General features: G+C 48.7%; 43 protein-coding genes and 1 pseudogene. 6 read left to right on the top strand and 38 right to left on the bottom strand.

Annotated elements, in window-relative coordinates; genetic code table 11:
- Positions 1–212: 212 nt before the first annotated feature.
- The 19 genes from AQR02_RS17100 to AQR02_RS35615 all read right to left on the bottom strand — a co-directional run bounded on the left by AQR02_RS17100 (position 213) and on the right by AQR02_RS35615 (position 23,568).
- Positions 213–1,016, bottom strand: a complete 804-nt coding sequence (locus AQR02_RS17100; RefSeq protein ID WP_054941512.1) for a metal ABC transporter permease — start codon at positions 1,014–1,016, stop codon at positions 213–215.
- A 697-nt stretch (positions 1,017–1,713) separates the two neighbouring features.
- Entirely contained in the window at positions 1,714–2,463 is a 750-nt protein-coding gene (locus AQR02_RS17105) for a metal ABC transporter ATP-binding protein (RefSeq protein ID WP_054941513.1), read from the bottom strand.
- Between the two features lie 33 nt (positions 2,464–2,496).
- On the bottom strand, positions 2,497–3,480 hold the full coding sequence (locus AQR02_RS17110) for a metal ABC transporter solute-binding protein, Zn/Mn family (RefSeq protein ID WP_054941514.1): 984 nt from the start codon (positions 3,478–3,480) through the stop codon (positions 2,497–2,499).
- Positions 3,481–3,640: 160 nt separating this feature from the next.
- The gene (gene metG, locus AQR02_RS17115) at positions 3,641–5,665 is read right to left on the bottom strand and encodes a methionine--tRNA ligase (RefSeq protein ID WP_054941515.1); all 2,025 of its coding nucleotides are present in this window, start codon (positions 5,663–5,665) and stop codon (positions 3,641–3,643) included.
- A gap of 370 nt (positions 5,666–6,035) precedes the next feature.
- Positions 6,036–6,299 (bottom strand): membrane protein insertion efficiency factor YidD, encoded by a 264-nt coding sequence (gene yidD, locus AQR02_RS17120; protein WP_054941516.1) that lies wholly within the window; start codon positions 6,297–6,299, stop codon positions 6,036–6,038.
- A 1-nt stretch (position 6,300) separates the two neighbouring features.
- Positions 6,301–6,762 carry a Fur family transcriptional regulator gene (locus AQR02_RS17125; RefSeq protein WP_054941517.1) on the bottom strand — a complete coding sequence of 154 codons (462 nt, stop codon included), beginning with the start codon at positions 6,760–6,762 and terminating at the stop codon, positions 6,301–6,303.
- Positions 6,763–6,969: 207 nt separating this feature from the next.
- A complete protein-coding gene (locus tag AQR02_RS17130) occupies positions 6,970–9,189 on the bottom strand; it encodes a stalk domain-containing protein (RefSeq protein WP_054941518.1) in 2,220 nt (739 codons plus the stop codon).
- Between the two features lie 452 nt (positions 9,190–9,641).
- Positions 9,642–10,430 carry a response regulator transcription factor gene (locus AQR02_RS17135; RefSeq protein ID WP_054941519.1) on the bottom strand — a complete coding sequence of 263 codons (789 nt, stop codon included), beginning with the start codon at positions 10,428–10,430 and terminating at the stop codon, positions 9,642–9,644.
- Complete coding sequence (locus AQR02_RS17140) at positions 10,408–12,261, bottom strand: cache domain-containing sensor histidine kinase (RefSeq protein WP_054941520.1); 1,854 nt, start codon at positions 12,259–12,261, stop codon at positions 10,408–10,410. The genes AQR02_RS17135 and AQR02_RS17140 overlap by 23 nt, the downstream gene beginning before the upstream one ends.
- Before the next feature lie 27 nt (positions 12,262–12,288).
- Positions 12,289–13,119, bottom strand: coding sequence for a carbohydrate ABC transporter permease (locus tag AQR02_RS17145; protein WP_054941521.1), 831 nt, complete (start codon positions 13,117–13,119; stop codon positions 12,289–12,291).
- Entirely contained in the window at positions 13,119–14,003 is an 885-nt protein-coding gene (locus AQR02_RS17150; protein WP_054941522.1) for a carbohydrate ABC transporter permease, read from the bottom strand. Before AQR02_RS17150 ends, AQR02_RS17145 begins: the two co-directional genes overlap by 1 nt.
- 98 nt (positions 14,004–14,101) lie before the next feature.
- The gene (locus AQR02_RS17155; protein ID WP_054941523.1) at positions 14,102–15,505 is read right to left on the bottom strand and encodes a type 2 periplasmic-binding domain-containing protein; all 1,404 of its coding nucleotides are present in this window, start codon (positions 15,503–15,505) and stop codon (positions 14,102–14,104) included.
- 329 nt (positions 15,506–15,834) lie between these two features.
- A complete protein-coding gene (pflA, locus tag AQR02_RS17160; protein ID WP_054941524.1) occupies positions 15,835–16,575 on the bottom strand; it encodes a pyruvate formate-lyase-activating protein in 741 nt (246 codons plus the stop codon).
- Positions 16,576–16,713: 138 nt separating this feature from the next.
- A complete protein-coding gene (gene pflB, locus AQR02_RS17165; RefSeq protein ID WP_054941525.1) occupies positions 16,714–18,975 on the bottom strand; it encodes a formate C-acetyltransferase in 2,262 nt (753 codons plus the stop codon).
- Positions 18,976–19,235: 260 nt separating this feature from the next.
- On the bottom strand, positions 19,236–21,857 hold the full coding sequence (gene adhE, locus AQR02_RS17170) for a bifunctional acetaldehyde-CoA/alcohol dehydrogenase (RefSeq protein ID WP_054941526.1): 2,622 nt from the start codon (positions 21,855–21,857) through the stop codon (positions 19,236–19,238).
- 352 nt (positions 21,858–22,209) lie between these two features.
- The gene (locus AQR02_RS35325) at positions 22,210–22,410 is read right to left on the bottom strand and encodes a hypothetical protein (protein ID WP_054941527.1); all 201 of its coding nucleotides are present in this window, start codon (positions 22,408–22,410) and stop codon (positions 22,210–22,212) included.
- Between the two features lie 108 nt (positions 22,411–22,518).
- On the bottom strand, positions 22,519–22,803 hold the full coding sequence (locus AQR02_RS35330) for a hypothetical protein (RefSeq protein WP_054941528.1): 285 nt from the start codon (positions 22,801–22,803) through the stop codon (positions 22,519–22,521).
- A gap of 249 nt (positions 22,804–23,052) precedes the next feature.
- Positions 23,053–23,445, bottom strand: a complete 393-nt coding sequence (locus AQR02_RS35610; RefSeq protein ID WP_082451880.1) for a LytTR family transcriptional regulator DNA-binding domain-containing protein — start codon at positions 23,443–23,445, stop codon at positions 23,053–23,055.
- A gap of 9 nt (positions 23,446–23,454) precedes the next feature.
- Positions 23,455–23,568 (bottom strand): AgrD family cyclic lactone autoinducer peptide, encoded by a 114-nt coding sequence (locus AQR02_RS35615; protein WP_082451881.1) that lies wholly within the window; start codon positions 23,566–23,568, stop codon positions 23,455–23,457.
- Positions 23,569–23,943: 375 nt separating this feature from the next.
- Between AQR02_RS35615 and AQR02_RS34440 the strand changes: the two are divergent.
- Positions 23,944–24,207: pseudogene (locus AQR02_RS34440) on the top strand (hypothetical protein); the annotation flags it as partial.
- Between the two features lie 165 nt (positions 24,208–24,372).
- Here the strand turns inward: AQR02_RS34440 and AQR02_RS17190 are convergent.
- Complete coding sequence (locus AQR02_RS17190) at positions 24,373–25,170, bottom strand: alpha/beta hydrolase (RefSeq protein ID WP_054942144.1); 798 nt, start codon at positions 25,168–25,170, stop codon at positions 24,373–24,375.
- A gap of 251 nt (positions 25,171–25,421) precedes the next feature.
- On the opposite strand from AQR02_RS17190, the gene AQR02_RS17195 reads away from it, so the two are divergent.
- Entirely contained in the window at positions 25,422–25,658 is a 237-nt protein-coding gene (locus AQR02_RS17195) for an ATP-dependent DNA ligase (protein ID WP_342447480.1), read from the top strand.
- Here the strand turns inward: AQR02_RS17195 and AQR02_RS34445 are convergent.
- The 4 genes from AQR02_RS34445 to AQR02_RS34460 form a co-directional block, all read right to left on the bottom strand.
- A complete protein-coding gene (locus AQR02_RS34445) occupies positions 25,648–26,253 on the bottom strand; it encodes a hypothetical protein (protein ID WP_082451882.1) in 606 nt (201 codons plus the stop codon). The genes AQR02_RS17195 and AQR02_RS34445 overlap by 11 nt on opposite strands.
- Positions 26,250–26,390, bottom strand: coding sequence for a hypothetical protein (locus AQR02_RS34450; RefSeq protein WP_082451883.1), 141 nt, complete (start codon positions 26,388–26,390; stop codon positions 26,250–26,252). Before AQR02_RS34450 ends, AQR02_RS34445 begins: the two co-directional genes overlap by 4 nt.
- Positions 26,390–26,653 carry a hypothetical protein gene (locus AQR02_RS34455; RefSeq protein ID WP_082451884.1) on the bottom strand — a complete coding sequence of 88 codons (264 nt, stop codon included), beginning with the start codon at positions 26,651–26,653 and terminating at the stop codon, positions 26,390–26,392. Before AQR02_RS34455 ends, AQR02_RS34450 begins: the two co-directional genes overlap by 1 nt.
- A gap of 204 nt (positions 26,654–26,857) precedes the next feature.
- Positions 26,858–27,244 (bottom strand): hypothetical protein, encoded by a 387-nt coding sequence (locus tag AQR02_RS34460; RefSeq protein ID WP_054941530.1) that lies wholly within the window; start codon positions 27,242–27,244, stop codon positions 26,858–26,860.
- Between the two features lie 359 nt (positions 27,245–27,603).
- Between AQR02_RS34460 and AQR02_RS17205 the strand changes: the two genes are divergently transcribed.
- Positions 27,604–28,323 carry a Crp/Fnr family transcriptional regulator gene (locus tag AQR02_RS17205; protein ID WP_425339983.1) on the top strand — a complete coding sequence of 240 codons (720 nt, stop codon included), beginning with the start codon at positions 27,604–27,606 and terminating at the stop codon, positions 28,321–28,323.
- 119 nt (positions 28,324–28,442) lie between these two features.
- On the opposite strand, the gene AQR02_RS17210 is transcribed toward AQR02_RS17205, so the two are convergent.
- The 10 genes from AQR02_RS17210 to AQR02_RS17255 all read right to left on the bottom strand — a co-directional run bounded on the left by AQR02_RS17210 (position 28,443) and on the right by AQR02_RS17255 (position 37,517).
- Positions 28,443–28,934 (bottom strand): NUDIX hydrolase, encoded by a 492-nt coding sequence (locus AQR02_RS17210; protein ID WP_054941531.1) that lies wholly within the window; start codon positions 28,932–28,934, stop codon positions 28,443–28,445.
- Between the two features lie 88 nt (positions 28,935–29,022).
- Positions 29,023–29,814, bottom strand: a complete 792-nt coding sequence (locus AQR02_RS17215) for a formate/nitrite transporter family protein (RefSeq protein ID WP_054941532.1) — start codon at positions 29,812–29,814, stop codon at positions 29,023–29,025.
- 50 nt (positions 29,815–29,864) lie between these two features.
- A complete protein-coding gene (nirD, locus tag AQR02_RS17220; RefSeq protein ID WP_054941533.1) occupies positions 29,865–30,185 on the bottom strand; it encodes a nitrite reductase small subunit NirD in 321 nt (106 codons plus the stop codon).
- 25 nt (positions 30,186–30,210) lie between these two features.
- Positions 30,211–32,637, bottom strand: a complete 2,427-nt coding sequence (gene nirB / locus AQR02_RS17225) for a nitrite reductase large subunit NirB (protein ID WP_054941534.1) — start codon at positions 32,635–32,637, stop codon at positions 30,211–30,213.
- 250 nt (positions 32,638–32,887) lie between these two features.
- On the bottom strand, positions 32,888–33,586 hold the full coding sequence (locus AQR02_RS17230) for a hypothetical protein (protein WP_054941535.1): 699 nt from the start codon (positions 33,584–33,586) through the stop codon (positions 32,888–32,890).
- 228 nt (positions 33,587–33,814) lie between these two features.
- Complete coding sequence (ric, locus tag AQR02_RS17235; RefSeq protein WP_082451886.1) at positions 33,815–34,540, bottom strand: iron-sulfur cluster repair di-iron protein; 726 nt, start codon at positions 34,538–34,540, stop codon at positions 33,815–33,817.
- Between the two features lie 187 nt (positions 34,541–34,727).
- Positions 34,728–35,450 (bottom strand): hypothetical protein, encoded by a 723-nt coding sequence (locus AQR02_RS17240; RefSeq protein WP_054941536.1) that lies wholly within the window; start codon positions 35,448–35,450, stop codon positions 34,728–34,730.
- A 338-nt stretch (positions 35,451–35,788) separates the two neighbouring features.
- Positions 35,789–36,106: a winged helix-turn-helix transcriptional regulator gene (locus AQR02_RS17245; RefSeq protein WP_039875309.1), complete on the bottom strand. Its 318-nt coding sequence runs from the start codon at positions 36,104–36,106 to the stop codon at positions 35,789–35,791.
- A 126-nt stretch (positions 36,107–36,232) separates the two neighbouring features.
- Positions 36,233–36,556, bottom strand: coding sequence for a hypothetical protein (locus AQR02_RS17250; protein ID WP_054941537.1), 324 nt, complete (start codon positions 36,554–36,556; stop codon positions 36,233–36,235).
- A 25-nt stretch (positions 36,557–36,581) separates the two neighbouring features.
- A complete protein-coding gene (locus tag AQR02_RS17255; RefSeq protein WP_054941538.1) occupies positions 36,582–37,517 on the bottom strand; it encodes a Gfo/Idh/MocA family protein in 936 nt (311 codons plus the stop codon).
- 135 nt (positions 37,518–37,652) lie between these two features.
- Between AQR02_RS17255 and AQR02_RS17260 the strand changes: the two genes are divergently transcribed.
- Complete coding sequence (locus tag AQR02_RS17260) at positions 37,653–38,273, top strand: TVP38/TMEM64 family protein (RefSeq protein WP_054941539.1); 621 nt, start codon at positions 37,653–37,655, stop codon at positions 38,271–38,273.
- Between the two features lie 98 nt (positions 38,274–38,371).
- The gene (msrB, locus tag AQR02_RS17265) at positions 38,372–39,358 is read left to right on the top strand and encodes a peptide-methionine (R)-S-oxide reductase MsrB (RefSeq protein ID WP_054941540.1); all 987 of its coding nucleotides are present in this window, start codon (positions 38,372–38,374) and stop codon (positions 39,356–39,358) included.
- A gap of 79 nt (positions 39,359–39,437) precedes the next feature.
- Here the strand turns inward: msrB and AQR02_RS17270 are convergent, their stop codons facing one another.
- Positions 39,438–39,845, bottom strand: coding sequence for a GNAT family N-acetyltransferase (locus AQR02_RS17270; RefSeq protein WP_054941541.1), 408 nt, complete (start codon positions 39,843–39,845; stop codon positions 39,438–39,440).
- Positions 39,846–39,875: 30 nt separating this feature from the next.
- Positions 39,876–41,006 (bottom strand): DUF4349 domain-containing protein, encoded by a 1,131-nt coding sequence (locus AQR02_RS17275; RefSeq protein WP_054941542.1) that lies wholly within the window; start codon positions 41,004–41,006, stop codon positions 39,876–39,878.
- Between the two features lie 408 nt (positions 41,007–41,414).
- Here AQR02_RS17275 and AQR02_RS31430 point away from each other — a divergent pair, with 408 nt between their 5' ends.
- Positions 41,415–41,567 carry a DUF1540 domain-containing protein gene (locus tag AQR02_RS31430; protein WP_076108838.1) on the top strand — a complete coding sequence of 51 codons (153 nt, stop codon included), beginning with the start codon at positions 41,415–41,417 and terminating at the stop codon, positions 41,565–41,567.
- Between the two features lie 189 nt (positions 41,568–41,756).
- On the opposite strand, the gene metE is transcribed toward AQR02_RS31430, so the two are convergent.
- Positions 41,757–44,048, bottom strand: a complete 2,292-nt coding sequence (metE, locus tag AQR02_RS17280) for a 5-methyltetrahydropteroyltriglutamate--homocysteine S-methyltransferase (RefSeq protein WP_054941543.1) — start codon at positions 44,046–44,048, stop codon at positions 41,757–41,759.
- 386 nt (positions 44,049–44,434) lie between these two features.
- The coding region (locus tag AQR02_RS34465) for an undecaprenyl-diphosphate phosphatase (protein ID WP_280818633.1) at positions 44,435–44,730 on the bottom strand (296 nt) is incomplete at its 5' end.

Raw genomic sequence — 44,730 nt, forward strand, 5'->3', positions numbered from 1 at the left:
TGCAGATTTCTTGATTTGTACCGCTGTTCGCGGTGGAAATCCACAGACAGCATATGCTTCCGAAGCGAGCTTTCCTGCGGAAAGCTTTCAGGCGGACGCTACCGCTCCTCCAGTTCCAAAATCCCCCTCCGCCACTTTTCCCTATTTGTTAAGTTTCAAGTTCAATCTATATAGGACTTTATGTAATGCAGTTACCTCAGGTACTTGTGCCATTAGGCAGGCAGTCCCTTTTTGCCGATCAAGGTCAGGGTCAGCAGTGCAATGAGCAGGAGGACGATTGTCGCTCCGGGAGCGAGATTCCATACACCAGCCACTACCAAACCACCGACTACGGCGATCTCCGCGATAATTACAGACAGCACCACCGATGACTTAAAGCTGCGTGACAGCAGCAGGCTAATAGCCACCGGAATGGTCAGCAGCGCCGACACGAGCAGTGAACCGACAATTTTGATTGCTGTGCTGATGACTAGTGCCGTCAGTACTGTAATCAGCATATTGAGCACCTTTACAGGCAGCCCGCTGACACTCGCCGCATCCTCCTCAAAGCTGAGCAGGAAAAATTCTTTAAAGAACATCGTAACGACAACAACTACTGCAATGGTCACAATACCTACTACAACCAGATCTGTATTGTCGAGCGTATAGATACTTCCGAACAGATAGCTCATCACATCTGCATTATACCCTTTGCCCAAGGTGAAGAACAGCGAGGCAAGCGCCACACCGCCTGACATAATAATGGCAATCGACAGCTCGGCGTAGCTTTTGTAAGCTTTCCGCAGCTTTTCAATGGCAAAAGAAGCCATCACTGCAAAGATCAGACCAGCCCCAAGCGGATAAAAGCCGGTCAGAAAGCCCAGCGCCACCCCGGCAATGGTTACATGTGCCAGCGTATCTCCGATCATGGACAAACGTCTTAAGACAAGAAAAACGCCTATAAGCGGCGCCGTGATACCGATCATCAGCCCGCCCGCAAGCGCCCGCTGAAAAAAGTCACTGAATAGGATTTCCAAGATGATATCTCCTCTGAAATTCAATTACAATTAAACATTTCAAACCTTTTAGGAAAAGATTTTCGATCCCTCCCAAACCCTCCCTTCCAAGGGAGGGCCCCAAGGGCTCTGCCCTCTGGACACCCGCTTAAGTGCAACTGGCGTAGGAGGATCGCATACAGGTAACTAGATACTGCGGGGAAGGATCGCTTTCGTCCCTTGCGGGACACGCTTAGCTTTAGAACATCTACTTAAAATTTCGGTTAATGCACGTAATCGCTTCTCCGGGTCAGCTCCCATGAAGCGTGGGACATTGATCGCTGCAAACAGAAGATTACCCAGCTGCACCTGCGTAGGTTTAATTGTATTTCGTACAATTAAATACGGCGGAAACCTGAGTTATAGCAGAATAACTGCATTCCATACAGCTATTTCTGGAGAAAAACACTGTTTGGGTAATTTCCGAAAATATAAGTGTACAAATTGCAATTAGAGGTTGCTTAAGAGCTGATTAGTTAGTTTTAATTGCAGAAAATACAGTTATTCTCAGCACGTTCAGCATACTCAACACATATAGCGCACATACCACAGATACTTTACCCAGCTTAAATGTACTTATAGCACCAATAACCACTTAGCTAGACTAATACATGCAGCGCACTTAGCTCATAACCTTTTTCTCACTTAGTCCGCAGGCATTCTGCGCAACACTTCTATCTTAAGTCAGCGTGTGCTGCAGGTTCTCTACCACGCAATCCTGGGCTTCGTGGGAGTGGCGGCAGTAAAAGTTGATTTTGCCGTTACTCTGCACCGGCTCATTGCCCAGATAGCTTTTGATCATGTCAATGTCATGCGACACCATTAGGAAGGTCATGTGATGGTGGGCATGCATATGGAAGATGAGATCAAAAAATCCCGCCTGCGTCTCCGCGTCAATCCCTACCGTAGGCTCGTCCAAAATGAGCAGATCCGGATGGTTGATCAGCGCACGGGCCAGGAATACGCGCTGCTGCTGGCCGCCGGACAGCTGGCCTACTCTTTTCTCGGCGATATCCTGAATCCGCATCACTTCCAGCGCGTCCTCGCACTGGCGGTGCTGCGCTTTGGATACCCGGCGGATCAGGTTTTTATTATTGTAAAGGCCGGACAGCACCACTTCACGGACCGTGGCCGGGAACAGCGGATTGAAGGCATTTTTCTGCGGAACATAGCCGATCCGTTCCCAATCCTTAAATTTGCGCACCGACTGGCCGAACAGCTTGATGTCACCGCCGGTTGGGGGCAGCAGGCCGACGATCATTTTCATCAGTGTGGTTTTACCGGCTCCATTTGAACCGATAATGCCAAGAAAATCTCGTTCCTTCACCGTGTAATTCAGACCGGAAATAACCTTCTGCTCTCCGTAGGAGAAGGACAAATCCTGTATTTCAATCATATGCTGATGGCAGTCCAGGGATACCGATTGCATGTGTTGTACCGCCTTTCCCTTATACTTTCCTTTTTATTGTAAAGCCAGAATCAGATTTTGCAAATTTTTCTCCATCAAAGTGAAATAATTATCGCCGTTCTTCTCCTGCGCCTCGGTCAGTCCCTCCACCGGATTCAGTACCATCGTCTCCACACCCGCTTCGCCTGCCAGTGTTTTGGCCAGCTTATCGGAGACTAATTCTTCAAAAAAGATATAACGGATTCCTTCCTCTTTCACGAGTGCAGCCAGGTTCACCAGATCCTGACCGCGCGGCTCTGAATCCGGCGACAAGCCCATAATGGCATGCTGGGTCAGGCTATAGTCGCGTGCCAGATAAGCAAAAGCCTGATGGGAGACGACAATCTCATTATTCGGCATCTTGGCAAGCTCCGTCTTGAATTTAGTGTCCAAAGCCTGCAGTCGCTCAGCAAGCTTGTTATAGCGCTCCTCATAGCCCTCTTTATGCTCAGGATCTACAGCAATCAGACTCTCTTTAATATTCTCCGCCATGATCAGCGCCGATTTCGGACTTACCCACGTATGGGGATCCGTATGCAGGCTGTCCGTGCTCTCTTCCGCCGCATGATTCTCCGCATCTTCAGCTTCACCGTGATCATGTTCATCTTCTTCGTCAGTCATAATATAATCCACACCCTGGCTGACTTCAACAGCCTTGGTTTCACTGTCGCTTTCCAGACTTTTCAGGAAATTCGGCACCCATCCCTCAAGGCCTGCTCCATTGTACAGGAACAGTTGTGCCTTGGAGGTATTGATGATGTCCTGGCTGCGCGGCGTCCAGTCATGGGGCTCCACCCCAACCGGCAGCAGATTGATCGCATTAACATTTTCTCCGCCAATTTCACCGGCAAATTCATATATGGGATAAAAAGTTGTGACCACGTTTACTTTACCCTCGACAATATTCCCGCTGCTTTTGGTGCCGCAGGCTGCGAGCATCAGAAGAACCGGCAGGGCAAGCGTAAGCAGCATTCCTCGGTGCAAATCTTTGAAAGACATAATAACTATCGACTCCTTAAATCGTAAATTTTACTATGAGAATTATAATAGTAATGGTTACGATAAGTCAACACCGAACTCTCCATTACGGCAGGATGAAAAAGAACGCCTGCAGCCGTTCCCGGCATACTGGCGTTCTTGTCATCCTATTGATTCAGCCTTACTTAACAATTGCTCCGTTTGGCATGCTGTCCGGAACAGTGGCGATGGTCAGCTGATCGCCTTTGGAGGCGGCCAGAATCATGCCTTGCGACAGCTCGCCGCGCAGCTTCACCGGCTTCAGGTTGACGATGCAGATAACTTTGCGTCCTACCAGTTCTTCAGGTGTATAGAACTTGGCAATCCCGGAAACAACCTGCCGCTGCTCGTATCCCAGATCCAGCTGCAGTTTCAGCAGCTTATCCGCCTTCTTAACCGGCTCTGCTGCGATGACCTGGGCGACGCGCAGCTCGGCTTTGGCGAAATCGTCGATGCCGATTTCTTCTTTGTGCTCTTCCTCCGGCTCAGCTTCGGCGGAAGCCGGGGCCGCAGTCGCTGGTGCAGCTTCCGGCTCGGCGGCTGCCGGCTTGCCTGCGCCCATCGCTTCAGCGATGTAGGCGACTTCCACAGCGACGTCAAGCCGCGGGAAGATTGGGTCGCCCTTAGCCAGCTTGGTTCCGGCTGGAATTAGGCCAAAGGTTTTACCGCTGTCCCAAGTAGTCAGCTCGCCCGGCTGGATGCCAAGCTGCTCCCAGATTTTAGCCGGCGCACCGGTCAGGAACGGCTGAAGCAGGATTGAGGCTGTGCGCAGTCCTTCTACGAGATGTCTCATTACTGATCCCAGCTCGCCGGCTCTGCTCTCATCCTTGGCAAGCACCCATGGCTGGGTTTCGTCGATATATTTATTTGTACGGCTGATAAAAGCTCCAATCGCTGTAAGCGCCACGGAGAACTCCATCTTTTCCATGGCTTCTTCCACCTTGACATATGTGCTGTTAGCTGCCGCTTCCAGTTCCCCGTCAAATGCAGTAACCTGGCCTGCATAAGCCGGAAGCTCCCCGCCAAAGTATTTCTCGACCATAGCTCCGGTGCGGTTCAACAGGTTGCCGAGGTCATTGGCGAGGTCGTAGTTGATCCGGTCTACGAAGCTTTCCGGTGTAAACGTGCCGTCCGAACCGAACGGAACCTCACGCAGCAAGTAGTAGCGCAGCGCATCTAGGCCATAGCGGTCGATCAGCGTTATCGGATCTACGACATTACCTTTCGATTTGGACATTTTGCCGTCCTTCATCAGCAGCCAGCCGTGGGCAAAAACCTTCTTCGGCAGCGGCTCGCCCAGCGCCATCAGGATGATCGGCCAGTAGATGGTATGGAAGCGCACAATTTCCTTGCCGACGATGTGCACATCCGCAGGCCAGAACTTGTCATACAAGCTGCGGTCCTCGGAACCATAACCAAGGGCGGTAATATAATTGGTAAGCGCATCAATCCATACATAGACCACATGCTTATCGTCACCTTTAACCTTTACGCCCCAGTCAAACGTTGTACGCGAAACCGCAAGATCCTCAAGGCCCGGTTTGATAAAGTTGTTGATCATTTCGTTCTTGCGCGATTCCGGCAAAATAAACTCCGGATTCTCCTCATAGAACTGGATCAGCCGGTCAGCATATTTGCTCATCCGGAAGAAATAGCTTTCTTCCTTGACCAGCTCAACAGGATGGCCGCTGTCCGGGCTTTTGCCTCCGGTGATATTGCCGTCCGCATCACGTTCAATATCCACGAGCTGAGTCTCGGTATAGAACGTCTCGTCCGAAATACAGTACCAGCCTTCGTATTCACCTTTGTAGATATCTCCCTGCTTCAGTAGGCGGTCAAAAATATCGGCCACCACTTTTTTATGACGGGGCTCGGTAGTACGGATGAAATCATCATTGGAGATATCCAGCTTGCGCCACAGCTCCTTAATGCCCTCGACAATCCCGTCAACAAACTCCTGCGGCGTCTTGCCGGCCTTGCCAGCCTTCTCTTCAATCTTCTGCCCATGCTCATCCGTACCGGTCAGATAACGGACCTCATAGCCGCGCAGCCGTTTGTAACGGGCCATCGCATCACCAGCTACCGTCGAATAGGCATGCCCGATATGCAGCTTATCGCTTGGATAATAGATCGGGGTCGTTAGATAAAATGTTTTCTTCTCGCTCATTGGTATGGGTCATCCTTTCGTCATTGCAAATCTCTTAACACAAATTAACGCAAAAAACTCCCGCCCCTATATGGGGCGAGAGTATACTCACGCGATACCACCCAAAGTTCCCCGGCTCTTCACAGAGCACAGGCTTCGCCAGTTCCCCGTAAGGGAACTGTCCATTAACGCTGGAACACGCTGTTATCTTACCAGAGTCGGCTTATTAGCCGCTCCTGCTCGAACACAGTTCCTCCCGGACCATATTCAATCTGTGTACCATACCGGTTCCCAGCGCTCCCGGCTCTCTGTAATGGCCAACCCGATCTACTCATCCGTTCCTCGGAATTCTTGTTATTCTCCAAAATATACCCAAAAATAACCCGCCCTGTCAAGTCGTGCGGGCAGAGCTCTCACCTGGCGGCTGATCATCCCGCGGTGGTACAGGGTCCAGCCCTCCGGGATGGAAGGGATGGCATCTGGCAATCCGCTTTGCGGCGAGCCATGAGCCCTTCACCGGACCGTGCACTTCAATCGCCTCAAGCGCGTATGCTGAGCATGTCGGATAGAACCGGCAGGTCGCAGGCTTCAGCGGCGAGATGAACTTGCGGTACACCCGGATAGGTGCCTGAACCGTTCTGCGCAGGCTAGCCATGTCAGCGGCCTTCTTTGCCGTGAGCCGCAAGGGCTGACTCTTCTTCACGGCTGCTTTCACATTCCTTGCAGTAACCGAACACCTCAAATTTATGCTTGACTACCCGGAACTGATCCGGGGTATCCGTTAAATTCATCGGGCAGAAATGGATCGGGTAAGTCTTCATGCATTGAAGGCATATCATATGATGATGATGGTGGTCCTGACTGCAGCTGGCTTTGAATTTGACGCCTTCTTCAAATACCACCTGCTCCAGCACGCCGAGCTCCTCCATTACACGCAGGTTGCGGTAGACCGTATCGAAGCTAAGTCCGCTGTACTTGCGCCCCATATGATCGTAAACATCCTTCGCCGACAAATATCCCGTATTCTCGCCGAATAATTTGGCAAGCGTTTTGCGCTGATCGGTGATTCGCAGACCCTGCCCCGACATTGCTTCCAGTATTTGTTCTGTCGACAGCATTCGCTCATCTCCCATAACATAAGTCATTGTTGTTGCACTCTCTTTATAATGCCCCAAAACAAAAGCTCCGTCAATGAAGCGCCGCAGCGGATTTCACCTGTTAAGAGTAATTATAGTACATCCGCTAACCTGCAGATATAAAAAAACCGGCCAAAGCTCCACAAGGAAGCCTTAGCCGGTTTGAATTACACATACTCAATGAATCCCTTATTGCTTCAATGCCGGAAGCGGCGTGAAGACAAAGTTAACCGGAAGATTACTTCCGGAGGCGACGGAGAATACGATATCTACCGGACCTTCATAATTGCCGGAGCGGTAGACTATAGCATTCATATCCGAGCTGGACAGGTTGCCTTTATTCGGCAGGTTGACAATGGTATTATTCACCATCAATGAGCCAAGATAATTGCCTCCGCGCGGGTTAAACGTAATCAGGGTGTTTGGTGCAACACGTTCAAGTCTGATTTTGTACAGCACACCGAAGTTTCCGGCATTGGACGCTGTGGTTCCGGTCATAGGGTCCATACCAATCAGATTCAAGTCGTTCTTGTTATCACCAAGCACCAGCTTAGCTTGTGTAGCTCCGACCACATCGCTCACATTAATGATCCGTGTGGAATTCGGATACGTTCCGCGGTTATGCACGCCATCACGGTCCAGAATCGGCAGTGTTGGCAGCAGAGCCACAGGATCCTTACTTTCTTCGACCATCACCACATTGTATTGAACCGTGAGGTCGCTGAACAGATCAGCACTAAGAGACAGTACTTCACCCGGCTTCATGGATACTTTATTAATATCCGTCAGTATTGGCATGCTCTGGCCTGGCTGTAGCGTCACGGAGCTGTATTTTTCATTAGTCAGCATAGAAGTGTAATATTTCTGGATCGAGATTTTACCGGTATATTCCGGGGAAGTAACCGGACCGGCGATCCCGGAATATTGCGTTGTAATAGTGGTTGGGTACAGATTATTGTTGGTCGCGATAACATACAGCTTCTGTCTCGTAGACATATTGTTCATGTGATGAACAAGGAAGCGTGTCTTGCCGACCGCGGTTTCACGGTACAATATACCTTCCGAATTAACAGTCTCCGGACTGTTACTGCGGATCAGTAAATAATCCTCTGATGAAGTAGTATTAGCTACATTAGTCAATCCAGGAATCATTCCGCCGTCCATAGAAATAATGTCTCCCGGTATAGTGAACAGCTTCGCTACTTCATCCTGGGTATATAATTGTTCGCTGGTAATATTAATGGTTTTCTCAAATGTGCTGCTCAGACCGTGCTTATCCGTTACTTTTAATTGAATCGACACCGGACCGGGATTAAAGAATGCTAAAGCGCGATTTGTCCACTCAGTGGTCAGTGTTTCATTTTCCGGATCATAGCTTAGATCAGTCATGGTTACCGGCTCACCCATCTTGTACTCTTCTTTGTTGGTTGTGAAGTTAGCGACCGGCGGCTGGTTAGGCTGCAGCACATTGATCGTCACAGAATAAGGGTCACTTAACACCCCGTTTGCATCCCGGACGGAATAAGTTACTGTATAATACCCCGGCTGATCATACATATCCTGCTTATTACCGCTCCAGATTTCCTCAACAATGGGTGTTCCATTTGGAGAAGAACTAGTGGTGTTATAAGTAATATAAGTCTGGCCGGCATAAATTTCAGTCGGCTGAACACTAAATGTAGCTGTAGGCTTGGTGTTCAGCGTCAGAATAACACGCTTCCCTATGTTATCAACGGTATATGGAATGTTGAGAGCAGCAGTTATAGAGGTCAACGGAACCATAAAGGTTCCTTTGTATTGATAAGCCGGCCCCTTCATTGTCTTTGGACTGCCGTTCACTGTATAAATTTTGCTGTCCGTTTTAAAGCGCATCACACTGGTACCTTTTGTAACAATGACTTCTTTGGTTTTGTAATCATAGGTGTAACTTACGCCCACCATCTCCACCATAGCGCGAATGGAAACGTAGGATACGCCGTTTTTGACGGCCATCGGCTGATTGGCCAGATAAGGCGTGCCGTTCTTGTACATTTTGTTGCTGTTCATCATCAGTATAAGCTGATTGGAGGTTGCTGCATAAACGGCTGTCACAGTGTTTACCGGCTGGGTCGGAATCGCTTCAGTCGCAGCGGGAACCGTTGTTTCCGATGGAACCGGAGTTACTGCCGGATCTGTTGTTGGCGTAGGAATTGGAGTTGCAGTTGGTATAACCGTTGCGGCTGGAACTTCACTTGGCAGCGGATCCGTAGCCTCCGGCTGAACCGTTACCTCAGACACCTGAGCAGCTTCTGCTGCGTAAATAGTGCTGGATACCCCTGCGGTATTTACCGGTACGGCAAAAGCCGGAACGGCTGCTGCAGCTTGCGATACAGCCAATGCAGCGACTAATGTTAGTTTTTTCAAATCCATGGTATGACTCCTTCTGCTCCCATTTGTAGTCTATAAGGCAGTAATTTTATCTCTCTGATCCTTATATTCCCCGCAAAACATAATCCTCCTCAAAAGCCGGCAGGTAATGTTTTGCCACGTCCATTTTACAAAACATAGTATTAGACGCATCCAACCTCAAAAAGTTTCATTCAGTGTAAATAAAAAGTAACTCGAAAATACATTTTTTACTTCACCTTACAGTTACTCGATAAGAAGTGCAGCCAGCATACACCTTTATAATCAGACTTCCAGCAGCACACAAAAACACACCACAGAACCTAGATCATACCATTGCCTGCATCTCCAGTAAACATTTTTGCCCCTGCTCTTCAAACAACAAAGACGATTCCCCTTAAACAGTAAGGTTAATCGTCTTCTCCGGTAAGCAGTCCTGTTGACCTGTCATTTAATTGTCCGGAATACAGGCTTTATTACGTCTCCGAGCGTTTCTTCTGATCACGGTATTCTTTGGGCGTCATTCCCGTCTGTTTCTGAAACACTTTAGTAAAATAACGCCGCTCCTGATACCCTACCCCCGAGCTGATCGCCGTAATGCTCTTGTCCGTGCTGGAGAGCATGAATTTGGCTGCTTCTATCCGCTGCTGGGTGACATATTCCACAAAGGTCATCGCAAAACGGTTTTTGAACAACAGGCAGAAATAGCTGCTGCTGATACCGATCCTGCCCGCAACCTCCTCTATCCCGAGATCATAACTCAGCCGCTCGGAAATAATTTTTGCCGCCAGATTCATCAGCTGGTCCGGTGTTTTTTTGGCCGAATCCTCTGCGGCAGGCAGCTCCTGAAACAACGGGATGCTATTGTACAATTTGTCCTTATACTGTCTATTGCGGATTTGTGTGCCGATTTCACGCACTTTGTTGCCAAGCTCTCCGTAATGAATCGGCTTGCAGATATATTCTTTCACCCCAAGCCGGATGGCTTCTCTGGCGTAATCGAATTCCTGATATCCGCTCAGCAGCAGCACCTCGCTCTCCAGACCCATTTCACGCAGCTTGCCAATGAACGTCAGTCCGTCCATCATCGGCATGCGGATATCACAGAGTACAAGATCCGGCGCCTCTTCCTCGGCAATCCTCAGTGCCTCCATGCCGCTGCGGGCCATGCCTGCAACTTCCATCCCCATCTCCTGCCAAGGCAGCACTCTGTTGAGATTGTTAAGGATAGGGGCTTCATCGTCAACCAATAATACTTTTAGCATAATGATCTTCCCCCTGCTCGTATTTAGGTATGACGCATTGAATGATCGTGCCCTCGCCGGGGCTGGCACAGATGAAAATGCCATATCTCTCGCCGTATTCAATCCGGATCCTATCAGCTACACTCCGTACGCCAAGCCCGCGCCGTTCCTGGTGAATAACCTGTTCTGCCTGGCCGTCTGCATTCTGCTCCGCCGATTCATTGACCATGTACTGGAACATGGAGAGCTGGGCAGAAGTCATGCCGATTCCGTTATCCTCTATACGCAGAATCAGATTCCCCTGATCCTCCCAGCCCTTCACACTCATCCGGCCATGGTAGCCGATCCCCTCGAACCCGTGCTGGATGCTGTTCTCCACAAGCGGCTGCAGCGTCAGCTTAAGAATGCCGCAGCTCATAAGCTCCTCCGGAATATCGATCTCATAATCGAATAGATCCTCGAAGCGGAATTTCTGGATATCAAGATAATTGCGCAGATGAGTGACTTCCTCCTGCAGTGTGATTTCATCCCTGTCCTGAATACTGATCCGCAGAATGCTGGCCAGACGGTAGACCATTTCACTGACTTTGCTTCCTTCGTTCTGGACGGCGAGCACATTGATGGATTCCAGGGTATTAAAAAGAAAATGCGGTTTGATCTGCGCCTGCAGCACGCGCATCTCAGCCTGATTTTTCCGCCGCTGCTCCACCTGAATCCGGTTAAACAGCATATTGATTGTGTTCATCAGGTCGTTAAATCCCTTGGCCAGCAGTGTCATCTCGTCCGTGCCCTTCTCCTCGACCCTTGTTGTAAGGTCGCCATCCTCAACCCGGCGCATAAAGCGGACAATAACGGCAATCCCGCCGGTAATCCGGTTCATAAAGAACAGGTTGAAAATTACAGCAGCCAGGAAACACAGGAAGATCACCCCGACAAACCAGCGGGCAAACACCGTCACTTCGCGGGACAATGAACCCCATGAGGTCACGGAAACCAGGCTCCATGGATAGTCTTTCAAGTGATAGACAGACAATATGCTCTTCTCGCCGCCGAATTGTGTTTTGAAGCTCTGATAGCCTTGCTTATATACAATATCTTTTGTTGTAAAGGAGCTTAAATCCTGCCCATCCAGCTTGCGGTCCGGGTCCAGCAGTATCATTCCGTCATCATTTACAAGCATAAACGAGACCTTCTGATTGCTGTCACCGATCTTTAAATTACGGAATATGGATTCGAACTCCCAGTTTTTGATCTGCACTACCAGAATGCCGATATTCTGAAAGAAGCTCAGCTCTTTGATCAGCCGGATCTGCGTAAATACCGCTTCTGTCCCGGTCAGCTCAGGGTATTCATGCGGTGCCAGCCATTTCGGCACACCGTTTAGCTCCATAACCTCCTGGTACAGCTCACTCCCTTTGAATTTGTCATAGGGAAGCGTCCGGAAATTTTCTTTGGTGAAGACCGAGACAATCTCTGAGCTGCCTTTTCCATTGAAATTGTACAGAAAGGCATAACTGATCGAAGGATGGTTATAGAGCAGACTGCGGAAATTACGTTGGCTGGCATTCAGACTGAGCTGCTCGGCATCGGTCAAATCCTGCTTGGAGGGATCATCCGCACTAAGAGCCATATGAAAAACTGAGGTGGCAATTCCGTTGTCCGTCACATTGTTCATGTCCTTGAAGACATTGGAGATGCTGTAGCTGATCGCTTTAAGTGAATACTCCGACTGCTGGCTGTATTTCTTCTCAATGGAATTATAAGTTACGAAGAACATAATCATGCCAAGGATAAATAACGGAATAATGATGAGACCCAAAAATGCCGTAAACAATTTATAGCGCAAATTCATCGGCTGCGCTCCTGACTGTGATTAAGGTTATCCTTTTACGCTGCCTGCCGTTACACCTTCAATTATTTTCTCCTGCAAAACAGCATAGATAATGACCACCGGCAGCACGCTATAGACAATCCCGGCAGACATTTGCGCATAGTTCATCTGATACTGATCACGAAATTGGACCATTCCCACCGGAAGCGTGCGCAGCTCATCATTCGAAAGAAAATAGTTAGCCAGCAAAAATTCATTCCAATTTCCCAGGAAATTGACTATGAATACTGTAACCATGGCGGGAACCGTCAGAGGTACAATAATCTTAGCAAAGATGCCTGGAGCCTTCAACCCATCCATTACCGCTGCTTCCTCAATTTCACTGGGCAGAGAGCGCATGAAGGCGGCCAAAATGATAATCGTAAACGGAATCGCATTGGCAATATAAGGGATGATAAGCGCCCAGTGCGTGTTCAAAATATGCAGCTTCCGCACGATGGTGTAAATCGGCAGCATCAGCGCATTGTTCGGAATCAGCATCCCGATCAGCACCAGCGAAAACAGGATCGTGTTCCATTTACCCTGGCGCATCCGAGTGACCGCAAAGGCAAACATCGAAGCCAGCAGGATCGATACTACCGAGGCCAAGACCGAAATGTACAAGCTGTTAAAAAAGTAAGTGCTGATCTTAGCGTTGACCCACGCTTCTACATAGTTGTTAAACACGAATTCCTTCGGTATGCCGAATGGATTCAGGGCGATCGAGTTATTGTCCTTCTTCACGGATGAGAAGAGCACGAATAAGAACGGAAAAAGAACCACTAAAAGATAGCCGAGCAGCGCGACATGAGGCAGACTTTTCTTCAAGGTACGCGGCATCAGTATTCAATCCTTTCACTACGCCGGTTAAACAGCAGCTGATAAAGTGCCGTAACGATAAGCGTAAACACGAAGATTAGGACTGCAATGGTATTGCCGTACCCGTATTTAAAGTTGGTGATGGAATATTTAATCATGTAGGTTGCCATAACTTCAGTCGAGCCTGCCGGTCCGCCTTTGGTCATAACGATGACAATATCAGCAGCCTTCATAGCCCCGGCGATGGAGAGCATAATCACCACGGAAATAATCGGCACGATCAGCGGCAGAGTAATGCGGGTAGCCCGCTGGAACCCGGTAGCGCCGTCAATCGCCGCTGCCTCATCAAGCTCACTGGGAATGGAGAGAATCGCCGCCAGCACCATGACAATGTAGAATCCGGTCCACTGCCAGGCATTTGTAATCAGAATCGACAACATGGCAAAACGCTCATCAGACAGCCAATAAACCGGCTCCACTCCGAACAGCCCCAGCAGCTTATTGAAAAGCCCAATATTAGGCTCATAAATAAAGCCCCACAGAATACCGATTACTGCTGTAGACATTATGGAAGGCATAAATACGGCTGTTTTATATAATCCTTTGAGCTTCTTAACATTGGCAATCAATAAGGAGAAAAAGACGATCAGCGGAACCTGTATAAATACGGAGAAGAGGATGAACCAGCCGTTATTCTTCACGGAGACCCAGAAGCGTTCATCTCCGAGCGCCTTCTTGAAATTGGCCAGACCGGCATGTTTGACGGTATCCGATACGCCGTTCCAACTGGTGAAGCTATAATAGATGGAGCTGAAGATCGGGTAGATGAAGAATACAAAGAACAATGCAAGTGCAGGAATAACGAATAGCATGAAGACCAAGGGGTTTCTGAGTGCTTTATTCATGACTACCTCCGATTGCTTTGATATCCGGGAAAGATTAGGCCGGAGTGTAAAAAATATACCCTGGAGCAAGCACCAGGGTACATTTCATTGGCCGCTGCTTACTCCACCGCTGCGTTCGCTTCTTCCTGAACCTTCTGCAGCGCTTCGCCCATCTTCTCAGGTGTAGTCTGACCGCCAATCAGCTTCTGAATTTGAATATTGCTGATTTCGGTCGTTACATCCGCCTGTACCAGAGAGTCGAACGCCGGGAATGAAGACTCAGAGTTGTTCAGCACCGCCACAATTTCACTCATCAGATCATCTGTGATATTCTCGTTCAGCACCGCCTGATCCATCTTCATCGCCGGAAGCACACCGTCTTCCACCAAACCGCGCAATTGCATTTCTTCATTGTACATATTTTTGATGAACGACTTCACTGCAGCGAGTTGACGTTCATCTTCACCTGCGGAAGCGGAGAAGCCATAGCCATTGTTCACGTCACGCATCAGGGCCGTCTGATCGCCTACCCCGCCTTCAACCGCAGGAATATTGAAGAATCCTACTTTACCGATCAGCCCTTCGCCCGATTGACCAGCTTTGAATACAGAGGATTTCCAGGTTCCGTCATACATCAGGATCGCTTCAGCACTGGTGAACTGGGTAGTATATTCGGCATATTCGAACCCGAGCTCACCTTTTTTGAAGTAGCCTTTGTCGACCCATTCCTTGTATTTGGCGAACCCTTTCACGACGTTCGGATCATTCCACTTCGCTTCACCCGTGGCAAACTTCGCTGTTACATCCGGACCGGCATACCGTGACCACAGGTGGTTAGCCAGCATCAATGGTACCCAACCGGCTTTGGACGCGCCTGCCATTGGCACTTTGCCATCGGCCTTAATATCAGCCAGCTGCTGTTCCAGTTCTGCGAAGGTAGTTGGAGCTTTCCAGCCCTTGCTTGCATAATATTCTTTATTGTAGAAGAATCCTTCACCCGAACCGCCAATCGGCAGTCCGTAGATTTTGCCTTCATAAGTAAAAGGATCCAGATTGGAGAATTTGTCCTTGATACCTAGCTCTTCGAGGATAGGGGTCAGATCAAGCAGCTTGCCTTCTTTCGCATAGATCTTGGAGTCAGGGCTTCCGAACAGGTCAAAAATTTCCGGCGGATTGCCGGCAGCCATTTCACCACGCAGCTTTTCTTTGCGGTTCACATCCGAATCCACACCGTCCAGCTTGAAGGTCAGACCCGGTACCTCTTCCTGTACCTTGCCGACTACATCTTCCAGAATCGCCAGGCGTTTCTGTTTATCTGCACCTACCTGAGTATGACGAATCGTCATTTCAAAAGGCTCCGTGTTCACCGGCTCTTCTGTAGCCGGGGCATTGGTTGCAGCTGTTCCACTGTTAGTTGCTGCGGCTTGGCCATTGTTGCCTGCATTATTATTATTTCCGCAAGCAGTTAGTAGTGCTGAGGTGACAAACATTAGGGACAAGAGCATTGTTATACTTTTTCTCATTACGGGTGACCCTCCCTGTTTAATGATTTATGGTTCCCCTTACAACTCTTATTATAGAAAACAGACTTTGTAATCGTAAGGTTAAGATTCATCTACAATAGGGATAAAAACCTCTATTGTAAGCGAATACATCAGTTTTCAGTCACATATTAAGTGATATTTCATGACATAATATTTAAAGATTCAGCTCAATTTCATTATGTTACTGTTATGAAACTTATACATGTAATGAGGATTTTCGCTAAAAATACTACCTTAACCTGACAGCAAAAAACCGTTCCCGCAGTATGTTAGCTACTGTCAGGAACGGCCTCATTTATATGCAATCATTACTTGACCAAAGCTGTCTCTTGACGTCCTTCTTCGATCAGCCGGTAAGCACGCTGCACTTCCTCTTCTGTCGGTGAAGGTACACCTTCAAGCTCATAGGGACGGCCAAGCACTTCCCATTTATAGACCCCCATCTGATGATAAGGCAGGATTTCAAACTTTTCAACGCCGTTCAGAGTTCCGATGAACCGGCCAAGATTCAACAGGTCTTCTTCTTTGTCATGAATGCCGGGAACGTAAACATGGCGGACCCACATTTTACGGTTATGATCTGACAACCAGCGGGCCAGTCTCAGTGTACGGTCATTCGATTTACCTGTAAGCTTAATATGCGCTTCATCATCAATATGCTTCAGATCCAGCAGTACCAGATCCGTTACATCAAGCAGATCAGTAATCTTATCGCCTTCATTGTAGCCATTTGTATCGAGTGTAGTATGCAAATTCCAGCGTTTCTTCACTTCCGTGAACAACTGCTTCACGAAATGTGCCTGGAGTGTAGGCTCACCGCCTGAAACGGTTAGTCCTCCTCCTGAAGATCGGTAATAGTTCAAATAAGGCTGAATTTCCGAGAGTACATCTTCGATGCTCATTTCCTTACCTTCGTTAAGACCCCAAGTATCCGGATTATGACAATATTGGCACTTCAATAGGCAACCCTGCATAAATAGAACAAAACGGATACCAGGCCCGTCCACGGTCCCAAAGGTTTCTAAGGAATGTATGTGTCCATTAGCCATGTGATGACATCCTTTCGAAATAAAACTTTAAATTTTAATGATTTTTTAGCAAGATTTTACCGCCCTTGGATCAAGGGCGGTATCACCTTGCAGCTATTGCATTGTATACACGTAACTGCGGTAAGCAGCTAATTTAAATTACATTGCACCGTGGAAAGTACGGTTGATAACATCCAGTTGTTGTTCACGAGTCAGCTTGATGAAGTTAACAGCATATCCGGATACGCGGATTGTCAATTGTGGATAGTTCTCTGGGTGTTCCATAGCATCCATCAATTGTTCGCGGGCAAATACGTTAACATTCAAGTGGTGACCTTTGCTGCCGAAGTATCCGTCCAGCATCGATACCAGATTGGATTTACGTCCTTCTTCTTCTTTACCAAGTGCTTTAGGCACGATAGAGAAGGTGTTGGAGATACCATCCAAGCTATCTTCGTACGGCAGTTTAGCTACGGAGTTCAAGGAAGCCAAAGCGCCTTTTTTGTCGCGTCCGTGCATTGGGTTAGCACCTGGTGCGAACGGCTCGCCTTTTTTACGTCCATCAGGAGTTGTACCTGTTTTCTTACCGTATACCACGTTCGAAGTGATAGTCAGTACCGATTGTGTCGGCAGAGCATCACGGTATGCATGGTGTTTGCGGATCATAGTCATGAACGATTCAACCAATTCCACTGCAATACTGTCAACAGCATCGTCATTGTTACCGTAGCAAGGGAATTCACCTTCGGTTTCGAAGTCAACCGCGATACCTTGTTCATTACGGATCACTTTAACTTTTGCATGTTTGATTGCGCTCAGGGAGTCAGCGGTAACAGACAGACCGGCAATTCCACAAGCCATAGTCCGCAGAATATCGCGGTCATGCAGAGCCATTTCGATACGTTCGTAGGAATATTTATCGTGCATGTAGTGGATGACATTGAGTGTGTTCATGTAAGTCTTAGCCAGCCATTCCATCATCGGTTTGAAACGTTTCATAACTTCGTCGTATTCCAGGTATTCAGAAGTGATGCGCGGATATTCAGGTCCTACTTGAGCACCGGATTTTTCATCCACACCACCGTTGATTGCATACAGCAGAGCTTTTGCCAGGTTAGCACGGGCTCCGAAGAATTGCATTTGTTTACCGATACGCATTGCGGATACGCAGCACGCAATACCATAGTCGTCTCCGTAGATCGGACGCATCAAATCGTCATTTTCATATTGAATCGAGCTGGTTTCGATGGAAACCTTCGCACAATATTTTTTGAAGCCTTCAGGCAGTTTTTCAGACCACAGTACAGTCAGGTTTGGTTCTGGTGCTGGTCCCAGATTGTACAGGGTGTGCAGGAAGCGGAAGCTGTTCTTAGTAACGCGTGTTGTTCCGTCTACGGACATACCGCCGATGGATTCAGTAACCCAAGTTGGGTCGCCGCTGAACAGTTCGTTATAGTCAGGCGTACGCAGGAATTTCACGATACGCAGTTTCATGATGAAATGGTCAACCAGTTCTTGTGCTTGTTCTTCAGTCAGTACGCCTTCAGCAATATCACGTTCTACATAGATATCAAGGAAGGAAGATACACGGCCGAGAGACATTGCAGCACCGTTTTGCTCTTTGATAGCAGCGAGGTATCCGAAGTATACCCATTGGAAAGCTTCTTTAGCGTTGTTTGCTGGTTTGGAAATATCCATGCCATGCATTTGTGCCATCTGTTTCAATTCGCTAAGTGCACGAATTTGTTCGGAAATTTCTTCACGAAGACGGATAACGTTATCTGTCAGGGAATCCACTTCAAGGTTGTTAAGATCTTGTTTCTTTTCTTTGATCAGGAAGTCAATACCGTAAAGTGCAACGCGGCGGTAGTCGCCGATAATACGGCCACGGCCATAAGCATCAGGAAGACCCGTGATGATACCGGCTTTACGAACGGCTCTCATTTCGGATGTATATGCATCAAATACGCCTTGGTTATGCGTTTTGCGGATGTTCGTGAACATTTCAACGATGTTTTGCGGAAGTTCGAAGCCGTATGCCTTGGTAGCATCGATCATCATCTTGATTCCGCCGAAAGGTTGAATGGAACGTTTGAAAGGAGCATCTGTCTGAACACCGACAATTTGTTCTTTATCCTTGTCGATGTAACCAGGCTGGTGGGATACAATTGTAGATACAGTGTTAACATCTACATCAAGTACGCCGCCGTTGGCAATTTCTTGCTTGGTCAATTCAGAAACAATCTTCCAAAGTTCTGTTGTGTTGTGTGTAGGACCTGCAAGGAAATCTTCCTTGCCAACATAAGGATTGATGTTCTTTTCGATAAAATCATTTACATTGACTTTCTTGGACCATTTACCTTTTGCAAAACTTCTCCAACCGGACTTTACTTCTTGTACATCTTTTTCAATCACCGACATGCTAAATCCCTCCATTTATATTTATATTATTTGTAGAGATCGCGGGCTTGAAGGTTAATCCCGTGTCTCGTGATCCCTATGATATGGTTGTTATAAATTTCACAATCGCGACTTCATATCCGGGACGTTGTTTATATAAACATTTTTAGTTTATTTTCTTAAAAAGGACTGTGACAAATATCACCTTTCCGGTGATATTTGTCACTACCATCTAGTCCCATATTAACCTTTAAACTTATATTTTACCAAGCAATCGCCACTTAGACGTCGAATCTACCGTAGAAGGCATTGCGGTATACATCAGCCAGTTCACTTACCAGCGGCAATTTAGGGTTGGCAGTTGTACATTGGTCTTCAAATGCACGGTCAGCCAGGTAATCTACACGGGATTCGAAATCTTTAGGATCGAAACCAAGTGCAGAGAACGACTCTTCAATGCCGAGTTTTTTGTTCATTTCACGGATTGCATTGACCAGGCTTGTTACGCCTTCTTCAGTAGTGCGGGCCGGCAATCCCAGAATGCGGGCGATTTCGGCATAACGCTCGTCAGCTACGAAGTGCGAGTATTTAGGGAACGAAGCGAACTTCGTAGGTTTCTTAGCATTGTAACGGATAACGTGCGGCATCAGGATGGCATTAGTACGACCATGAGCCGTGTGGTATTGACCGCCCCATTTGTGCGCCAAGCTGTGATTGATGCCCAGGAACGCATTAGCAAAAGCCATACCAGCGAGTGTCGATGCGTTATGCATTTTTTCACGGGCCAGTCTGTCGCCAGTAAGCGCCGATTTCTCAAGGTACTGGAACACCAGTTGAATCGCTTTGATGGCCAGACCATCGGAATAGTCACTAGCCATAACCGATACATAAGCTTCAATAGCATGTGTCAATACGTCCATACCAGTATCTGCAACAGCAGTTCTAGGCAAGCTGTAAACGAACTCTGGATCCACGATTGCAACATCTGGAGTCAGCTCATAGTCAGCCAATGGGTATTTAGTATTGTTTCCAGTTGTCTTATCAGTAATAACTGCGAATGGAGTTACTTCCGAACCTGTACCCGAAGTTGTTGGAATCGCAACGAATTTCGCTTTGTTGCCCAGCTCAGGGAATTTGTAAACACGTTTGCGGATATCCATGAATTTCTGTTTCAATCCGTCAAAGTCAGCATCCGGGTGTTCATAGAACAACCACATTCCTTTTGCAGCATCCATTGGGGAACCGCCGCCGAGTGCGATGATGCAGTCCGGTTGGAATCTGTTCATCATAGCAGTACCTTTTTCAACTGTAGTAGTCGATGGATCCGGTTCAACTTCGGAGAACACTTCGATTGCTACAGGTGTTTGGCGTTGACGCAGGTAGTGCTCAACTTTTTCCACATAACCCAGTTTAACCATCATAGGGTCGGTAATGATTGCTACACGACTGATGTTAGGCATTTTAGTCAGGTACTGTGTGGATCCTTTTTCAAAGTAGATTTTGTCAGGTACTTTAAACCATTGCATATTCACGGTACGACGGTTCACCCTTTTCACGTTGATCAGATTGATTGCAGTAACGTTCTGCGATACCGAGTTGCGTCCATAAGATCCGCAGCCCAGGGTAAGCGAAGGGATATTGGTATTGTAAATGTCGCCGATGGCGCCATGTGTCGAAGGCGAGTTCACAAGAATACGTCCTGTTTGCAGGCGGTTCGAGAATTTCATGATAACTTCTTCGTTGTTGGAGTGGATAGCCGAGCTGTGGCCCATGCCGCCAAATTCAACGATTTGTGCAGCGCGTTCGATACCTTGGTCTGCATTTTTAACTTTGTAGCAAGCCAGAACCGGGCTGAGTTTTTCAGCGGACAACGGATATTTAGTGCCAACGCCTTCGAGTTCAGCTACCAGAATCTTCGTGCCGGCTGGAACCTGGATACCGCACATTTCAGCAATTTTCACTGCAGATTGACCTACGATTGCTGGATTAACTGCGCATTTTTCTACGTTCATTGCGCCGTTTGTCAGCTTAGCAGCTTCATCTTTGTTAACGAAGTAGCAGCCGTTCGCGATCATTTTCTTTTTCACTTGGTCAAAAATCGCTTCTTCAATAATAACGGCTTGCTCGGAAGCACAGATCATACCGTTGTCAAATGTTTTGGAAAGAATGATGTCTGTTACCGCTTGATCGATATCTGCACTCTTCTCGATGAATGCAGGAACGTTACCAGGACCTACGCCGAGTGCCGGTTTGCCGCAGCTGTAAGCTGCTTTAACCATTGCCGATCCACCGGTTGCCAGGATCAGTGCAACGTCAGGATTATTCATCAGTGCATTTGTTTTGTCCATAGTCGGAAGTTCAATCCATTGGATGAAGTTCTCAGGAGCACCAGCTTTTACGCCTGCATCATGAAGAACTTTGGCTGCTGCCGCACTACACTCTTGCGCTGAAGGGTGGAAACCGAATATAATAGGATTACGTGTCTTAGCGGCGATCAATGCTTTAAACATCGTGGTGGATGTTGGGTTGGTTACCGGTGTGATACCCATTACAATTCCGACTGGTTCAGCGATCTTTTGGAAGTTGTCATAAGCGTTATCTTCAATAACACCTACTGTCTTGTCGTACTTAACTCCGTGCCAGATATATTCAGTTGAGAAGATATTCTTCGTAATTTTGTCTTCGTATACTCCGCGTCCTGTTTCTTCGACGGCCAATTTCGCCAAGTACATATGTTTGTCGAGACCTGCCAACGCCATTGCATGAACGATTGTGTTAACCTGCTCTTGATCTAGTTCCATGAACGCATCCAGGGCTTTCTTTGCTTTATCCACCAAAGTCTGAATATACTCTTCAGCGGTGGTTTGTTTCACTTGGGCGGCGACTTCGTTCTTTACTGCCATCTCCCTCGTCCTCCTGTCAATTTTTAGGTTGTTTTTCTCTACACATTTATCTTATCACATCATTTCGAACTTGTATAGTGAATTCTTTCACAAAGTATAAAGTTTTTTTGATTTGTTTTCAAAGCGCTTTCATTCGATCATAATTAGGATTGTAATCCATTTTTTATAAAATAATTTGGTAATATTTATGTTCCCCCTTTGCGCAGACTTTTCGAGTCCAGATTTATCCAGCCTGCTGAGGTTTGAATTTGATGCTTTTTGTCTGAAATTGGAAACAAAAAAACAAGACAGCTGATCTCCCAATTCGGAAGAATCTCCGGTCTTGTTTTCGTTTCTGGCGGTATCACATCTTCTATTCTACTTTAATAGTATCGAAGAATTTTTCCTGCACCGTTTTGGCGGCGGCATCCAGCTGCGCTTTGGAGTCTGTGCCTTTTTTGGAGAACAGCTCCTTGATCACATTGGACATCGTTGCATAATAATCCTGAGTGTTGTACTGTGCTTCCGGCTTACCGTCCAGCAGAACCATAATGTCAGGGTTGTATTGATACACAATGTCGGAATACTTGTCATCTACGGCTTTCGTTTTCTTGCCAAAGTCGGAATCAGCAGCATAATAGTCCAGAAGCGGCGGGATAAAATATTTTCCGTCAGCCTTACGCTACTCCAGAATCGCATCAAGCGCATCTAGGCCTTTATCAGAGAAATAATCAAATGTAATATAGCGGAAGGCCATTTCCTGCTCATCTTTAGAAGCGTTCGGATTGATTACCAGGTAATCGCCGCCGAGCACCCCGGTATGCTTGCCGCCTTTTTCAGCTGCTGGCATTGGATAAGTGAGCACATCCTCCGGTTTGAGTCCGCCCTGATTCAGCGCCTGTTCAATAACGCCGTCGGAGCAGGCCATAACCATGGCCGGAACAGCCATGCCTTTATCATCCAGCATCTTCTTATTAATGATTGTCGTAGTTACATAACCTTTTTGGGTTACACTATAGACTTTCCCTTCAATAATGAACTGGTTGAGTCATATTCCGTGCAGCGGATAAAATCCGGACACAAAGGCAGGACGCTTACATTCCTCCGGATACTACAAAACGGAAAAAGATTGCATACGGGCTGACGGCAGGGGATGAAGAGGCGCGGCAGACAGCAAAAAAGGAACTGTCATAGGACAGCCCCTCGCATTAGCTTGTTAGCACACTATGATATTAGGATTCATTCGGACCAGTTCTTTTTCAACAAGTCTGTACCGATGGTAGGCAATCGTGCAGTTAAGAGAATTCGGGCCGTTCATAACGTTAAAATGAGCAACTTTGAAGGCTCTGTCCAGACGAGCTACGTTATCAATATTAACTACCGTCCCCCGATCTACGATGCTGAAATGACATCCGGTGCTGTTAAGCGCACTCACCCAGTAACGCAAGGGACCCATGATGTAATATACACCTTCCCTCGTATGTACCAGGATAGACTGTGATTCGCTCGGATTGCACTTAAGAAACAAGATGTGCTGGAAGTCAACAGTGATGATTCCGCCAGATCCGTCCGGAGTTGCGGTCACGGATAAACAATTCACGGTACACACTCTACTTTCTTATTTTTTGTTCAGCAGTTCAGCGGGGATATCGCCTTTGTATAAGGCAACAAAACAATTCGTTCCAACTGTACAATTGGCAAACAACGTTAACAGATTGGCCAGCAAATTCATGACTCAAATATAATCAGTTGTCTTCAGCCTGTAGAATGACATCATTAAGGCAAAGATCCCCACCCCCTCAAGGGTTGAAAAAATCATAAAACCCGCCGGTTCCCATGACAAAACACATCACAGCCTTACATTTTCTTCTAAATACAACGCTATTATATTACATACTCGTCCACCAGTATAGTAAATTTTTAGTAGATAACAGCATTAATTGGATAGTAAAAGCAATATTAGCACATTCCGCCAACCAAATCGAAAATTTTCTAAATAAAATGTTCATCGCACTGAATCGTTGAAAACTCGTGATGGTTCAGCAATACTATCAATAAAATTAGGAATCAAGGGGGATTCGATTATGAAACCCGTTGCGTCCAAAAGATGCGGCACACAATCGGCGAGCTGGCCGCCTTCGCAGCGGGTCATCGTCATACCACCCTGCTTAAATCTGACGGTACGGTGACCGCTGTGGGGGATAATAAATATGTCCAATGTGATGTGAGCGGTTGGCGCGATATTGTGACGGTCGCGGCTGGTAATGTTCATATGGCCACGAACACGGGTAATGCTCACACAATCGGTCTTAAATCGGACGACACTGTGGTTGCTGTGGGTCGAAATAATGAGGGCCAATGCAATGTAAGCGCCTGCGCGGCATCCAGCTGCCCGGAAATTAGTTTTCAATAATAATATATTTAAATAGGAAAGCCATGCGCGCCCATTTCCTCGCATGGCTTATGTTTTGCGTTATTATTGAAAATAACCTCTGGTATAGTCTATTGATTTCATCATAGTCTACGTACAGTTGAATTATTTGCCGTAGCCGTTCATCTGCAGCCATGAAGCGCAGGCTCCGGTCCAGCCGCTGGTATGCAGCTCCTCGGTGGCCAGCCCCAAACCATGTGTCCCATGGGTATAGACATGCAGATCAAACGAGACCCTCTGGCGGCGCAGCGCAGCGGCGAGCAGCAGGCTGTTCTCCACCGGCACACTCTCATCATCCGCGGTATGCCAGAGGAATGCAGGCGGCGTATCGGCTGTAACTTGCAGCTCGCCGCTGAGCTGACGGACCAACTCCTCAGCAGGATGCTCTCCGAGCAGATTGGCCTTTGAGCCTTCATGCGTCACGCCTTCCATCATGGAAATGACCGGGTAGCATAAAATTGTGAAATCCGGCCGGCAGGACTGGCGGTCCAGCTCCTCGCCCGCTTCCGGATTTCCCCGGTCAAATAAGCTGGAAGCAGTCGAAGCCAGATGCCCCCCGGCGGAGAAGCCCAGGATTCCGAGCCTGCGCGGATCAATACCGTATTCATCTGCCCGGAGGCGGATCATTCGCAGCGCTCTCTGAGCATCCTGCAGTGCACTTGGATATTGATACGGTGCTACGCGGTATCGCAGCACAAAGGCCGAAATTCCAAGCGTGTTCAGCCACTCGGCTACCGGCCCTCCTTCATGATCAGCACGTAGCCAATAGCCGCCTCCCGGACAGATCAGCACTGCGGCATTCCCTTTGCCTTCCACCAGATACGGCGTAATCGCCGGACAATCCTCTTCGCTGCTTCCCAGTGCTCCCGGAGCCCCCTCCGGCCATAACAATAACGTTTCCATCTGCATCCCTCAAGCTTTCTTCTATAATAGAATAATTAGTCTAGGGAGTTGCTTTACCCTCGACCATTAGTCTATCAAGCCCTTACAATTCCTGCAATCCTGTAATATTGGCCTTTCCAATGGATTCGGACTGGAGATTTTTCGAATAATAGCGGTATCGCAGAAGTGGCACTATATCAATATAGTGTTGAACCAAATATCCGAATGGACATTTATAATTAGGTAGAGGTGAAACTATGTTTATATCCCCTATGCTGCTGCAGACGGCTCCCGGTCCGTTTTCGCACAGTGATTATATATTTGAACCAAAAATAGACGGGCACCGGTCGATCTACTCCCAGCAAGCCGGAAAGATCCGACTTTACACCCGCCACAATAACGAATGTACCCGGCAGTACCCGGAGCTGCAGCTGCCATTCGTTGAAGATATAATCTTGGACGGAGAGGTTGCCTGCGTCGATCCGAGCGACCGGAGTATCAGATTTTGAGGCTGCCATGAGCAGATTTCAGGCGAGGGTGGCAGACAAGATTCAGCAACTCACAGCCACACTGCCAGCTTATTACGCTATCTTTGACATCTTGCTCCTGCTGCCCATACAGATGTGGGCCGTTAATATCCCATACATCCCCATCGATTCCCGTCTCAATCTCAACCGGGCAATCCACCGTGCTGCGTATGCTTAGCCTGCCAGCCAGGAGATGCAGCTGATCCATGCTGACGAAGCGTTCAGCGGTGAATAGCTGTCCGCCTCCGGCAAGGCCGTATACCGTCTCGCGTTGGTGAACTGCGCTGCGGATATCAAGCTCCTGTATGTGTTCCTCAGGTTCAGTGTCAAGAACTCCTAGCTGCTGTCCGTTGCAGCTGAGTCTGGTGAACAGCACGTTCGGGGCGTTCACCGGCTCGCGCCACTTCCCGCCGGTCTGGTCATATACACCGTTCAAGGTAACAGCGGTAAGCTGCTCCTTGCGGAATTCCTCCAGCGTACCACGATATCCAATATAACCGTTGCCGGTCATAAATTTGTTGCCGTTCGTCGTGATCCGCCCGGTGCCGAAAGCTTGATCTTGTACAATCCAGCTCATCCTGCCATCATCCCTTCGCCCAGCGGGAGTTCGATTCGGTCTGCACCAACCTTGATCTGATGTCCATTCATAATAATCTCTGTGCCGCCGCCGGAGGCAGCTTGAATCCGCACCGAATCTTTAGTGATCTCCAGCATCAGCAGCACTCCTTCATACAGGACCTGGAAGCTGTAAGAGGTCCAGCATCCCGTAGCGACGGCTGGAAGCTTAGCCGCTCCCCGTCTGAGCGCATGCCTCCGAACCCGGATACGATGTTCATCCAGGCAGCCGCAATGGATGTTGTGTGCAGACCCTCCCGGGTGTTGCCGTTATAATTGTCCAGATCAAGCCGGGTTGCGAATTCGAAGAAATGATAGGCTTCCTGATGTTTGCCGATTTCACTGGCCAGGATCGAATGGATGGATGGTGAAGGCTACGATTCATGAATACAGCGGAAATTCCGTCACCGGGATCGAATGAATACTAATATGCGGCATATCAAAAAATCCGTCATGCTCTTCATAAACGCCGCTATTTTGATCTACCGGAATCCGCATATGCTCCGCTTTGCTGCTCCAGTCTGCTAATTCTTCTTCACGGAGTGCGGTCTGGCAGCCAGTTCAGCCTAAGCATCCGGCACAGCCGACTGCATTTCCGCCACCGTCTCCAGGGTATATTCGAACAATTTTTTGGCCATCAGGTTGATGTAGCAGTTATTGTTCACCATTAATTGGAATTCATCAGGACCCATTACACCAAAAATAGCCGTTGCCTTGGAACCGCTGCTGTCCGCATAATTGACGGCAAGCTTAGTATAATGAACCTTTTCCTCTTCAATTAAAGGTAAGGTGAATGACTCTCCGATAAATTTATCCCGCCCCACACGCGATGTACTCAACTCAGCCGGAGACTTCAGGACAAACCCGGAATATAGCTTATTGCCTGTAGTCAGCGTCTCCGCCATAATCGCCGTAATCCCGTCAGCCCCTCCGCTGCGCAGGCCGTTCCACATACTCAGGCCCCGTTCCTCATGGATCGTCCCAAAATCAAGTCCCGATCTTACCTTTCAAGAGATAAGCGGCCAATGTCCGCCTGTATCAGAGTTATGTATATTTTTACGGAGATAAAAAAAACACTCTCCCCACAATTGTGTAAATTGGGAAATGACTGTTATAATAGACGTTAACTATGGATTTTCTCCCCCTATTACGGTGAAAAACATATTAAATCTCACACGTTTGAAGTGAAAATTATCACAATGTTAAAAATTCGACACTTTTTATTGAAAATCATTAACCATTAAGAGGAATTTCAAGGTATAATTAATTTAAAATTTACTGAAAAACTGAGGGAATAAAGGGGATGTCGATTATGATAAAGGAACATTACAATGTTATCGAAGCCCACGGAAATACAAACTGTTTCTCCGAACAGAACTTTAACAGACTTCTGGTCACAATGAAAGAACGTATGGTCCCTGAAGGATCACATCTGTTCTGGGAGGGTGACTACTCGGATAAATTGTTTTATATCAAACGTGGACGTGTGAAACTGACCAAATCTACCGACGAAGGCAAGGAACTGATTCTTTATATGTATCAGGCTGGTGACATGGTAGGCCAAGCTGACCCGTTCTTCAGCACGAAGCACAGCTTCACTGCCGAAGTGATTGAAGAAAGCGAGGTTGGTGTAATAGAGCAGAAGGATCTGGAGATTCTGATCTGTCAGCACTGCGACTTCGCCATCGACTTTATGAAATGGATGGGCATTCATCACCGTCTCACACAGACGAAATTCCGTGACTTGATGATGTACGGCAAACCAGGTGCACTCTGCTCCACCCTGATTCGTCTTGGCAACACCTACGGCGAGAAGAGTGGTGACAACATTCTGATCAACAAGAAAATTACGCATACGGATCTGTCCAACATGATCGGTGCTACGCGTGAGAGCGTCAACCGGATGCTGAGCGATCTGCGTAAAAAAGATGCCGTTGAATATGAGAATGGCATGATTGTCATTAAGGATCTTAGCATGCTGCAGGAAATCTGCCATTGCGAATTATGTCCTAACGAAATTTGCCGTATCTAATATCCTAGTAATAATACCCTCTATTCTCCTCATTGAAACATATATGGCCCAGATATTCTGCACAATAAAATAGAGTGGTCAAAGGCGCTTACCGGCGTCTTTTTTCTTATGGATAAGTCCTAAGGCTCTCCAAGCACTTTCATCTCCCAATGCTCATGGTAACCTGTCTGAGAAGGCAGACATCCGCTGGTTAGCCACTTTGCCGCAAGAACTGCTATAGGCGACGCCGAGTCCAAGGTTATTTCCGACAATTCTACCCACACACAGCCGAGGGAGTCCTGCATAGCAAAGGTTCCGATATCAGACACCGGATGATCTTCATTAATCTCAACCGTATAAATTGCGGCGATGTGATGCATATGTGTAAAAGAATCCTCTTGATAGCGCACAAAAAAATCAAATGTTCCCAGGTTGTTCTTCACCCGGATGGACAGTCCAGTCTCCTCTAAAAATTCTCGTACCAGTCCGTCTGTCAGCGACTCGTCCTCCTCCAGCCGCCCCCCGGGAAGATCGAATCTTCCGGTATACGCTCCTCTGCCCTTGTGAATAACCAGCAGCTTACCGGCCCGCTCACAAATTCCGTAAACTCCAAAATGGTTAAAGCTCTTCATTGTTGCCCTCCCCATATTACCTAAATCCAGTGTAACAAAAAAACTGTCCTGAGGGCTATTGCCTACAGAACAGTTTATCAGTACTTGCTTAATGTTTGCTGAATTTAGAGCGCACAGGAGATATCAGCCAATATGCCATACCGACGAACAGACCGCCGCCGATCATATTTCCCAGCGTAACCGGAATCATATTGTGCAGCCAGCCGGCAACCGTAACCGTCTCGGGATGATTCGGCAGCAGAACGGCCACACTAAGCAATGTCATGTTGGCCACGCTATGCTCATAACCGCTGGCGATGAAGGCGAACAGACACCACCAGATGAGCACCAGCTTGGCTGCTTCGCTTTTGGCACGTGAAGACATCCATATGGCCAGACAGACCAGCCAGTTACAAAGAATCCCCCGGAAGAACAGCTCTGAGAATGGCAGTGTCATCTTTTTGGCTGCTGCAGCGAAGATCAGATGCTCCGCAGGTGCAGCCTTGAACAGTCCAGTCCCCTGAATCAGCAGGGCAAGTATAACTGCCCCGCCGACATTGCCTATAAAGACGATTATCCAGTTCTTCAACGTATCCCACACCGTGGTTCTTCCGGCAAGTGTACTTACGGTAAAAAACATATTGTTTCCGGTAAACAGCTCTGAGCCCGCAAAGATAACCAGCGTCAGCGCAATCCCGAAGGAGGCTCCCATTTCCAGCGGCTGAAACGGCGATTTGATTGCAGCCAGTGGCGCGCCCAGGGAGAAGATAAGGATAATACCGATTCCGACGTAAGCCCCGGCCAGCAATGCAGCCAGAAAGTACCTCGGCAGACTTTCATTCATTTTGTCACGTTTACTGACTGCTGTCTCTACGATGTTCTCGACACTTTGCGTAAACATCTTTCCACCCCGCCATTTCTTTACATAATTTAGCTTTAGATCATTGTTTCTTACAGGGTGACATTCACATTATCTCCATCCACCGTAACGGGGAATGTGGCAACGATGCCTTTATCCGGAGCCTGAACCTCTCCGCTGCGCAGATCGATCTTCCAGTCGTACAACGGATCATACAGATAATAGCCGGATACAATGCCTTCAGCGAGCGGACCGCCTTTTGGATGCGGACTCCGGTTTTCCACTGCATAGAATTGGTCATCAGAAGTCCGGAATATAGCCAGCTCTACCGGACCGCAGGCGACTACCCGGCCTATCTGCGGCAGGAATTGCTGAAGCGTGCCAAGCGTATACTTAAGTTTTGTGCTTTCCATCGTCTTCTCTCCTTTGGGTTCCGCTTTAGAGTTTTGCTTTTTCAAACAGCGCGCTGCGGGTATTATCATCATCCAGCATTTTTTTCCATGGATCTGAAACCTGGGCCAAGGCAAAATCAATCCGTGCAGCTAGTTCCTTACGGTTCTCCGCATTGTCCAGAATCACGCGCTGGATGTTCTCCAGACCCATGCGTTCCACCCACTCGGAGGTTCTTTCCAGATAGTTCCCGGTTTCACGGTAGAACTGCATAACGGCTGAACAGACCTCAACCAACTCTTCATCGGTCTTTACCTTGCAGAAGGAATCGGCGATACGCGGCTTAATTCCGCCGTTTCCGCCAATAAACACTTCCCAGCCGCCGTCATTGCCGACGATACCGATATCCTTGGTGCAGGATTCCGCACAGTTGCGCGGGCAGCCGTTAACCGCCATTTTGAATTTAGCCGGGAAATCAAGGCGTTCGTATTTGCGCTCAAGCATAGCTCCTACACCCATCGAGTCCTGGGTGCCGAAGCGGCAGAACTGGTTGCCGACACAGGTTTTGACGGTCCGAAGTGACTTGGCATACGCATAACCGGATGGCATATCCAGCTCTTCCCACACTTTAGGCACATCTTCTTTTTTGACACCAATCAGGTCCAGACGCTGTCCGCCGGTTACCTTCACTACCTTCACATCATATTTAATGGAGACATCAGCAATCCGCTTCAGATCCTCCGGTGTAGTTACACCGCCATACATCCGCGGAACGACGGTAAATGTGCCGTCCTTCTGGATGTTGGCACTCATACGCTCATTTACGAAGCGCGATTCCTTCTCGTCTTCATGCGTGTCCGGATAGATCATGCCGAGGTAGTAATTCACAGCCGGACGGCATTTGGAGCAGCCCTCAGCCTGTTTCCAGTCCAGTACATTCATGACTTCCTTGGTAGTCTTGAGTCCCTTGGCAGTAATCTCGGCTACAATCTCATCACGGCTGAGTGTTGTACAGCTGCAAATACCGGCTTTGGCGCTCTGCTGGAAGCTGTCGCCCAGAACGAACTGGAGAATCTGCTCAACAACCGGTTTACAGCCGCCGCAGGAACGTGTAGCACCGGTGCAGGCTTTAATCTCATCTACTGTGGTAAATCCGTTCTCTGTCACAGCATCAACAATTGCCTTCTTGGTCACCCCGTTACAGCCGCAGACGATTTCTTCATCGGCCATCGCCTCAACAGACATTCCTTGTTTGGCTCCGCCCCCGCCGCAACAGCCGGTGCCCATTACTTCACTGTAGATCTCATCGGTCATCTCTGCGCCTTGCTTCACCAGCTTCTGCAGACTGGCCGATTCTGTTACATCGCCGAACAATACCGCCCCGACAATAATATTGTTTTTGAGCAAAATCTTCTTATAGGTTCTCTTCCATTCATCCTTGGCAGAAATAACAGTATGCTCCGCCGTATCCGTGAACTCACCCGCCGAAAATACGTCTACTCCGGAAATCTTAAGCTTCGTCGATACAACCGATCCTTCATACGGCTGGGTAGCCGCACCGCACAAATGCTTAGCCAGCACCATCCCCTGTTCAAACAGCGGTGCTACCAGACCATAGCAGGTCCCGCGGTGTTCCGTACACTCTCCGACAGAATAGACATTATCCATGGAAGTCTGGAGATAGTCGTTCACGACAATTCCGCGGTTAACGGTAATGCCGGAGTCTTTGGCAAGCTGAGTATTCGGCTTAATGCCGACAGCCATCACCACGAAATCCGCCTGCAGCTCCGTACCATCACTGAATCGCAGACCGTTAACCCGCTCTTCGCCTGTCAGCTCAACCGTCTGCTTGCCCATGGCAAACTTCACGCCTTGACGTTTCAGTTCCGCCTGCAGCATTGATGAAGCTGTATGGTCCAGCTGCCGCTCCATCAGGTCCTCCAGCAGATGCACCACCGTCACATCCATGCCGAGATTAACCAGACCTTTGGCCGCTTCGAGACCGAGCAATCCGCCGCCAATTACCGCTGCTGTACGGTACTGCTGTGCTGCCGCCAGCATGGCGTCGCAATCCGCGATATCACGGAAGCCGACCACGCCTTCTTTGGTACTGCCCGGAACTGGAAGAATAAAAGAGTTCGAGCCTGTTGCAATAATAACTTTATCGTATGAAACGCTTAATCCGTTATCCGCGATGACCTGACGGGTATCTTCATCAATCCGGACTACAGTAGCCCCCGTATGCAGGGTAATATGGTTATCTTCATACCACTGGCGGTCATTCAGAATAATGTCCTCAATGCTTTTGCTGCCTTCAAGAACATATGACAACATAATCCGGTTGTAGTTAGGATGAGGCTCGCTGCCGAAGATGGTAATATCATAAGCGCCGCCCAGCTTGAGAATCTGTTCAATTGTGCCTACGCCTGCCATCCCGTTGCCTATTAATACTAATTTTTCTCTCTCCACTCTCACTGTTAAAACCTCCCCGAAGCATCTGAATTCCTATGAAAATATATCTCGTAAGAGAATTATACATTTTAAATTTGAATGGCATTTGTGATTGCAATCACATTAAATGTGAATCTTTTCACAATTTACATGCCGTGTTAGCTTACAAGGATTCAGTGGATATTTCCGAATAAAACAGCCATGTTCCTCTGCAGCCGTTAGCGGCAACAGAGAAACATGGCTATAGAAAAAGACTAGTTACATTACAGCATAACTATCGCAGTACTAGTGATAACTCCAGTTCATCCTGTATTCTCAGCTTCATATCGATACCGCTGTCCAGCAGCGTCTTATCGTTTAATTTCAGCTTCCATCCCTCGTTGGTGAGCGGTTTGTACTCCTTGACAGTCAGCACAGTCTTATTATTCTCAGCCAATTGAATAATTCCGCTGCTCATCAGCAGTGCCCTTACAGACAGATTCTCGGTAAACGGCAGAACGTATGAATGAGTCAGAGCCGGCTGCTCACTCCCGCCGTTCACTGTGAGGATGACAGGCTGAAACGGAGTGTTTTGTGCTGCCGCTTTTGCCGAAATCACCATTTTATCTTCCAGCTTAACTCTGGTGTTCAAATCTGTAATCACTTTGTCGTTCAATTGAATTTCCCACTCCATATCCTTAGCCAATGACACTTTATTTACAGTAAGCAGCGTAGATCCGTCTTCGGCAAAAGTAACGAGACCGCTGTTCCTGAGCAGTTCCTGCATCGTTATCTCCTGCTTATACGCATCACTAAGCTGTCTGCCCGAACTCCCTGTCAGGTCGTTGTCCCCCACCTTCAGGGAAAATCCAGGCTGAGTTGCCCCGGCATCTGCAATGTTCCCCTCCGGATTGCTAGTAAGCGCAGAACAGCCTCCCGCGATCACGATAAATATAAGTCCTAGATATACGCGCCACATCAACTTCACAGACATTCCCGGCACCGCCCTCTTTTGCCTGATCACAGCTTCCAGCATTTTTCTCAGGCATGTAGTCTTTATGTATAGTGTCCTTTTCGCTTCATTATTTTCACATGATTTTATAATTAAGGCAATATGGAATCTAACAAGGTCCGTCTGCTCAAAAAGGATCTCAACACCGCAAAATAACGGCCGGACAACAAAAGAAGTCCCCGCAGGGACTTCTTTTACGTTCCGTACTGTTTATTGGTAGCGCAGGAAAAGGTTGTTATTCTCCAGATGCACATGCTCGAAGGTCATTCCTTCCAGCTCCTCAAGCCGGGCATACGTCAACCGGTAGGTCGTGCAGGCATGCTCGGGCGGGGTAAAGTCATTCGTCACCGCGCGGAGTTCACGCAAAATCTCCCCTGCCCCATCATGTTCCTCTTCGAGACCCAGCAGCAGCCCGCGCAGTTCTGCCAGCCCTTCCTCGCTCGGATTCGCGCTGTAGGCCAGCATTTTCGGAAACTCGATTTCTTCTTCCTGTGCTGTATGCTTCAGCAGATCTTCACGCAACAGGTTGAATAAACGGTAGACTTCGGCCAAATGCGGGGAATCCTCGCCGTGGACACGGAATACCTTGGTTACATTCTGGCTGATCAAAGGCAGCTCTTCACGCAGGTAACGGTGATGCTTGTTCACGATATGTTCCACCAGTTCCTCTGGAGATGCTCCGTTCCACTTGGTGTCTTCCTCTAGCACTGGATGCTCCTGGGCCAGCTTGTGCAGATCGCTTAGCATCGCATCCGAATCAAGCCCTTTCTCTGCAGCTGCCTCCGCCAGCGGCTTCACTCCTCCGCAGCAGAAATCGATCCGTTGTCCTTTGAAATAATCCGCCGCTTTAGGAAATTGCAGTACGATATCTCTCACCAGATCCTCGCCGCTAAAGCTAAGCTGCTCTGTTGTATGGTTTAATTGATTGGCCGTCATATGGGGCCCTCCCTCACGTTATTGGTTTAGGTTTTTCTTTACTCCTACACCATAACGCTCACCGAAACCTCAGCTTGTGATTGTACGCACAGATATATAAAATTTTATTGAACAAGGAGATTTGATGACAAACCGCATATAAAAAACACCCCTTATAGAGGTGTTTTACCTGAATATCTGCACTTGTTCACTGTACCGTAGCCTGCATATAGGTCCGTTTGCCCTGTGCATCCTTCAGATAGGGTCCGAGTCCGGCAAAACGGGAATGGTCCACATACACGCCGGTCATCCACCTGCCTTCGGTCAGCCCGCCGTTCCACTGCAGGACAAGATCGGGGGCGGATATCCATTCCTGATATACTTTTATATTACTTTCTTTATATTCTTTAGAGGGCTTGCCGTTCTCCGTCAGGCGCACCTTGTTCATATAGGTCGGCACAAAATAGGAAGATATTGTATCCAGATCATCGCCGTCCAGAAAAGCTTCATCACCCAGATACGGCTGGAAAAGCACGGTATTCTCATATATCGACCAGATTAATGCCTGCAGCACCATACTTTGGCGGATACCGTTGTGAAAGGTAAACAGCCGCTGATTGCCGGCAGGTTTTCCTTGTGCAGCTGCTGAAGGCTCCAGGCAATGCCGCTCACAGCCGATGCATTTCCAGCCGGAAGGACTTTGAATCCACTTTTGAAAAACGCTGCCGCTATCATTGTCTCCCTTATATAAAGAAGAGATAATTTCATAGGGCACACCAATCCACGAGTCCCACAAGGAATCGGGAAGATGGCCGTGCAGCATGAACAGCGCTTTATCATAAAGGAGCTGGACTTTGATCGAAGCGGCTTCCAGTTCGGCAACATCCTCTTTTCCATAGGTTATTTCCCGGGAAAACAAGGTGGTTTTCATCTTCCTCGCCTCCTAAAAGTTTTGTTAGCGTTACTTCATCGAGTCACTACGACAAAACTTACTTCGAAAGCATACACTTAGTTTTGTTAGCGTTACTTCATCGAGTCACTACGACAAAACTTACTTCGAAAGCACATCACGAAAGCATATCCCACTTTTGGTTACGCTTCCACAAAAACTATGCGAAATATCGATAATATTGAATAGGCGGCGAGCAGTTTTTTCTATTATATTATATCCTGTAGTGGATTGTGCAAGTTTTATTTGTTAAAATTTGAAAAAGCCCCTTCTCCGGCACGCAGATCAAAGGGGCTATCAATAGGACGTTTACGGAGAGACTACTCGACCCAGCTCTCGGCCCAGGACTGAATCTGCTGCATAACCGGCTCAAGTGCACGGCCTTTAGGCGTTAATTCATACTCAATGCGCACTGGTGTTTCAGGGTACACATGTCTAACCAGAATACCTTCGCACTCCAAATCTTTCATTCGTTCAGACAGCATCTTATCGCTCATCGACGGAATCAGGCCGGAAATATCCTTGAAACGCTTCGGGCCGCTCATCAATGTCTGGATAATAAGTCCATTCCAACGTTTGCCTAAGAAAGAGAAGGCCGTTTCGAATCTCGGGCACATCGTCAGCTGATGTTCTTCCATTGTTCTCACCTCTCAGTTGTGAAACTTACGATTAGTTAGTATATATAATTTTAACACATTTAATGCATAATGAACATCGTTTACCAAAAAAAAGTTCATCAGCCCTACCTTATTATATCCTCGGTGTCAATCCCCTGTGCCTTTCTGCGGCTTCCGCTGGGCAATTGCCTCTGTGACCACATACGCCAGGTCATCATTGCTGTATAAGGACAGCACGCCAAGGACCGTATCATCAGAAATATAACCTGCCTCTTCCTCAGATACAGTTAGTGCAAGCGCCCGGCTGAGTGCAGCATTGCCTTCCTGCTGCGGGTAAGCCTGCAGATAAAGCGCATGCGGGTCAAGCCCGTTGTTCACACACCACTGTGCAAACACAAGGATCATCATTTCCTCATCCCGCTTGTAGCTCTCGATGATCTGTTCCTCCATTGATTTGCGGTAATCGTCCATGCCCGTACTCCTTTCAGTTCATCTGTCAATCGGCAAGCTCCGCCGCCAGCTTGTGGCTGGCTAATACGGCGGAAGCAGAAATGCCGCATTGCTTTGGGGTATCCATATTACTTAGAAAATGGTTCACGACGCCGCTGAAGCCCCTCCGCTCCAGGACCGTATCCCAGCTTCCGAAGCTTTGAGTACGCGGGAGCGAGCCCTTCTCATATAAAGTCGCCCGTTCCATATCGGATACTTCCACCGATCTTCCGCTGCCGTGAAGCTCCAGCTTCTCAATGTCGGCTCCGGCATCCCGGACCATGCTGTACATTCCGGTAGCGCCTGAATTCCAGCCTAGCATTCCGGAAGATTGCAGCAGCCGGCCTTCATTGTCGGAGTTGAGGCTGCTTCTAAGCAGCTCATAATCATCGCCGCACAGCCAGAGCAGCAGATCCAGCATATGAATCAGGTCATCATGGATCGTCTCATGGCTGCTGCCCGACTGTAGCTTTGTGCGGTGTTTGACAGCATGGCAATGGCTGATGCCGCCTGCCTTCTCAAGCCAGGCTTTGGCTGCCGTATACATCGGTGCGAAGCGGCGGTTGAAGCCGACAGCGAGGAGCTGTCCCCTATTCTCTGCCATTTCCGCCATCCGCCGCGATTGTTCCAAGTCATAAGAAAGAGGTTTATCTACATATACTGCTAACCCGTGCTCCAGGCATTTCGTAACAAGCTCATAATGGGTAGTCGTAGGACTGTGCACGAATACGGCATCCAGCTCCCAGGACAGCAGCTCATTCACATCAGTCGTACCCTTGGGGAAACGGTAGGAGCGGACGGCTCCCTGAACTGTGGATTGTGAATGACTGAGTACGCCGACAACCTCCGCCTGATCATGGCGGGAGAGCAGCGGCAAATACACTTTACGGGCAATATCGCCGATCCCGATCATCGCCACTCTTTTACGTACAGGAGTATTCATAGCGTATCTTCCTTTACATCTTGTCTTATAGATGTATTATACCGTGACATCCCGCTGGGACAATGATCTTTGCTTCATTAATTACTTTTTTTTCAGTATGATGAGAAGAACAGGTTAAGAAAGGGCATAGTAAAAATGAGAAAATGGCTCACAGTAACGCTTTATGTTTCGGGTATTATTCTTGCGTTTATCTACAGATATGATCTGCTGGACTGGCTGCGTGAGGACCATAGCCCCCTTCTATCCCTGCTGGCCGCAACGGTGCTGGCATTGTTTCCGGTCCTGCCTTATAAATTAATCATTGGATTGTTCGGCTATGCATATGGGAGTCTCGCCGGAGCGCTGATTTGCTGGAGTGCAACAACTCTTGCTGCAGCGATAATGTATGGACTCGTTAAATATTTGTTTCAAAACCAAGCCAGGACCTATCTCGCTTCCGTACCTGCGCTGGAAAAATTCACATCCGCCGTCCAGCGGCGTCCGTTCGCTTCCATTATCCTGGCCCGGCTTGCTCCGGTTGTGCCGCAGACCGCAGTAAATATCTATGCCGGTGCCGCCGGCTTGCCCTTTTGGAGCTATCTCGCCGCTTCCGGACTCGGTAAAATCCCTGGTATCACACTCTACGCGTATCTCGGAGGCCAGTTATTCCAGCATCCGCGGAGCGCTGCTATCGCAGTAGTACTTTATGCCGCTGTGCTCTTGCTGGCCGGGTTGTCTCTGCGCCCGCGTGCAACCGGTGGAACAAAAGGCCGATAAAGTGCTAACGGACGGTGCTGGCAGACAGCGCCTCTTTGCTTTATAATTAAATTGAATTGTGATCTATTTAATTGCATTCTACGGATGGAGGGATATTTATGAGTGATGTTCAGTCTGACAATATAGGCTTCAAAACGGAAAAAGCGACCTTTGCAGGTGGATGTTTCTGGTGTATGGTATCCCCTTTTGAAGATTTACCGGGAATTGAAGGGATCATTTCCGGATATACAGGCGGACATACGGTTAATCCCACCTATCAGGAGGTTTGCTCGGAGACGACCGGGCATGTCGAAGCGGTTCAGATTACGTTTAACCCGGATATTTTCCCGTACAGCAAGCTGATTGAGCTGTTCTGGCAGCAAATTGACCCTACCGATGCCGGCGGCCAGTTTCATGACCGCGGAACTTCATACGGCACGGCAATCTTCTATCATTCTGAAGAACAGCGGCTCGAAGCAGAAGCCTCCAAAGCTGCGCTTGCAGCAAGCGGACGATTCTCAGCACCGATTGTGACACCGATTCTTCCAGCTAAACCATTCTATCCTGCTGAAGAATATCATCAGGATTATCATCATAAGAATCCCGGACATTACAAACGTTACCGGAAGGGCTCCGGCCGGGAAGCCTTCATCGAAAGCCACTGGAAGCATAAGGAAGATAAACAGAGCCTCAAGGAGCGGCTAACCCCACTGCAATATGAAGTAACTCAGAATAGTGCTACCGAGTCGCCGTTCCGCAATGAATTCTGGGATCATCATGGCGACGGCATCTATGTGGACATCGTCTCCGGTGAGCCCCTGTTCAGCTCCCAGGATAAGTATGATTCCGGCTGCGGCTGGCCAAGCTTTACCCGCCCGATCCGCGACTATGCGGTGAAAGAAAAAACAGATCTCAGCCACCTGATGATCCGCACCGAAGTACGCAGCAAAACTGCCGATTCGCATCTCGGTCATGTATTTAACGACGGCCCCGGCGAGAACGGCCTGCGCTATTGCATCAATTCAGCGGCACTGCGGTTCGTACCCAAAGAGGATCTGGAAAAAGAGGGCTATGGCGAGTACCAAGTGCTTTTCCAGCATGCATAAGCTATAACGCCCCTTTCACACCACAAAGCCTCCAGTCCGTGATTATACGGAATTGGAGGCTTTATTATTACGAATTGCTTTACAGCAGCATCCCCATACCCGGTGCATCAGCGGCTCTTATCTCAAAACCGAATTGTTCATAAAAGCCGGCTTTGCCGCTTGCGGCGGACAACTGAATCCACCGTACACCCTTGGCTCTGCAATGGCCGATTAAATGTTCCATCACAGCCTTACCGACCCCTTGGCCCTGACAATCCGGCAATACAATCACATCACAGATGATGCACTGGATCACACCATCCGAAACAATTCTGCCGGAAGCGATGAGCTTCTCCTGCTCATACACGGATACGAAATACCAGCTGTTTCTAACGGCTTCCTGCAGCATTTCTCTCGTCCACAGCTCTTCAGCATTCCAGCCGGTCGATTGAAACAGATTATAATAATCATTGCTGTCCGGAAGTTCCGTCCGAAAAGAATAAATCACTACGATTCCCCCACTTCTATATACAGCGTATCAACCTTTATTCTCTGTCTCTTTCCCGGTTTCCTCTGCGGGTGGAGCATCACCATGTATTTCTTCTCCACCGTCCCGGCCAGGCAATTCCCGGTTCTGCGCACGATTAGCCGCCCGGATCCGCTGCAGATAATCGCCATCACGCCGCTTCAACTTTTTCCGCAGCCACAGCACGATAACAAGAATGATTCCCGCGACAATCAGGATAGGAAGTGCAGCCGCCAAGAAAACGAACAGCCACTGGAACATGACGGACAAGGCATGCAGACTGCTCGTCAGCGCATCGGAAGCCCGCGTCAGCAGCGGCCCCTGTTCTTTTTGCTGGATATCCGCGATACTCTTGTCGGTCTGATAGAGCCGCAGCTCCACCGTTGAGAACGATACATTCTGATCAATATAACGCATTCTGCCTTTAATCTGCTCGATTTCCTCCTGAATTGCACCAAGCTGATTGGCAAAAGCCACGAGATCCGCGGATTTGGTCGCTTTTTTCATAAATTCAATATATTGGCTCTCCATCAGCTGTTTGGCTTTTAGCCGCGACTCCAGATCCACGTATTCTTCCGACACATCCTGGCCTTCGATATTCCGCTGAATCCCCTCATTTTTGATCTTCTCCAAATTATTTAGAAAAGGTGAAAATCCGGTCGCAGGAACCTTCATAATAAAGGTCCCGCCTTTTTCGTATTCGGACATGCTCTCCGTGAATCCAATGATATATCCGCCGGCCAGCGTAATCATATTCCGCACTTCAGATTGTGCAGCAGCATAATCTTCGACTTCCATAGTGAGGTTTGCCTTATAAATCAGCTTCTTATTCAGCCCCGCTACCACATCGGTACCGGTTAAACCCGCCCCTGCGTCTGCCGTCTGCTCTGTATTAGGACTCTTGACTGCCATTCCTTTAGTTCCGGGGGCAGCATTAGCATCAGCTGAGCTTGCGGTTGTACCAACTTCAACGGCAGCTGGTGCTGCTTCCTCCGCAGGTGCATTCGCTGCTGCTTGATCTGCCTTCATGTTGGTTGTGCTGGCTGAATTAGCTGCCGAATTATCATTACTAGAACCACAGCCTGCCAGTACAACCGCCAAAACCAATAATCCCAACAAGTAATACAGACCCCATTTTCGCATTCTCATTCCTCCAAAAGTGTAGTGGACATCCTGTTTCTTTTGTAATAACAGTTCCGACGGTTACCTTTTGTCTATTTATGTGATAATCCGCCTAACCCTTTGACGTTCCAGATGCTGGAAGGTTGCAGGAGAAACTGTGGATCCGAAGCCTTTTTTGAGCCTTTTTTTCCAAAATTAACAATCCGGACAAAAAAACAGGAACATTCAGCGGCTGAACATTCCTGTTTGCGAATTCCCTTTATATTTGCTACAATTATTATGTCTGAAAAAGGCAAGAAACCCCAAATACCCTTTGTTCATAAGAATAAGGGTAAGGTTCTGTTCGGACAAGCTCCACCTTGACTGAACAGAGCAGCGCTAACTTGCACTGAGCATATTACCAATCTACTATAAGGGGAGGTGACCCTCATGGCAAAAGACGTACTGTGTGCAGTGAACTCTTGCACCTACTGGGCTGAAGAGAACAAATGTAATGCTGAATCCATTTTTGTAGCTTATCACAGCTCCAAGGAGCCTACGCAATCTGAAGAAACAGATTGCAAAACATTCGAAAGTAAATAAGTGACTCAGAAGGGACCCTCCACGGTTCCTTCTTTTCTGTTTCTCATTCTATCAAGAATGAGAATTATTATCAAGTGTTTACATGAAAAAATCTGTAACAACGCTGCTGCAGGAATGTGGTGGCGTTTTATATTGCCTGTAAGTTGAAAAACCAGCCGGGGGAATCCCTTCCCCAGGCTGGCCGGCCGGTTATAATCTGGCTTCCTTCCTAATAATCTCTGCCGCCTGAACCATGTTGCGTAAGGCAGCTCCGGTTTCCTCCCACCCTCTTGTCTTCAGCCCGCAGTCCGGATTGATCCAGAACTGCTCGGCATCCAGCACGCGCAAAGCCCGTTCAATGCTCACTGTCATTTCCTTCACGTTCGGCACACGCGGACTATGGATATCATATACGCCTAGTCCGATCCCTTTATCATATTCCTGCTCTTCAAAGCTGACGATCAGCTCCCCGTGACTGCGTGAGGTTTCAATGGAGATGACATCCGCGTCCATCGCCGAGATCGATCCGATCATGTCATTGAAATCACTGTAGCACATATGGGTATGAATTTGCGTCGTAGCCTTCACCGGGTTCGTAGCGATCCGGAACGATCTGACAGCCCAGTTCAAATACTGCTCATGGTCTTCCGCCTTCAGCGGCAGCCCCTCGCGGATGGCCGGCTCGTCCACCTGGATCATTTCGATTCCGGCCTGCTCCAGCGCCTGCACCTCATGCCGGAGGGCGAGCGCAATCTGCTTCGCTACCGCCTCGCGGCTCAGATCATCCCGCACGAAGGACCAGTTGAGAATGGTCACCGGCCCGGTCAGCATCCCTTTAACCGGCAGCTTCGTCAAGGACTGGGCATAGACACTTTCCTTGACCGTCATCGGTTCAATGAAGGCGACATCGGCATAAATGACCGGCGGCTTCACGCAGCGTGAGCCATAGGACTGTACCCAGCCGCCTTTGGTAAAGAGATATCCGGCCAGCTTCTCGCCGAAGAACTCTACCATATCCGTCCGTTCAAACTCTCCGTGCACCAGCACATCAAGCCCAAGCTCCTCCTGAAAAGCGATGGCATCCGCAATCTGCTGGCGGACAAAGCCGTCATACCGCTCCTGGTTCCACACGCCTTTGCGCCATTTGAGCCGGGCCTGGCGCACCTCAGCCGTCTGCGGGAAGCTGCCGATGGTCGTTGTCGGCAGAAGCGGCAGCTGCCACTTCTCGCGTTGCACCTTCAGCCGCTCTGCATACGGCAGGCTGCGGCTGTCCGGAAGCTGCTGCAGCGCGCGGACCTGCTCCGCTACATCCTGGCGCCCGCGTTCCGGCAGCGTGCGGAAGATCGCCAGCGCCTCACGGCTTTCAGCCAGTGCTGCTGCATAGCTGTCCTGCTCATCCCCGGCTGCGGCGGCGATTAGGCTCATCTCCGCCAGCTTTTCATCCGCGAAGGCAAGGGCATTCTTCACTGTGCTCTTCAACCGGTCTTCACCCTGTACCGATACAGGCACATGCAGCAGACTGCAGGAAGGCTGCAGAATCAGCCGGCTGGCCGGCACATGGGTGCTCAGCTGGCTGACCAGTTCCAGCTTGGCATCGGCATCGCTGCGCCAGATGTTGCGTCCGTCAATAATGCCAGCGAAGAGCCATTTATCCTCCGGCCAGCCCAGCCGCCGGATCGACTCCAGATTGGCGCCGCCGTCATGAACGAAATCAAGGCCGATACCTTGTACGGGTAGGTTCAGCAGGGCTTCCAGCGGCTCTGCGGCTTCAAAATAAGTCTGGAGCAGCAGCTTAAGCCCCGGCACCTCTGCGGCGATTCTGCTGTAAATGGACTCCAGCAGCGTGATATCTTCAGTAGTCAGCCCTGTTACAACCGCAGGCTCATCGATTTGTACCCAGGCTACACCCTCCTGCTGCAATTCCTGCAGCAGCTGCACATAGACAGGCAGGAAACGCTCTGCAACCAGCCGAATATCCGCCGCCGGGAACCCTTTGGATAATTTAAGGAAGGTATAGAGCCCGGTAATAACAGGTTTGCCCTCGATGCCCGCCTGCTCCTTGGCGAACCGGTATGCGGCAAGCGGCTTGTTGGCTGTCAGGCGAGGGGGCTGGTCCCCGATCTCAGGTACGATGTAGTGATAATTCGTATTAAACCATTTGGTCATTTCGCAGGCGGTCGCTCCGGTATTGCCGCGTGCCATGGCGAAATAAAGATCAAGGGAGACCTCGCCTCCGTCATAACCATAACGCGGCGGGATAATGCCGAACATGGCGGCCGTATCGAGCACATGATCATAGAACGTGAAATCATTGACCGGGATCAGCGTGATGCCTGCCTCCTGCTGTGTTTTAAGATGCTGAAGCTGAAGTCCGGCCATTTCTGTGCGGAAGACCTCCTCACTGATTTTACCGCCCCAATACGCTTCAAGCAGCTTCTTCCATTCCCGGTTTCTGCCGATTCTCGGATACCCGAGACTGCTCGTTGTAATCTTGTTAGCCATTTTGTCTCACTCCTATTTTAGAATAAACATATAAATATCGTTGTTATATGCTGTATTGAAATCATGAGGCAAGCGCCTGGCTTTCGTGTTCTGCCGCTGCCCGCTTTCCTAATCTGATGCCATCATACTGAATCACAGGGGGCAGCCGCAACAGATTCCGGGCTTTCCAGCTATACACATTCCCTATAGCAGATGCCGCAAGGAACTTCGCACTGATGCTTATGCAGCATAATCTCCCGAACTTCCCCCTCACGATTTCCACTCCAAAAGACCGGAAACAACGGAGAGAACGCACAGAAACGGCAATACCTTCCCTTAAGCGGGAGGCACTGCCGTTCCAATATACTGGCTATAAATTAGGTTTATGGGTACATTCGGTCCGCTGCTTAGAACCAGATCAGATAGACCACTACAGCCAGCACAATCCGGTAGATTGCGAACGGCAGCAGCTTGATCCGGTTAATCAGCTTCAGGAAGAAGCGCATCGAGAGCAGTGCGAACAGAAAGGCGCTGATAAAGCCTGCGATAAAAAACGGCAGCGCATCCAGCGTGAAATACTGCCAGTTCTTGATCAGCGAGATCAGGCTTGCACCAGCCATAATCGGCACTGCCATAATAAAGGTGAAGTCCGCCGCAGCCCGGTGGCTCATCCCGAGCAGCACGCCTCCGGAAATCGTCGAGC

This window comes from Paenibacillus ihuae (assembly GCF_001368795.1).
Classification (GTDB): domain Bacteria; phylum Bacillota; class Bacilli; order Paenibacillales; family Paenibacillaceae; genus Paenibacillus_AQ; species Paenibacillus_AQ ihuae.

What these genes read in the sequence shown, in the direction of transcription:
- AQR02_RS17135 (WP_054941519.1), bottom strand. Translation starts at nt 10,430, where the DNA reads ATGCTAAAAGTATTATTGGTTGACGATGAAGCCCCTATCCTTAACAAT.
- AQR02_RS34460 (WP_054941530.1), bottom strand. Translation starts at nt 27,244, where the DNA reads ATGTGGAACGGCCTGCGCAGCGGAGGGGCTGACGGGATTACGGCGATT.
- AQR02_RS17105 (WP_054941513.1), bottom strand. Translation starts at nt 2,463, where the DNA reads ATGCAATCGGTATCCCTGGACTGCCATCAGCATATGATTGAAATACAG.
- AQR02_RS17255 (WP_054941538.1), bottom strand. Translation starts at nt 37,517, where the DNA reads ATGAATACTCCTGTACGTAAAAGAGTGGCGATGATCGGGATCGGCGAT.
- AQR02_RS17190 (WP_054942144.1), bottom strand. Translation starts at nt 25,170, where the DNA reads ATGGAAACGTTATTGTTATGGCCGGAGGGGGCTCCGGGAGCACTGGGA.
- AQR02_RS34450 (WP_082451883.1), bottom strand. Translation starts at nt 26,390, where the DNA reads ATGCTGGAGATCACTAAAGATTCGGTGCGGATTCAAGCTGCCTCCGGC.
- AQR02_RS17275 (WP_054941542.1), bottom strand. Translation starts at nt 41,006, where the DNA reads ATGCGAAAATGGGGTCTGTATTACTTGTTGGGATTATTGGTTTTGGCG.
- AQR02_RS17155 (WP_054941523.1), bottom strand. Translation starts at nt 15,505, where the DNA reads ATGAGAAAAAGTATAACAATGCTCTTGTCCCTAATGTTTGTCACCTCA.
- AQR02_RS17110 (WP_054941514.1), bottom strand. Translation starts at nt 3,480, where the DNA reads ATGTCTTTCAAAGATTTGCACCGAGGAATGCTGCTTACGCTTGCCCTG.
- AQR02_RS17230 (WP_054941535.1), bottom strand. Translation starts at nt 33,586, where the DNA reads ATGTCTGTGAAGTTGATGTGGCGCGTATATCTAGGACTTATATTTATC.
- AQR02_RS17205 (WP_425339983.1), top strand. Translation starts at nt 27,604, where the DNA reads ATGATAAAGGAACATTACAATGTTATCGAAGCCCACGGAAATACAAAC.
- yidD (WP_054941516.1), bottom strand. Translation starts at nt 6,299, where the DNA reads ATGGCTAGCCTGCGCAGAACGGTTCAGGCACCTATCCGGGTGTACCGC.
- AQR02_RS17250 (WP_054941537.1), bottom strand. Translation starts at nt 36,556, where the DNA reads ATGGACGATTACCGCAAATCAATGGAGGAACAGATCATCGAGAGCTAC.
- AQR02_RS17145 (WP_054941521.1), bottom strand. Translation starts at nt 13,119, where the DNA reads ATGCCGCGTACCTTGAAGAAAAGTCTGCCTCATGTCGCGCTGCTCGGC.
- AQR02_RS35615 (WP_082451881.1), bottom strand. Translation starts at nt 23,568, where the DNA reads ATGAATTTGCTGGCCAATCTGTTAACGTTGTTTGCCAATTGTACAGTT.
- AQR02_RS17215 (WP_054941532.1), bottom strand. Translation starts at nt 29,814, where the DNA reads ATGTTTACGCAAAGTGTCGAGAACATCGTAGAGACAGCAGTCAGTAAA.
- AQR02_RS17130 (WP_054941518.1), bottom strand. Translation starts at nt 9,189, where the DNA reads ATGGATTTGAAAAAACTAACATTAGTCGCTGCATTGGCTGTATCGCAA.
- AQR02_RS17260 (WP_054941539.1), top strand. Translation starts at nt 37,653, where the DNA reads ATGAGAAAATGGCTCACAGTAACGCTTTATGTTTCGGGTATTATTCTT.
- metE (WP_054941543.1), bottom strand. Translation starts at nt 44,048, where the DNA reads ATGGCTAACAAGATTACAACGAGCAGTCTCGGGTATCCGAGAATCGGC.
- pflB (WP_054941525.1), bottom strand. Translation starts at nt 18,975, where the DNA reads ATGTCGGTGATTGAAAAAGATGTACAAGAAGTAAAGTCCGGTTGGAGA.
- AQR02_RS17150 (WP_054941522.1), bottom strand. Translation starts at nt 14,003, where the DNA reads ATGAATAAAGCACTCAGAAACCCCTTGGTCTTCATGCTATTCGTTATT.
- ric (WP_082451886.1), bottom strand. Translation starts at nt 34,540, where the DNA reads ATGACGGCCAATCAATTAAACCATACAACAGAGCAGCTTAGCTTTAGC.
- nirD (WP_054941533.1), bottom strand. Translation starts at nt 30,185, where the DNA reads ATGGAAAGCACAAAACTTAAGTATACGCTTGGCACGCTTCAGCAATTC.
- AQR02_RS17240 (WP_054941536.1), bottom strand. Translation starts at nt 35,450, where the DNA reads ATGAAAACCACCTTGTTTTCCCGGGAAATAACCTATGGAAAAGAGGAT.
- AQR02_RS17245 (WP_039875309.1), bottom strand. Translation starts at nt 36,106, where the DNA reads ATGGAAGAACATCAGCTGACGATGTGCCCGAGATTCGAAACGGCCTTC.
- AQR02_RS17210 (WP_054941531.1), bottom strand. Translation starts at nt 28,934, where the DNA reads ATGAAGAGCTTTAACCATTTTGGAGTTTACGGAATTTGTGAGCGGGCC.
- AQR02_RS17125 (WP_054941517.1), bottom strand. Translation starts at nt 6,762, where the DNA reads ATGCTGTCGACAGAACAAATACTGGAAGCAATGTCGGGGCAGGGTCTG.
- metG (WP_054941515.1), bottom strand. Translation starts at nt 5,665, where the DNA reads ATGAGCGAGAAGAAAACATTTTATCTAACGACCCCGATCTATTATCCA.
- pflA (WP_054941524.1), bottom strand. Translation starts at nt 16,575, where the DNA reads ATGGCTAATGGACACATACATTCCTTAGAAACCTTTGGGACCGTGGAC.
- AQR02_RS17195 (WP_342447480.1), top strand. Translation starts at nt 25,422, where the DNA reads ATGCTGCTGCAGACGGCTCCCGGTCCGTTTTCGCACAGTGATTATATA.
- msrB (WP_054941540.1), top strand. Translation starts at nt 38,372, where the DNA reads ATGAGTGATGTTCAGTCTGACAATATAGGCTTCAAAACGGAAAAAGCG.
- AQR02_RS17140 (WP_054941520.1), bottom strand. Translation starts at nt 12,261, where the DNA reads ATGAATTTGCGCTATAAATTGTTTACGGCATTTTTGGGTCTCATCATT.
- AQR02_RS34445 (WP_082451882.1), bottom strand. Translation starts at nt 26,253, where the DNA reads ATGAGCTGGATTGTACAAGATCAAGCTTTCGGCACCGGGCGGATCACG.
- AQR02_RS31430 (WP_076108838.1), top strand. Translation starts at nt 41,415, where the DNA reads ATGGCAAAAGACGTACTGTGTGCAGTGAACTCTTGCACCTACTGGGCT.
- adhE (WP_054941526.1), bottom strand. Translation starts at nt 21,857, where the DNA reads ATGGCAGTAAAGAACGAAGTCGCCGCCCAAGTGAAACAAACCACCGCT.
- AQR02_RS35330 (WP_054941528.1), bottom strand. Translation starts at nt 22,803, where the DNA reads ATGCTGGATGATAAAGGCATGGCTGTTCCGGCCATGGTTATGGCCTGC.